This window comes from Mesorhizobium sp. B2-8-3, from assembly GCF_006440815.1.
In the GTDB taxonomy this organism is placed as follows: domain Bacteria; phylum Pseudomonadota; class Alphaproteobacteria; order Rhizobiales; family Rhizobiaceae; genus Mesorhizobium.
Genome location: NZ_VFTW01000008.1, coordinates 113,077 through 169,879 on the forward strand (window position 1 = coordinate 113,077; position 56,803 = coordinate 169,879).

At 64.0% G+C, this 56,803-nt stretch carries 53 protein-coding genes, 1 tRNA gene and 1 pseudogene (2 of these 55 running past the window's edge); 26 read left to right on the top strand and 29 right to left on the bottom strand.

Annotated elements, in window-relative coordinates:
• Positions 1-435: the end of a lactonase family protein gene (locus FJ418_RS14955; protein ID WP_140866711.1), read on the top strand. It extends 672 nt beyond the left edge of the window; the window shows 435 of its 1,107 coding nt (coding positions 673-1,107); its start codon lies off the left edge, out of view; the stop codon is at positions 433-435.
• A 123-nt stretch (positions 436-558) separates the two neighbouring features.
• Here FJ418_RS14955 and FJ418_RS14960 read toward each other — a convergent pair whose 3' ends face one another.
• The 3 genes from FJ418_RS14960 to FJ418_RS14970 form a co-directional block, all read right to left on the bottom strand.
• Entirely contained in the window at positions 559-915 is a 357-nt protein-coding gene (locus FJ418_RS14960) for a hypothetical protein (protein ID WP_226892034.1), read from the bottom strand.
• 135 nt (positions 916-1,050) lie between these two features.
• Positions 1,051-1,126: transfer RNA gene (locus tag FJ418_RS14965), tRNA-Ala, on the bottom strand.
• A 161-nt stretch (positions 1,127-1,287) separates the two neighbouring features.
• On the bottom strand, positions 1,288-1,683 hold the full coding sequence (locus FJ418_RS14970) for a TIGR02300 family protein (RefSeq protein WP_140644740.1): 396 nt from the start codon (positions 1,681-1,683) through the stop codon (positions 1,288-1,290).
• Between the two features lie 196 nt (positions 1,684-1,879).
• Between FJ418_RS14970 and aroA the strand changes: the two genes are divergently transcribed.
• From aroA to rpsA, 4 genes are all read left to right on the top strand, one after another.
• Positions 1,880-3,238, top strand: coding sequence for a 3-phosphoshikimate 1-carboxyvinyltransferase (gene aroA, locus FJ418_RS14975; protein WP_140866714.1), 1,359 nt, complete (start codon positions 1,880-1,882; stop codon positions 3,236-3,238).
• 88 nt (positions 3,239-3,326) lie between these two features.
• The gene (locus tag FJ418_RS14980) at positions 3,327-3,923 is read left to right on the top strand and encodes a hypothetical protein (protein WP_140866717.1); all 597 of its coding nucleotides are present in this window, start codon (positions 3,327-3,329) and stop codon (positions 3,921-3,923) included.
• A 58-nt stretch (positions 3,924-3,981) separates the two neighbouring features.
• Positions 3,982-4,647 (top strand): (d)CMP kinase, encoded by a 666-nt coding sequence (gene cmk, locus FJ418_RS14985; RefSeq protein WP_140866720.1) that lies wholly within the window; start codon positions 3,982-3,984, stop codon positions 4,645-4,647.
• 194 nt (positions 4,648-4,841) lie between these two features.
• Positions 4,842-6,539 (top strand): 30S ribosomal protein S1, encoded by a 1,698-nt coding sequence (gene rpsA, locus FJ418_RS14990; RefSeq protein WP_140782442.1) that lies wholly within the window; start codon positions 4,842-4,844, stop codon positions 6,537-6,539.
• Between the two features lie 78 nt (positions 6,540-6,617).
• Here rpsA and FJ418_RS14995 read toward each other — a convergent pair whose 3' ends face one another.
• The 4 genes from FJ418_RS14995 to FJ418_RS15010 form a co-directional block, all read right to left on the bottom strand.
• A complete protein-coding gene (locus FJ418_RS14995; RefSeq protein ID WP_140782441.1) occupies positions 6,618-7,325 on the bottom strand; it encodes an SDR family NAD(P)-dependent oxidoreductase in 708 nt (235 codons plus the stop codon).
• 195 nt (positions 7,326-7,520) lie between these two features.
• A complete protein-coding gene (locus FJ418_RS15000) occupies positions 7,521-9,101 on the bottom strand; it encodes a 5-guanidino-2-oxopentanoate decarboxylase (RefSeq protein WP_140866723.1) in 1,581 nt (526 codons plus the stop codon).
• A gap of 75 nt (positions 9,102-9,176) precedes the next feature.
• Complete coding sequence (locus FJ418_RS15005; protein WP_140866726.1) at positions 9,177-9,848, bottom strand: TetR family transcriptional regulator C-terminal domain-containing protein; 672 nt, start codon at positions 9,846-9,848, stop codon at positions 9,177-9,179.
• Positions 9,818-10,690, bottom strand: a complete 873-nt coding sequence (locus FJ418_RS15010; protein ID WP_140866729.1) for a dimethylarginine dimethylaminohydrolase family protein — start codon at positions 10,688-10,690, stop codon at positions 9,818-9,820. The genes FJ418_RS15005 and FJ418_RS15010 overlap by 31 nt, the downstream gene beginning before the upstream one ends.
• Before the next feature lie 210 nt (positions 10,691-10,900).
• Between FJ418_RS15010 and FJ418_RS15015 the strand changes: the two genes are divergently transcribed.
• From FJ418_RS15015 to FJ418_RS15040, 6 genes are all read left to right on the top strand, one after another.
• Entirely contained in the window at positions 10,901-11,716 is an 816-nt protein-coding gene (locus FJ418_RS15015; RefSeq protein WP_140644733.1) for an ABC transporter ATP-binding protein, read from the top strand.
• Between the two features lie 57 nt (positions 11,717-11,773).
• Positions 11,774-12,571: a transporter substrate-binding domain-containing protein gene (locus tag FJ418_RS15020; protein ID WP_140866732.1), complete on the top strand. Its 798-nt coding sequence runs from the start codon at positions 11,774-11,776 to the stop codon at positions 12,569-12,571.
• A gap of 148 nt (positions 12,572-12,719) precedes the next feature.
• Entirely contained in the window at positions 12,720-13,430 is a 711-nt protein-coding gene (locus tag FJ418_RS15025) for an ABC transporter permease subunit (protein ID WP_181166952.1), read from the top strand.
• Positions 13,430-14,239: an ABC transporter permease gene (locus FJ418_RS15030; RefSeq protein WP_140644730.1), complete on the top strand. Its 810-nt coding sequence runs from the start codon at positions 13,430-13,432 to the stop codon at positions 14,237-14,239. Before FJ418_RS15025 ends, FJ418_RS15030 begins: the two co-directional genes overlap by 1 nt.
• Positions 14,240-14,335: 96 nt before the next feature.
• The gene (locus FJ418_RS15035; RefSeq protein ID WP_181166944.1) at positions 14,336-15,337 is read left to right on the top strand and encodes an Ldh family oxidoreductase; all 1,002 of its coding nucleotides are present in this window, start codon (positions 14,336-14,338) and stop codon (positions 15,335-15,337) included.
• Between the two features lie 378 nt (positions 15,338-15,715).
• A complete protein-coding gene (locus tag FJ418_RS15040) occupies positions 15,716-16,699 on the top strand; it encodes a complex I NDUFA9 subunit family protein (protein ID WP_140866738.1) in 984 nt (327 codons plus the stop codon).
• 7 nt (positions 16,700-16,706) lie between these two features.
• Here the strand turns inward: FJ418_RS15040 and FJ418_RS15045 are convergent, their stop codons facing one another.
• Positions 16,707-18,077, bottom strand: a complete 1,371-nt coding sequence (locus FJ418_RS15045) for a cytochrome P450 (protein WP_140866741.1) — start codon at positions 18,075-18,077, stop codon at positions 16,707-16,709.
• 171 nt (positions 18,078-18,248) lie between these two features.
• On the opposite strand from FJ418_RS15045, the gene FJ418_RS15050 reads away from it, so the two are divergent.
• Both FJ418_RS15050 and gyrB read left to right on the top strand, forming a co-directional pair.
• Complete coding sequence (locus tag FJ418_RS15050; RefSeq protein ID WP_140866744.1) at positions 18,249-18,821, top strand: NADPH-dependent FMN reductase; 573 nt, start codon at positions 18,249-18,251, stop codon at positions 18,819-18,821.
• Between the two features lie 240 nt (positions 18,822-19,061).
• Positions 19,062-21,533, top strand: a complete 2,472-nt coding sequence (gene gyrB, locus FJ418_RS15055) for a DNA topoisomerase (ATP-hydrolyzing) subunit B (RefSeq protein WP_140644726.1) — start codon at positions 19,062-19,064, stop codon at positions 21,531-21,533.
• 203 nt (positions 21,534-21,736) lie between these two features.
• On the opposite strand, the gene FJ418_RS15060 is transcribed toward gyrB, so the two are convergent.
• On the bottom strand, positions 21,737-23,284 hold the full coding sequence (locus FJ418_RS15060) for a winged helix-turn-helix domain-containing tetratricopeptide repeat protein (protein ID WP_140866747.1): 1,548 nt from the start codon (positions 23,282-23,284) through the stop codon (positions 21,737-21,739).
• A gap of 230 nt (positions 23,285-23,514) precedes the next feature.
• Between FJ418_RS15060 and FJ418_RS15065 the strand changes: the two genes are divergently transcribed.
• Complete coding sequence (locus FJ418_RS15065) at positions 23,515-23,805, top strand: hypothetical protein (RefSeq protein ID WP_140866750.1); 291 nt, start codon at positions 23,515-23,517, stop codon at positions 23,803-23,805.
• A gap of 172 nt (positions 23,806-23,977) precedes the next feature.
• Here FJ418_RS15065 and FJ418_RS15070 read toward each other — a convergent pair whose 3' ends face one another.
• The 10 genes and pseudogenes from FJ418_RS15070 to FJ418_RS15120 all read right to left on the bottom strand — a co-directional run bounded on the left by FJ418_RS15070 (position 23,978) and on the right by FJ418_RS15120 (position 36,280).
• Entirely contained in the window at positions 23,978-25,384 is a 1,407-nt protein-coding gene (locus FJ418_RS15070) for an NAD(P)(+) transhydrogenase (Re/Si-specific) subunit beta (protein ID WP_140866752.1), read from the bottom strand.
• Between the two features lies 1 nt (position 25,385).
• The gene (locus FJ418_RS15075; protein WP_140644722.1) at positions 25,386-25,805 is read right to left on the bottom strand and encodes an NAD(P) transhydrogenase subunit alpha; all 420 of its coding nucleotides are present in this window, start codon (positions 25,803-25,805) and stop codon (positions 25,386-25,388) included.
• Positions 25,805-27,049, bottom strand: a complete 1,245-nt coding sequence (locus FJ418_RS15080) for a Re/Si-specific NAD(P)(+) transhydrogenase subunit alpha (RefSeq protein WP_140866754.1) — start codon at positions 27,047-27,049, stop codon at positions 25,805-25,807. The genes FJ418_RS15075 and FJ418_RS15080 overlap by 1 nt, the downstream gene beginning before the upstream one ends.
• 85 nt (positions 27,050-27,134) lie before the next feature.
• Positions 27,135-27,359 (bottom strand): aa3-type cytochrome c oxidase subunit IV, encoded by a 225-nt coding sequence (locus tag FJ418_RS15085; RefSeq protein ID WP_140650631.1) that lies wholly within the window; start codon positions 27,357-27,359, stop codon positions 27,135-27,137.
• A gap of 150 nt (positions 27,360-27,509) precedes the next feature.
• On the bottom strand, positions 27,510-27,659 hold the full coding sequence (locus FJ418_RS15090) for a DUF3096 domain-containing protein (RefSeq protein ID WP_127866594.1): 150 nt from the start codon (positions 27,657-27,659) through the stop codon (positions 27,510-27,512).
• A 94-nt stretch (positions 27,660-27,753) separates the two neighbouring features.
• Complete coding sequence (locus FJ418_RS15095; RefSeq protein ID WP_140644719.1) at positions 27,754-28,515, bottom strand: hypothetical protein; 762 nt, start codon at positions 28,513-28,515, stop codon at positions 27,754-27,756.
• A gap of 486 nt (positions 28,516-29,001) precedes the next feature.
• Entirely contained in the window at positions 29,002-31,317 is a 2,316-nt protein-coding gene (locus FJ418_RS15105; RefSeq protein WP_140866759.1) for an EAL domain-containing protein, read from the bottom strand.
• A gap of 149 nt (positions 31,318-31,466) precedes the next feature.
• A pseudogene (locus tag FJ418_RS15110) lies at positions 31,467-34,952 on the bottom strand (indolepyruvate ferredoxin oxidoreductase family protein); the annotation flags it as partial.
• A 196-nt stretch (positions 34,953-35,148) separates the two neighbouring features.
• Positions 35,149-35,679 (bottom strand): hypothetical protein, encoded by a 531-nt coding sequence (locus FJ418_RS15115; RefSeq protein ID WP_140786060.1) that lies wholly within the window; start codon positions 35,677-35,679, stop codon positions 35,149-35,151.
• Positions 35,672-36,280, bottom strand: coding sequence for a CGNR zinc finger domain-containing protein (locus tag FJ418_RS15120; RefSeq protein WP_140866764.1), 609 nt, complete (start codon positions 36,278-36,280; stop codon positions 35,672-35,674). Before FJ418_RS15120 ends, FJ418_RS15115 begins: the two co-directional genes overlap by 8 nt.
• 95 nt (positions 36,281-36,375) lie before the next feature.
• On the opposite strand from FJ418_RS15120, the gene FJ418_RS15125 reads away from it, so the two are divergent.
• The 4 genes from FJ418_RS15125 to FJ418_RS15140 all read left to right on the top strand — a co-directional run bounded on the left by FJ418_RS15125 (position 36,376) and on the right by FJ418_RS15140 (position 40,890).
• Entirely contained in the window at positions 36,376-37,281 is a 906-nt protein-coding gene (locus tag FJ418_RS15125; RefSeq protein ID WP_140866767.1) for a branched-chain amino acid ABC transporter permease, read from the top strand.
• Positions 37,282-37,455: 174 nt separating this feature from the next.
• The gene (locus FJ418_RS15130) at positions 37,456-38,061 is read left to right on the top strand and encodes a TRAP transporter small permease subunit (protein ID WP_140866770.1); all 606 of its coding nucleotides are present in this window, start codon (positions 37,456-37,458) and stop codon (positions 38,059-38,061) included.
• On the top strand, positions 38,058-39,851 hold the full coding sequence (locus FJ418_RS15135; RefSeq protein ID WP_181166945.1) for a TRAP transporter large permease subunit: 1,794 nt from the start codon (positions 38,058-38,060) through the stop codon (positions 39,849-39,851). The genes FJ418_RS15130 and FJ418_RS15135 overlap by 4 nt, the downstream gene beginning before the upstream one ends.
• Before the next feature lie 10 nt (positions 39,852-39,861).
• Positions 39,862-40,890, top strand: coding sequence for a zinc-dependent alcohol dehydrogenase family protein (locus FJ418_RS15140; protein ID WP_140866773.1), 1,029 nt, complete (start codon positions 39,862-39,864; stop codon positions 40,888-40,890).
• A gap of 129 nt (positions 40,891-41,019) precedes the next feature.
• Here FJ418_RS15140 and FJ418_RS15145 read toward each other — a convergent pair whose 3' ends face one another.
• A complete protein-coding gene (locus FJ418_RS15145) occupies positions 41,020-42,129 on the bottom strand; it encodes a TRAP transporter substrate-binding protein (RefSeq protein ID WP_140866776.1) in 1,110 nt (369 codons plus the stop codon).
• A 265-nt stretch (positions 42,130-42,394) separates the two neighbouring features.
• Between FJ418_RS15145 and FJ418_RS15150 the strand changes: the two genes are divergently transcribed.
• A complete protein-coding gene (locus FJ418_RS15150; protein ID WP_140866778.1) occupies positions 42,395-43,168 on the top strand; it encodes a gamma-glutamyl-gamma-aminobutyrate hydrolase family protein in 774 nt (257 codons plus the stop codon).
• Between the two features lie 18 nt (positions 43,169-43,186).
• Here the strand turns inward: FJ418_RS15150 and FJ418_RS15155 are convergent, their stop codons facing one another.
• The 5 genes from FJ418_RS15155 to FJ418_RS15175 form a co-directional block, all read right to left on the bottom strand.
• On the bottom strand, positions 43,187-43,573 hold the full coding sequence (locus tag FJ418_RS15155; protein WP_140866781.1) for a hypothetical protein: 387 nt from the start codon (positions 43,571-43,573) through the stop codon (positions 43,187-43,189).
• Positions 43,574-43,746: 173 nt separating this feature from the next.
• Positions 43,747-44,730 carry a 2-hydroxyacid dehydrogenase gene (locus FJ418_RS15160; protein WP_140866806.1) on the bottom strand — a complete coding sequence of 328 codons (984 nt, stop codon included), beginning with the start codon at positions 44,728-44,730 and terminating at the stop codon, positions 43,747-43,749.
• Positions 44,727-45,749 carry a LacI family DNA-binding transcriptional regulator gene (locus FJ418_RS15165; protein ID WP_140644706.1) on the bottom strand — a complete coding sequence of 341 codons (1,023 nt, stop codon included), beginning with the start codon at positions 45,747-45,749 and terminating at the stop codon, positions 44,727-44,729. The genes FJ418_RS15160 and FJ418_RS15165 overlap by 4 nt, the downstream gene beginning before the upstream one ends.
• Before the next feature lie 81 nt (positions 45,750-45,830).
• Positions 45,831-46,715, bottom strand: a complete 885-nt coding sequence (locus FJ418_RS15170) for a DMT family transporter (RefSeq protein ID WP_140866979.1) — start codon at positions 46,713-46,715, stop codon at positions 45,831-45,833.
• 177 nt (positions 46,716-46,892) lie between these two features.
• On the bottom strand, positions 46,893-47,300 hold the full coding sequence (locus tag FJ418_RS15175; protein WP_140866809.1) for a DUF2000 family protein: 408 nt from the start codon (positions 47,298-47,300) through the stop codon (positions 46,893-46,895).
• 43 nt (positions 47,301-47,343) lie between these two features.
• Between FJ418_RS15175 and FJ418_RS15180 the strand changes: the two genes are divergently transcribed.
• Positions 47,344-48,201 carry an AraC family transcriptional regulator gene (locus tag FJ418_RS15180; protein WP_140866812.1) on the top strand — a complete coding sequence of 286 codons (858 nt, stop codon included), beginning with the start codon at positions 47,344-47,346 and terminating at the stop codon, positions 48,199-48,201.
• A 217-nt stretch (positions 48,202-48,418) separates the two neighbouring features.
• Here the strand turns inward: FJ418_RS15180 and FJ418_RS15185 are convergent, their stop codons facing one another.
• The gene (locus FJ418_RS15185; RefSeq protein WP_040988911.1) at positions 48,419-48,892 is read right to left on the bottom strand and encodes a MarR family transcriptional regulator; all 474 of its coding nucleotides are present in this window, start codon (positions 48,890-48,892) and stop codon (positions 48,419-48,421) included.
• A 386-nt stretch (positions 48,893-49,278) separates the two neighbouring features.
• Between FJ418_RS15185 and FJ418_RS15190 the strand changes: the two genes are divergently transcribed.
• Positions 49,279-50,337, top strand: coding sequence for a GTP-binding protein (locus FJ418_RS15190; RefSeq protein WP_140866815.1), 1,059 nt, complete (start codon positions 49,279-49,281; stop codon positions 50,335-50,337).
• A 228-nt stretch (positions 50,338-50,565) separates the two neighbouring features.
• Positions 50,566-51,540: a WD40 repeat domain-containing protein gene (locus FJ418_RS15195; protein WP_140866818.1), complete on the top strand. Its 975-nt coding sequence runs from the start codon at positions 50,566-50,568 to the stop codon at positions 51,538-51,540.
• A 200-nt stretch (positions 51,541-51,740) separates the two neighbouring features.
• Here the strand turns inward: FJ418_RS15195 and FJ418_RS15200 are convergent, their stop codons facing one another.
• A complete protein-coding gene (locus tag FJ418_RS15200; protein WP_181166946.1) occupies positions 51,741-52,643 on the bottom strand; it encodes a hypothetical protein in 903 nt (300 codons plus the stop codon).
• Positions 52,601-52,840: a DUF6471 domain-containing protein gene (locus FJ418_RS15205; RefSeq protein WP_140866824.1), complete on the bottom strand. Its 240-nt coding sequence runs from the start codon at positions 52,838-52,840 to the stop codon at positions 52,601-52,603. Before FJ418_RS15205 ends, FJ418_RS15200 begins: the two co-directional genes overlap by 43 nt.
• 109 nt (positions 52,841-52,949) lie before the next feature.
• Between FJ418_RS15205 and FJ418_RS15210 the strand changes: the two genes are divergently transcribed.
• Both FJ418_RS15210 and FJ418_RS15215 read left to right on the top strand, forming a co-directional pair.
• Complete coding sequence (locus tag FJ418_RS15210; protein ID WP_140866827.1) at positions 52,950-53,912, top strand: IS1595 family transposase; 963 nt, start codon at positions 52,950-52,952, stop codon at positions 53,910-53,912.
• A gap of 227 nt (positions 53,913-54,139) precedes the next feature.
• Positions 54,140-54,865: a hypothetical protein gene (locus tag FJ418_RS15215; RefSeq protein WP_140866830.1), complete on the top strand. Its 726-nt coding sequence runs from the start codon at positions 54,140-54,142 to the stop codon at positions 54,863-54,865.
• Here the strand turns inward: FJ418_RS15215 and FJ418_RS15220 are convergent.
• The gene (locus FJ418_RS15220; protein ID WP_140866833.1) at positions 54,862-55,233 is read right to left on the bottom strand and encodes a hypothetical protein; all 372 of its coding nucleotides are present in this window, start codon (positions 55,231-55,233) and stop codon (positions 54,862-54,864) included. The genes FJ418_RS15215 and FJ418_RS15220 overlap by 4 nt on opposite strands.
• A gap of 126 nt (positions 55,234-55,359) precedes the next feature.
• Here FJ418_RS15220 and FJ418_RS15225 point away from each other — a divergent pair, with 126 nt between their 5' ends.
• Together FJ418_RS15225 and FJ418_RS15230 are read left to right on the top strand one after the other, a co-directional pair.
• Positions 55,360-56,736: an aspartate aminotransferase family protein gene (locus FJ418_RS15225; protein ID WP_140866836.1), complete on the top strand. Its 1,377-nt coding sequence runs from the start codon at positions 55,360-55,362 to the stop codon at positions 56,734-56,736.
• An 11-nt stretch (positions 56,737-56,747) separates the two neighbouring features.
• Positions 56,748-56,803: the 5' end (the start) of a glutamine synthetase family protein gene (locus tag FJ418_RS15230; RefSeq protein ID WP_140866838.1), read on the top strand. Its footprint extends 1,351 nt past the window's final position; the window shows 56 of its 1,407 coding nt (coding positions 1-56); it begins with the start codon at positions 56,748-56,750; the stop codon falls past the right edge of the window.

Below are 56,803 nucleotides of genomic sequence, written 5' to 3' on the forward strand. Positions count from 1 at the left end.
TTCGTCATGAACGAGCTTGACTCGACGGTCGTCTCCTTGGCGCCCGACCAATCGTCAGGTCGGCTCGAGCCGATCGACACCAAGCCGGCGGTTCCAGAGCAGGCTCGCGCGCATAATCACTGCGCCGACATCCAGATCTCGCCCGACGGTCGCTTTCTCTACGGCTCCAACAGAGGCCATGACAGCGTCGCCATCTTCGCCGTCGACCAGCTGTCTGGGAAATTGGAGCTGGTCGACTTCGCGCCTTGCGGCGGCGCGACACCGCGCAACCTCGCGCTGACGCCATCGGGCAGGCATCTGTTTTCGGCCAACCAGAACGCCGACCGCATCTCGATCTTCGCTCGCGACGAGACGAGCGGCCGGCTGACCGACACCGCCCACGCCATCGAAATCGGAACGCCGATGTGCGTGCGGATCACGCGGGACCCGCTTTGATCCTAATGCATGTCGCCCAGAAGTGCGCAGCGGTTCTGGGACAACGACATGCATCAAAACAAAGACCTAAAGCGCGTCGTCTAAATCCGTTTCAGCGCGACGCGCTTTAGTGACTGACTTTGCTCACTGGCCGACCCGGGCGAACGAGCCGGTATAGGTCTGGCCGGCAAGCGCGTAGGTAACGTTGAGTGTTCCTGGCGACGGCATCGTGGCCGTGATGTCGGCGCCGTTCGGCAGCCGTCCGAGCTTCAACGTGTTGCCGGAAATCCTGCCGGAGCCGTCGGCGACGCCCGGCTTGTTGTCGGCCAGGTCGCCCCATGCGTAGCTGGCCGTCACCTGCCCGCCCGAGGACACGGTCAGCACCGCCAGCTTGCCGTCATACATGCCGTTGAGCTGCCCGGCCCATATGCCGGAGAATGCGGCGTATCTGGCCGGAACGCCCTTACCAGGCGGAACGACCGCGACTGTCTGATCCAGCACGGCCGAATTCAGCGAGGCCGGAGCGGGAACAGCGGCCGGAGCGGGTTGCGGGTCGGCAACAGGCTGTGTGTCTGGAGTCGATTGGCAAGCAGCAAGCGCGAATAGCGCGACGCCAAGCGTGAGCAACAGACTGTTTGGTGGAGCCAATCGGAATCGAACCGACGACCTCTTGAATGCCATTCAAGCGCTCTCCCAACTGAGCTATGGCCCCACTCCCGGCAGTCAGCCGGCGCCGTTTCCGGCGAAGAGATCCGGCGCGGTCGGGAACCGCGCCGTCGTTTAGTGCTGGCGGCTTCTAGCGCCGCCTTCGGTCAAGATCAAGCCTTGAAAAGCCGCTTTTTCGTCACAGGCCAAAATGGCCGGCAAACGAAATCAGACTTCGTCATCGTCGTCGCCGACGCCGATCATATCGGCGACGTCATCGTCCTCTTCCTCTTCGTCGGCAAGGAAGGTGTCGTCCTCATCGTCGCCGAGATCGACATCTTCTTCATCATCGCCAAGATCGGGAAGGTCGTCTGCGCCGCCCTTGGCCTCGTCATCGGCCTCCTCGAGCGAGACGACTTCGGCGCCTTCCTCTTCGTCGGCGTCCACTTCCTTCTCGGCGACTTCCTCATCTTCCTCGACGGCGGAAATCTTGCCCTCGTCGAAATAGGAGCGTGGATAGCTCTTGCCGGTATAAGGCGAGACGATCGGGTCCTTGTTGAGATCGTAGAATTTCCGACCCGTTTCGGGGTCGACACGCTTGGTGCCAAGTTCAGCTTTTGCCACAGTAGGCCTCGTCAATAAAAGAGTGGTCCCCATAACCGCAGTTTTGAGCGCTGTCAAAGCCAAAAGCCGGCATTGTAAAATGCTCGTATTCGAAGGCCTCGCACAAGGGGATGACCATTGCAACGCACCGTGATACGAGACCGCCGCACCATGACGAACCGAGCCGGCCAGCCGGCATTTCATTTGGAAGACAAGGATGTCTCACTCCGCCGCCGCTAAGCCAGCCACGGCCCGCAAATCCCCTGCCCTTGCCGGCACCGCGCGCGTGCCGGGCGACAAATCGATCTCGCACCGCTCCTTCATGTTCGGCGGCCTCGCCTCCGGCGAGACCCGCATCACCGGCCTGCTCGAAGGCGAGGACGTGATGCGCACGGGCGCTGCCATGAAGGCGATGGGCGCGCATGTCGAAAAGAACGGCGCCGAATGGGTGATCCGCGGCACCGGCAACGGCGCGCTGCTGCAGCCGGAAGGCCCGCTCGATTTCGGCAATGCCGGCACCGGCTCGCGCCTCACCATGGGGCTGGTCGGCACCTATGACATGGAGAGCACCTTCATCGGCGACGCCTCGCTTTCCGGCCGGCCGATGGGCCGCGTGCTCGACCCGCTGCGCCAGATGGGCGTGCAGGTGCTGAAGGCAGCGCCCGGCGACCGCATGCCGATCACGCTGCGCGGCCCGAAACACGCCGCGCCCATCACCTATCGCGTGCCGATGGCGTCCGCGCAGGTGAAGTCGGCGGTGCTGCTTGCCGGCTTGAACACGCCCGGCATCACCACGGTGATCGAGCCGGTGATGACGCGCGACCATACCGAAAAGATGCTGAAGGGCTTCGGCGCCAATTTGACCGTCGAGACCGACGAGCGCGGCGTGCGCCACATCTTCATCGAGGGCCAGGGCAAGCTCACGGGGCAGACGATCGCTGTGCCGGGCGACCCGTCCTCGGCCGGCTTCCCGCTGGTCGCGGCGCTCATCGTGCCGGGCTCCGACATCACGATCGAGAACGTGCTGATGAACCCGACCCGCACCGGTCTGCTTCTGACCCTGCAGGAGATGGGCGGCAAGATCGACATCCTCAACCCGCGCAATGCCGGCGGCGAGGACGTGGCGGACCTGCGCGTGCGCTCCTCGGAGCTGAAAGGCGTGGTGGTGCCGCCCGAGCGCGCGCCGTCGATGATCGACGAATATCCGGTGCTGGCCGTGGCCGCGAGCTTCGCCGAGGGCGAGACGCTGATGCAGGGGTTGGAGGAATTGCGCGTCAAGGAATCCGACCGGCTGTCGGCGGTGGCCAATGGGCTGAAGCTCAACGGCGTCGACTGCACGGAAGGAGAGGCTTCGCTCGCCGTGCGCGGCAAGCCGGGCGGCAAGGCGCTCGGCGCGCATCCGAACGGCCAGGATACGGCGGTGAAGACCTATCTCGACCACCGCATCGCCATGAGCTTTCTTGTGATGGGACTGGCGACCGAGAAGCCGGTGACGATCGACGACGCGAACATGATCGCGACCAGCTTTCCGGAGTTCATGGGATTGATGAAGGGGCTGGGCGCGGAGATCGAGTGACGCGACCTAGCAAGGCTCGCTGTAAAGGAAGTATTGATTTGCGGCCGGCATTATTCCCACTGGTAGGGTATGCACTGGGTATCGCGAATTGTTTTTGGCAGATGGAAAACTCACCGCCGTCAAAGAATTGACCGACGGTCGATTTGCATGTTCACGCGGGCCGAAAAGGCCCGCTGCGATTTTGACCAAAGAGCAACTCAATGAAATCCAACGCCTTAATGCTGTACGCGTGGCGCTTCCGTTCAGTTTTTTGGCTGTCGGAGCAGCTGTCATTTTTATCCTCACTAATGATGATCTGCCACTGCTCTCGTCCGTGGCAGTCAGCGTCATTGCAGTTGCCCTTAGCGTCTATGTCATCGTCGCGATGACAAAACGAATTGGGGAAATATTGAATACAGCTCCAGTCGAGGCCGCATTACCCGCCCGCATACCTCCTTCGGCGTTCTTTGTTGGCCTGCTACACTCCACGAGTGACCTGAATCTGCTGGCGGGCAAATGGTTCTGGGCCTGCATGTGCATCGCCGCCATCGTGGTGCCCCCGGCAAAGTATCTAAGGTCCGAAAACATAAGTTGGGCTGAGGCGCTCGGCATGTTCCCCTTCGCAATCTTTTCCTATGTGGTGTTCAGAGCGTTCTCCGCGGAGCGTCGGCGCAGAAGAACCGTCGCAGGTGCCGACAAAACCTGATCGAACGCGGCCAACTTCATCCTTGATTTAACGGCTCGCCTCGGCTTCAAGCACTGGCATGACAATCACTGACGCAGAAGCTGGCCTCACCATCGCCATCGACGGCCCTGCGGGCGCCGGCAAGGGCACGCTCGCCCGCCGCCTCGCCGACCACTACCGGCTGAACCTCCTCGACACCGGCCTCACCTACCGCGCGGTGGCCCACAAGCTGCTGGAACTCGGCCTGCCGCTCGACAATGTCTCGGCGGCCGAAACCGCAGCCCGGCAGGTCAACCTGTCGAACCTCGACCGCACCGTGCTGTCCGCGCATGCGGTGGGCGAAGCCGCCTCCAAGGTCGCTGTCATTCCCACAGTGCGGCGCATCCTGGTCGAGAAGCAGCGGGCCTTCGCCAAGGCGCCGCCGGGCGCGGTACTCGACGGCCGCGACATCGGCACCGTCGTGTGCCCCGACGCCGATATCAAGCTCTATGTCACGGCGAGCGCCGAGGTGCGGGCGAAGCGCCGGCTGGCCGAGATCGAAAGCATGGGCGGCAGCGCCGATTTCGCCACCATCCTTGCCGATATCGAGCGCCGCGACGAACGCGACATGGGCCGCGCCGACTCGCCGCTGAAGCCGGCGCGAGACGCGCACTTGCTTGATACCAGCGAAATGGCTATAGAAGCCGCGTTTCTGGCGGCGATGGCGATCGTTGACGACGTCCTTGCCAAGAGAAACAAGGCCTGATCAGGTTTTTCGATTGCCGTTGGCGGCGAAAATACCCATATCGGGCACGAACCAGCCTGCCAGCATTCTTCATGCGCCGGACTTGCCGCCTGAACAGCGGCCAAGGGCTCTTCAGCCCGGAACGCCGGCAGGCTCATGCAACGCTAGCCCACGGCGCCCGTTCCGCCAGCGCGCGGAGCATTCCAGGAGAAACAATGTCAGCTGCTAATCCGTCTCGCGACGATTTCGCGAGCATGCTCGAAGAATCATTCACCGCCGGCCATTCCGGCGAGGGCCAGGTTGTCCGGGGCACGATCACCGCGATCGAAAAGGACATGGCCATCATCGATGTCGGCCTCAAGGTCGAAGGCCGCGTGCCGCTGAAGGAATTCGGCGCCAAGGGCAAGGAGTCCTCCCTCAAGGTCGGCGACACCGTCGAAGTCTATGTCGAGCGCATCGAAAACGCGCTTGGCGAGGCCATGCTGTCGCGCGAGAAGGCTCGCCGCGAGGAGAGCTGGGTGCGTCTCGAAGAGAAGTTCACCAAGGGTGAGCGCGTCGAAGGCGTCATCTTCAACCAGGTCAAGGGCGGCTTCACCGTCGACCTCGACGGCGCCGTGGCGTTCCTGCCGCGCAGCCAGGTCGATATCCGCCCGATCCGCGACGTCACTCCGCTGATGCACAACCCGCAGCCCTTCGAGATCCTCAAGATGGATCGCCGCCGCGGCAACATCGTGGTGTCGCGCCGCACCGTGCTCGAGGAGAGCCGCGCCGAACAGCGTTCGGAAATCGTGCAGAACCTCGAGGAAGGCCAGGTGGTCGAAGGCGTGGTCAAGAACATCACCGACTACGGTGCGTTCGTCGACCTCGGCGGCATCGACGGCCTGCTGCATGTCACCGACATGGCATGGCGCCGCGTCAACCATCCGACCGAGATCCTCAACATCGGCCAGACGGTCAAGGTGCAGATCATCCGCATCAACCAGGAAACCCACCGCATCTCGCTCGGCATGAAGCAGCTCGAGTCGGATCCGTGGTCGGACATCGGCACCAAGTTCCCGATCGGCAAGAAGATCAAGGGCACCGTCACCAACATCACCGACTACGGCGCGTTCGTCGAGCTGGAGCCGGGCATCGAGGGCCTCATCCACGTTTCGGAAATGTCGTGGACGAAAAAGAACGTGCACCCCGGCAAGATCCTGTCGACGACGCAGGAAGTCGACGTGGTGGTGCTCGAGGTCGATCCGGCCAAGCGCCGCATCTCGCTCGGCCTCAAGCAGACGCTGGAAAACCCGTGGCAGGCTTTCGCCTCGAGCCATCCGGTCGGCAGCCAGGTCGAGGGCGAGGTCAAGAACAAGACCGAGTTCGGCCTGTTCATCGGCCTGGAAGGCGACGTGGACGGCATGGTGCACCTTTCCGACCTCGACTGGACCCGTCCGGGCGAGCAGGTCATCGAAGAGTACAATCGCGGCGACATGGTCAAGGCGCAGGTGCTCGACGTCGACATCGAGAAGGAGCGCATCTCGCTCGGCATCAAGCAGCTGGCCCGTGACACTGTCGGCGAAGCGGCCAACAGCGGCGAGCTGCGCAAGAACGCCGTCGTCACCTGCGAGGTCATCGGCGTGAAGGATGGCGGTCTGGATGTGCGGCTGGTCGACAGCGGCATCGAGACCTTCATCAAGCGTTCGGACCTTTCGCGCGACCGCGACGAGCAGCGCCCCGAGCGCTTCACCGTCGGCCAGAAGGTCGACGCCCGCGTCATCGCCTTCGACAAGAAGACCCGCAAGCTGCAGGTCTCGATCAAGGCGCTGGAAATCGCCGAGGAAAAGGAAGCGGTCGCCCAATACGGCTCGACCGACTCCGGCGCCTCGCTGGGCGATATCCTGGGCGCGGCGCTGAAGAAGCAGGGCAACTAAGCCAGGCCTCTTCAACTGACGAACAGCAAAACCCGCCGGAGCGATCCGGCGGGTTTTTCTTTTGTCGGGATATCGAGTTCAGGCGCGGCCGTACAACGGAACCAGCGTGCCGCTCATGGCCTGGTTGGCGGGCGAGGCGAGATAGGCGATCGCTTCCGCCGCGGCTTCGAGACTGACCCATTTGGCGAAATCGGCATCGGGCATGTCGGCGCGATTGGCGGGCGTGTCGAGCGTCGAGGGCGCCACGGCGTTGACCAGGATGCTCTTGTGCTTCAGCTCTTCGGCCATGGCCACCGTCATCGCCGCGACCGCCGCCTTGCTCGCGGCATAGGCGACCATGCCGGAGCCGCGCCTCGGGTCGAGACCGGCGCGCGCGGTGACATTGACGATGCGGCCGGCCGTATTGGACTCCAGCATCGAGCGCACCGCGGCGCGGCTGCACAGGAAGGCCGTGCGGGCGTTGGTCTCCATCATCTCGGCAAAGGAGGCCGACTCGATCTTTTCCACCGGCGCCATGGTGAAGCCGCCGGCAAGGTGGATCGAGGCCCAGAGCGCGGGCACCTGATGGTAGAAAGCCTCGACCTTGGCCGAATCCGACAGGTCGACATTATGCGCCAGATGCACGCTGGCATGGGCTGCGTAAGGAAAATGCGGCGGGGCTGCCGCGTGGGCATTGGGCACGTGGCAGATCGCGCCTTGCTCCAGCAATCTGCCGACAACCGCGCCGCCGAGCGCCCCAGTACCGCCCGTCACCACGACATGCCTGCCATTAAGCGTTTCCGTCATCCTTCGACCGCTCCTGTCATTTTTTTGATTATATCTTGGGTTATGCCGCCCCAGGCTCGAACGTCGCGCCTTTCGCGTCGTCACTCAATTGAAATATCGACATGGCAGGCGCAGCGTCTTTGCATGCGTCGAACCGTGGCACGCGGCATCGATTTGCCGGCGCCGGAATGGGCCTACTGGCAGACGCGCGAGTCTTCAGTCGACGGTGATTTCGATGACGCGCGGCTCGCCTGCCGCCCGGGCGCGCCTCAGCGCCTCGGCAAGACCACCGGTCCCGGCCAGCCGCTCGGCCTCGATGCCGTAGGCCTCGGCGAGCTTGCAGAAATCCGGCGGAGCCGGTGAGACGCCGACCGGCTCGACGCCGACATCGAGCATCGAGGTCTCGATCTCGCGATAGCCGCGGTTGTTCCATACGACGAAGATCACGGGCGCTTCGGCGTCGAGCGCGGCGCCGATCTCCGGTAAGGTGAACTGGAAGCCGCCGTCGCCGGTGAGGCACACCACCGGCGCCTCGGGCACCGCAAGTGCCGCGCCGATCGCCGCCGGCGGACCGTAGCCCAGCGCGCCGAAGCCCGTCGCTGCGTTGAACCAGCCGCCCGGACGATCGTGGTCGTAATAGAGGTTTGCGGCATAGATCGGCTGGGTCGAGTCGCCGACGATGATGGCGCCCGGCAGCGCGTCGCGGATCGTTTCCACGGCGTGAACCTGCGCCAGATACTCGGGCTTCAGTTCGGCTAACGCTGCCTTCCGCGCGGCGGCCGCGCGAGCTTCGCCATCCTTCGCCTGAGGATGACCCGGCCCGATCGCCGCAAGCAGAGCCTCGATCCCTTCGGCGCAATCCGCCTGGATGCCGACCGTCACCGGCCGGCGCGCGATCTGGTCGGCGCCGATATCGATACGGATCAGGTTCTTCGGCAGCACGAAGCCGCCGTCGCCATAGCCGTCATAGTCGGTCGGTCCGAACTCGGTGCCGGCGGCAATCACCAGATCGGCGTCCGCCATCAACGCGCGCACTGCCTTCAGACTTGGGCTGGCCGGCACGCAGAGCGGATGGCCATGCAGCAGGCCGCGCGCATTGGCGGTCTCGACGACCGGCGCGCCAAGCGTCTCGGCCAGGCGCCGCAGCCCAGCGTCGGCCTTCCTTGCCCCGCCACCGGCGAGGATCAGCGGCCGGCGCGCCGCCTTGATGAGCTTTGCCGCTTCGGCAGTGGCCGCAGAGGCCGGGGCGGGCGGCGCGGCGTTGCTCAGCGCCGCCGCTATGCCGTCGGCGGGCTTGACCATCACATCGGTGGGAATCTCGATATGAACCGGCCCCGGCCGCGCCGACGAAAATAGCGCGAAGGCGCGGGCGAGAGCGCCCGGCAGCTGCCCGGCCTCGGTGACACGCTCGGAAAACAGCGCGACCTTTTCCATCATGCCGCGCTGATCCGGCAGCTCATGCAGGAAGCCCAACCCCTTGCCCAGCGTATCGGTTGCGTTGACGCCGGAGATCACCAGCATCGGCACCGAATCGGCGCGCGCCTGGCCCATGGCGGTGATGGTGTTGGTCAGCCCTGGTCCGGTGATGACGAAGGCGACGCCCGGCCGGCCGCCGGCGCGCGCATAACCATCGGCCATGAAGCCAGCCCCCTGCTCGTGGCGCGGCGTGACGTGGCGGATCCTCGAGCGCGCCAGGCCGCGATAGAGCTCGACCGTATGCACGCCTGGAATGCCGAAGACGGTGTCGACGCCATGCGCTTCGAGCAGGGTGATGAGCGCTTCGCCGATGGTAGTCATCGCATTTCCTTCCTTTTGTTTCTTACGCAATTACGGACGGAAAGTTACGGCGAAGTGGCCGAACCCAACCGCTTCTCATTTTTCCTGGAATTGCTCCAGCGCCGCGAGGCCGAGTTCGGCCTCGACGGCCTTGATGCCGATCGCCGCCAACTCACCGGGCGAGAACATCTCGCCGGCCAGGCAGCCTTCGATCCAGAGCCCGTCGATGATCGCGTTGATCGCGATGGCATGGTGGCGCAGTTCGCTTGCGTCCGGCTTGCGCCGTTCGGCGGCGAGCACTTCGGCCACGACCGCTTCCACCTCGTTGCGAAAGCCGAGATAGCCTTCGCGATGGGCGCGGGCGAGCGACGGATCCGCGCCGGCGCGGCCGATGAAGGTTGCCCAAAGCGAGAAAACCCGCTGGTCGATGATCGGCGCATTGAGGTTGGCGGTGACGAAAGCCGCAAGGCGTTGGCGCGGCGAGGCATCATCCATGACCAATGCCGCTTTCGCCTGCTCCGTCATGCGGCCCATCAATGCTGCATAGGACTCCTGCAGCAAATCTTCCTTGCCGGGGAAATAGTGCCGGATCAGTCCGGCGGTGACGCCGGCGCGTAAGGCGATGGTACGCAAGGTGGCGCCCTGAAGGCCATATTCCGCCACGCTGTCGAGCGTCGCATCGATCAGATCCTGCCGCCGCCGCTCCTCGCCCTCGCGGCGGAACTTGCGGCGCGCATTCATTGGCGCAGGATCGGCCGCGTCAAGCATGTAGGCCCGCCTTCGCAGGCGATGCAGAGCGCGTCCGCCTCGAATATCTCAACCGTGCAGCCGGCGGCTTCCATCGCGGCCTTGGTCTTGGGAAAACCTGCAACGGCGATGACCTTGTGCGGGCTGGTCGGCAGCACGTTCAGGCTGAGGCCGTTGGAAGCGGCGAACTCTTCGGCGTCGCCTTCGACCAGCCGGATGCCGCGCGCCTTCAGCATCTGATAGAACGGGGCCGGCAGAAGCGGTGAATAGACCAGGGCAAGGTCGTCGGCCAGCGGGCTGATCACCGACATCAGATGCAGGCACGCCTCTTCGCCCTGCCACAGCGGCAGATCGAAGCCGTAGACGGAAACGCCCAGCGGCGTCAGCATGTTGGAAACCTGCTGGATGCCTTCCTGGTTGGAGCGCACACCGCGCCCGATCGCCAGCGTGCGGGCATCCACCCATACGCAGTCACCGCCTTCGACCTGACCAGGCGCCTCGACCCGGCCGAGGACCGGAATGCCCAGTCGCTTGTAGGTTTCCTCATGCAGCGAGGGCTCCCGGGCGCGCAAGGGCTTGCCCATGGACAGGATCAGCGCGCCGCGGTCGGTCATCAGCGACGGGTCATGCGTGAACACCGAATCCGAAAGGCCGTCGGCCGTGTCCTCGATCCATTCGATTTCGGCGCCGGAAGCCGCCACCAGTTCGGCAAGGAGCGCATGCTGCGAAGCGGCCTTCGCCGGGTTGAATCCCGGGCCATAGTGCCAGGCAGCCCTGTCGGCGTCGCGCATGGCGTTGGCCGCCGACCGCATCAGCACGCGCCGCAGCGGCGCTGCCATGGACTGTGATCCGAAAGCGCTCATCGATGTCCTTTTAAGATGAAAAAAATCGTGAAAATTTCATGAAAGGCTATTTATACACTTGCGCAACAAGGCCGCAAGTGCCGTAATGAGCGGGATTGACGGGCTCGCGCTGTCGGGTCCATGCTGAAGTCTGGAGCGGGCAATACAGCGTATGTTGATTAGCCGGATGGACGTTCGACGACCTGCCTTCGACCATAGAAAGGTCGCCCGGTGAGCGTGGCGGACGCTGCCGCAGTCCAGTCAGGCAAGGCGCAGAATGGCGCCGCCGAAGCCATCCATGTCGAAAACCTGCATAAGAAATTCGGCCAGCTGCACGTGCTGAAGGGCGTTTCGCTGTCGGCGCGCGACGGTGAAGTGGTTGCCATCATCGGCGGCTCCGGCTCCGGCAAGTCGACCCTGCTGCGCTGCATCAACTGCCTGGAGAACCCGACCAGCGGCATCATCCGGGTCAATGGCGAGGAGATCAGGCTCAAGGCCGACAGTCACGGCCATACCGTTCCGGCCGACCGCAGGCAGATCGAGCGTATCCGCTCGAGGCTCGGCATGGTCTTCCAGAATTTCAACCTGTGGAGCCATATGACGCTGATCGAGAACGTCATCGAGGTTCCGGTGCATGTGCTGGGCGTCAAGCGCGACGAAGCGATCGCCCAGGCCGAGAAGCTGCTTGCCCGAGTCGGGCTGGCGGAAAAGCGCGACGTCTATCCGGCCTTCCTGTCCGGCGGCCAGCAGCAGCGGGCCGCGATCGCCCGCGCGCTGGCGATCAATCCGCGCGTCATGCTGTTCGACGAACCGACGTCCGCGCTCGATCCCGAGCTGGTCGGGGAGGTGCTGAAAGTCATCGGCGACCTGGCGCGCGAGGGGCGCACCATGGTGCTGGTGACACATGAAATGAAATTCGCCCGCGAGGTCGCGACGCATGTCGTCTATCTCTACAACGGGCTGGTCGAGGAAGAGGGTCCGCCGGAACAATTGTTCGGCGCGCCAAAATCCGAAAGGCTCAAGCAATTCCTCCGCAATGTCGGCTAGGTGCCGGCATCAAGCGGAGCGAAAAACCGGGAACAACAACAAACTGGGAGTCCTGAAATGAAGACTGTTGTCAAGACATTCGCCGCCGCGCTGCTTCTCGGCGTCGCGGCGATGGGTGGCGCGGCCAAGGCCGAGCAGGTCAAGATCGGCGTCGCCGCCGAACCCTATCCGCCCTTCACCTCGCCCGACGCCTCGGGCAAATGGGTGGGCTGGGAGATCGACTTCGTCGACGCCGTCTGCGCCGAAGAGAAACTCGACTGCGTCATCACGCCGGTTGCCTGGGATGGCATCATCCCGGCGCTGACCACCAAGAAGATCGACGCCATCGTCTCTTCCATGTCGATCACCGACGAGCGCAAGAAGACGATCGACTTCTCGGACAAGTACTACAACACCCCGACCGCGATCATCGGACCGAAGGACCAGAAGTTCGGCTCCACGCCGGACGATCTCAAGGGCAAGGTGATCGGCGTCCAGGTCTCGACCGTGCATGCCGTGTACGCCAAGAAGCATTTCACCGGCGCACAGGAGATCAAGGAATACCAGACCCAGGACGAAGCCAACCAGGATCTGGCCGCCGGCCGTATCGACGCAGTGCAGGCCGACTCGATCGCGCTCGGCGAGTTCCTGAAGTCGGACCAGGGCAAGGCCTGCTGCGACCTGAAGGGCATGGTGGCCCCGGACGATGAGGTGCTTGGACCGGGCGTCGGTGCCGGTATCCGCAAGGAAGACACCGCACTCAAGGAAAAATTCAACGCCGGCATCAAGGCGATCCGCGCCAACGGCAAATATGACGAGATCTCGAAGAAGTATTTCGACTTCGACATCTATGGCGGCGCCACGCAGTCGAACTGAGTCCTCTTGCAATGAGTGAGGGCATGGCGTCCGCGCCATGCCCGACCTTGCCACGCATGCGCGCCGCCGACCTTGCCCTCGGTGGCTTGCCAGCAATCCGGGGGCGAAGCTGATCGACGTCTTTCTTCCGGTCTCCGCGACCGGCTTCATGGAACTCCTGTCGCCCGTGGCGCCCGGCTGGGGCGGCACGCTGCTGGTCGGCCTGCTGCATTCGGTCGAGATCGCCATCGGCGCCACCTGCCTCGGCCTCATGATCGGCACCGCCGGCGCCTTCGGCAAGCTCTATGGCGGCGCGGTGACGCGCGATCTGCTCGCGGTCTACACGACCGTCGTGCGCGCCGTGCCGGAACTGGTGCTGATCCTGCTGCTCTATTACGCCGGCACCGACCTCATCAACCAGGTGCTGACGGCGATGGGCTACAGCCGTGTCGACATCAGCGGGCTCGCGGCCGGCATTTTCGTGCTGGGTTTCGTCCAGGGCGCCTATTCGACCGAAGTCATCCGCGGCGCCATCCTCGCCATTCCGCAAGGCCAGATCGAGGCCGCCCGCGCCTACGGCATGTCGCCAGGCCTGATGCTGCGACGCATCACGCTGCCGGCGATGCTGCCCTTCGCCATCCCCGGCCTGGCGAATCTGTGGCTCATCGCCACCAAGGACACCGCGCTGCTTGCCGTCGTCGGTTTCTTCGAACTCACCCTTGCAACGCGCCAGGCGGCCGGCGTGACCAAGGCCTACCTTCTTTTCTACCTTGCGGCCGGCGCGCTCTATCTCGCGCTCTCGCTGTTCTCCAACCTGATCATCGGCCGCGTCGAGGCCTGGTCGCGGCGCGGCATGCCCTCGGTCAGGGAGGCACGCTGATGTCTGCCGAAGCCTCCGCGATCAACATGGCGGCGCGCGCCTCGATCTGGCTCAAACCGCACCGCATCGTGCTGATCCTGATCGCGCTGGCGCTGGTGCTCTGCGCCGCCTTCTTCATGCGCTGGGACTGGCTGCCGCAATATTGGGAAATGGGCCTGATGGGCATATGGCGGGCGCTTTGGATCCTCGCCGTCACCTGCGCGCTGGGCTTTGCGCTGGCCGTGCCGCTCGGGCTCGCCCAGGCAGGCGGACCGATCTGGTTCTCGGCACCGGCGAAGGTCTTCTGCACCATCATCCGGGGAACGCCGCTGCTCCTGCAGCTCTGGCTGCTCTATTACGGCCTCGGCTCGATCTTTCCGCAATATCCGTGGATCCGTGAATCCTGGCTTTGGCCGTATCTCAGGCAGGCTTGGCCGTATGGCGTGGTGGCGCTGACCTTGTCTTTCGCCGGCTATGAGGGCGAAGTGATGCGCGGCGCCTTCGCCGGCGTGCCGCGCGGACAGTTGGAGGCCGCCCGCGCGTTCGGCATGAGCCGTTGGAAAATCTTCCGGCGCATCTGGTTGCCGCAGGCCTTCTACCGGGCGCTGCCGACGCTGACCGGCGAGACCGTGCTGCAGCTGAAGTCGACTCCGCTGGTGGCGACGATCAGCGTCATCGATATCTTCGCCGTCTCCTCCAAGGTGCGCCAGGACACCTACCTGACCTATGAGCCTTTGCTGCTCTTGGCGCTGATCTATATGACGATCACCGGCATCCTGGTCTTCGTCTTCAGTCGGATCGAGGCTCGGATTCCGGTCAAGATCGGGTAAGTGAGTCGTGAATAGTGAGTGGTGAGCAGTGGGCTGCTTGCTGGTTTTCCCCTACTGACTACTCCCTACTTTCCTACTCACTCAGGAGCAGCCCTGATGCAACTCACTCTCGACCAGGCAACAGGCCTATGCCGGATGGCGGCGCTCGGCGCTGGCGCCAACGAAGAAGCGGCGCAGTCGCTCACCGCCTCGATCATCGCCGCGGAGGCCGAAGGCCTGTCGACGGTGGGGCTATCGCATTTCATCGATTATCTGGAAGCGCTCGAAGCCGGCCGCATCGACGGCAACGCCGATCCGGCGATCACCCGACCGGCGCTCGCCGTCTATCTTTCGGATGCGCGCGGCGGACTTGCCCATACCGGCTTCGACCGCACGATCGACGATCTGGTCAAGGCAGCAAAACTGTTCGGCGTCTCGATCTTCTCGCAAAAGAATGCCTATACATGCGGCGCGCTCGGCTATTTCACTGGGCGGCTCGCCGAGCAGGGGCTGGTTTCCTTCGCCGCCACCAACGGGCCGGCGGTGCTTGCCGGTTCAGGTTCGGTCAAGCCGGTCTATTGCACCAATCCGATGTCCTTTGCATCGCCCGCTGCCGACGGGCCGCCGCTGGTGATCGACCAGTCGTCGAGCGCGACCGCCTTCGTCAACATCCGCAAGGCGGCCGAGGACGGCAAGAACATCCCCGAAGGCTGGGCGCTGGATGCCAGCGGCAACCCGACCACCGATCCGGCGGCGGCGATGAAGGGCGCCATGCTTGCCTTTGGCGGCCAGCGCGGCGCCAACATCGCTTTGATGGTCGAGGTGCTCGCCGCCGGCATTTCCGGCGCCAACTGGTCGCTCGACGCGCCCTGGTTCACCGGCGGGCCGGACAGCCCCGGCACCGGCCTGTTCGTTCTCGCCATCGAACCCAAGCTGCTCGACCCGGAATTCGAGCAGCGCATGAAGGACCAGCTCGACCGGCTGCGGCGGCGCTATGGTGTGCATATCCCCGGCCGCTCCCGCGCCGAAGCTACGGAGAAGGCAAAGGCGCGCGGCATCACCACGTCCAGGGCGGTCGTGCAGCGCATTTCGGAATTCGCCGAGCGTTACTCGGCCTGATTTTCCTCTCCGCGAGTGAACCTTTTCTCGCCCTGCAACGACCAATCTCCGGCACCCCACGCCGCGAGCCGTCCGGTTGGCTTCGTCTGGCTCGCGGTTGGCGGCGCCGCGCCGGGCGTTCAGGGCGGGGCGGGCGTGCTTGCTTCACGCCACCTTGATACCGTCTCAGGTCAGGCCGCCTCGGTGGGCCCTGTTTCGGCGTGGACACTGCCCGGAAAACCCCGCCTCGGCGGGGTTTTCCGTTTTCTTCGAACGCAGCAGGAGGGGCATTCTGGGCAAGTCCGAAAACAACGCAATGGCGACCTCCGGTCGCTCTTTGCCTTTGGCGAGAAACGGATTAAGAAACGGCTTCAGCCAAGCACTCGCGCGGAGCCAGTCATGACCGAAATCCTGCAGACCCCCAAGCTCGTCGTCGTCTTCGGCGGCTCGGGCTTCGTCGGTCGCCATGTCGTGCGGGCGCTGGCCAAGCGCGGCTACCGCATCCGGGTCGCCTGCCGGCGGCCCGACCTTGCCGGCCATGTGCAGCCGCTCGGCAATGTCGGCCAGATCCAGCCGGTGCAGGCCAATGTGCGCGTGCGCTGGTCGGTAGACCGCGCCGTGCAGGGCGCCGACCATGTCGTCAACCTCGTCGCCATCCTGCATGAGACCGGCCGCCAGAAATTCGGCGCCGTGCACGATTTCGGGGCGCGCGCCGTCGCCGAGGCCGCGCGCTCGGTCGGCGCCGGCCTCACTCACATCTCGGCACTCGGCGCCGATCTCAAGTCGCCGTCCGACTATGCCCGCACCAAGGCGCTCGGCGAGAAAGCCGTGTTCGACACGATCGGCGATGCCGTCATCTTGCGGCCGTCGATCAATTTCGGGCCGGAGGACGGTTTCTTCAACCGCTTCGCCAACATGGCGCGTTATTCGCCCGTGCTGCCGCTGATCGGCGGCGGGCAAACCAAGTTCCAGCCGGTCTATGTCGGCGACGTCGCCGAAGCGGTGGCGCGTTCGGTCGACGGCAAGATCGAGGGCGGCCAGATCTACGAGCTCGGCGGGCCGCAGGTGCTGACCTTCAAGCAATGCATGGAAGAGCTGCTGATGGTCGTCGAACGCCGCCGCCTCCTGGTGCCGGTGCCGTTCTGGGTGGCGAACATCCAGGCCTCGATCCTGCAGCTGCTGCCCAATCCGCTCTTGACCAAGGACCAGGTCATGCAGTTGCGCGAGCACAACGTCGTTTCAGACGAAGCCGCCAAGGCCGGCAGGACGCTGACCGGCCTCGGCATCCAGCCGCAGGCGATCGCCACCATCCTGCCCAGCTATCTCTGGCGCTTTCGTGCCGCCGGCCAGTTCCAGCAGCGCCGGCCTATCGCCGACCGCTGACAAAAGCTCAGGCGCGGCGGGAGACCTGCATCGGCAGGCCGCCCTGCGGCTGCGTGGTGAGCTTCTGCACCGGCCATGGCCGGGTCTCAGGAGTCACATCGAACCGGAAGCGCGACAGCAGGATCGCCAGCGCGATGATCGCCTCCTGCACGGCGAAGCTGGCGCCGATGCAGACGCGCGGCCCGGCGCCGAACGGCAGGTACTGGAACCGGTCGATCCGGTCGCGGTTTTCCGGATGGAAGCGCTCCGGCAGGAAGGCGTTCGGCCTGTCCCAGAGCTTGCGGTGGCGATGCACGACCCACGGCATCACCAGCACGGCGGCGTATTTCGGAATGTACAACCCGTTCCAGGTCTCCGGCTCGATCGGCTCGCGGTTGATCGAGGGTGCCGGCGGGTAGAGCCGCAGCGCCTCCTCGAAAACGGCGCGGGTGAGCGGCATGGCATCCAGCCATTTGGTCGGATCGGGCTCGCGCGCCAGCACGGCGTCGATCTCCCGCTCGACCTTGTCGCGTTCCCAGGGCGCCCCGGCGAGGCAATAGATCGTCCAGCCCAGCGCCCGCGCGGTCGTCTCGTGGCCGGCGCCGATGAAGGTGATGATGTTGTCCTCGACTTCGGCGCGCGTCAGTCCGTCCGGCCCCTCGGCGCGCAGCAGAAGCGTGAGGAAATCCTGCGGCACGCCGTCGGGATCGCGCTTCATCCGCTCTTCGCGCATCCTCACCGTGCCGGCGACGATGTTGCGGAAATAGGCCATGGTCTTGCGGCCGCGGATGCGGGTGAGACGCGGCAGCCATTCCGGCGCGCGCAACAGGTCGAGCGGATCGACGCGGCCCATCGTCTCGAACAGGCGATCGATCTCCTTGGCGAAGCTGCCGGGCTCGCCGGCGATCTCGCCGGAGAACAGCGTCTCGGCCAGAATGTCATAGGTGAGCAGCGTCATGTCGTGGGCGACATCGGTCGTGCCGCCGGCCTCGTAGCGGGTGGCGAACTCCAGCGTGCGTCTCAGCATCGGCTCGGCGAAGCCGAAGATGTGGCGCGGCGTGAACACCGGCGCCATCGCCTTGCGCGAGCGCTTCCAGACCTCGCCCTCGGCGGTCAGCAGTCCGTCGCGCAAGATCGGCCGCAGCACCAGCTGGCGCACGGTCGCCATCTTGTAGTTCCTGGCGTTGTCGACCAGCACGTGGCGGATGAGGCCCGGATCGTTGGCGACCACCAGCGGCCCGCCGACGCCGGTGACCGAAATCCAGGGCTCGTTGTAGGTGTGCTCGCCCCATAATTCGAGCGGATTGCGGTAGATGATGCGCATCATCTCCAGCGTCGAAGGCGGCTTTGTGCGCGGCGTCGGCGCCGGCGGCACGAAGGGGGCGGGCTTGGTGTCCATGAAGCGTGCTCCGCTGACAGCGCCGAATGTAGTGTCCGACGAAGCGGACGTCCATGTGACCGAGCGGCCCGGCGCCTCGCCGGAATGTGAACGACGTCCGCCGATGCCTGCTTGTTGTGGATGGAGGCTTGCTTTAGTCACCAATGGATACCGTCAAGCAAGGAGCCCCAAGTGAAGCAGCGCCTGGACATCATCATCGGCAGCACGCGGCCGGGACGCGCCGGCCCGATCTTCGGCGAATGGTTGGAGGGCTTCGCCCGCGAGCACGGCAAGTTCGAGCCGGTGCTGACCGACATCGCGGCGTTCAACCTGCCGATGCTCGACGAGCCGCACCATCCGCGCCTGCGCAAATACGAGAACGACCACACCAAGGCTTGGTCGAAGGCGATCGATGCCGCCGATGCCTTCGTGTTCGTCGCGCCGGAGTATAACTACTTCGTGGCGCCCGCGATCGTGAACGCCATCGACTACCTGGTCCATGAATGGCGCTACAAGCCGGCGGCGATCTTCAGCTATGGCGGCGTGTCCGGCGGCCTGCGCGCGGCGCAGGCCTTGAAGCCATTGCTCACCTCCGTCGGCGTCATGCCGATCCCGGAGGGCGTGGCGCTGCCCGCTTATGCGACGCTGCTCGACCAGAACCGTGCATTTCAACCGAGCGAACAGGTGCAGGGAGGCGCCAGGACGATGCTGGACGAACTGTCCCGATGGAGCGAGGCGCTGAAGACGTTGCGTGCCGCCGGATAGGTGCGAGGCTCCCCGCGAAGACACTTGCGAGGCCGCGCTTCGGCACGGCTTTCACTGTCGGACGCCCCAATGCGCTCGCCAGCATCTCGCGCGGACGTGACGGGGTCGCTCCCCAAGCCGGCAAAATGGCCGCAAACCTTGGAAAAGCAACCGTTTGCGCCTATATCTAGGACATCAAAACGGCGCGATTCGGGGCCATTTTTCCGCGCTGTACCAGCGGCATCAATCAGACAGGTTTTCATGAGCGACCAGATCGAAAGCGCCAATGGCGCGGAAGCCGAGTACGGCGCCGATTCCATCAAGGTTTTGAAGGGGTTGGATGCCGTGCGCAAGCGGCCGGGCATGTATATCGGCGACACCGATGACGGCTCGGGGCTGCATCACATGGTCTATGAGGTGGTGGACAACGCCATCGACGAGGCGCTGGCCGGCCACGCCGACCTCGTCTCCGTGACGCTCAACCCCGACGGTTCCGTCACCGTGATCGACAATGGCCGCGGCATTCCGACCGATATCCACCCCTCAGAGGGCGTTTCGGCGGCCGAAGTGATCATGACGCAGCTGCATGCCGGCGGCAAATTCGACCAGAACTCCTACAAGGTCTCGGGCGGCCTGCACGGCGTCGGCGTCTCGGTGGTCAATGCGCTTTCGGCATGGCTGAAGATCAAGGTCCGCCGCAACGGCGAGATCTTCGAGATGAGCTTCACGCACGGCAATGCCGACGCGCCGCTGAAGGTGACCGGAAGCTACGAGCAGGACAAGCGCCCGGGCACCTATGAGGGCCGCAGCGGCAGTGAAATCACGTTCTTCCCGTCGGCCGAGACCTTCACCATGGTCGAGTTCGACTACAGCACGCTGGAGCATCGACTGCGCGAGCTTGCCTTCCTCAATTCCGGCGTGCGCATCGTGCTGACCGACGCCCGCCATGCCGACATCGTGCGCCATGAGCTGCATTACGACGGCGGCCTGGAGGAGTTCGTCAAATATCTCGACCGGGTGAAGAAGCCGCTGATCGAGACGCCGATCGCCATCCGCGCCGAGCGCGACGGCATCACCGTCGAAGTCGCGATGTGGTGGAACGACAGCTACCACGAGAATGTGCTGGCCTTCACCAACAACATCCCGCAGCGAGACGGCGGCACGCATCTGGCGGGCTTTCGCGCGGCGCTGACCAGACAGGTCACCGGCTACGGCGAATCGTCCGGCCAGACCAAGAAGGAAAAGGTATCGCTGACCGGCGACGATTGCCGCGAAGGCCTGACCGCGGTCCTCTCGGTCAAGGTGCCGGATCCGAAATTCTCCTCGCAGACCAAGGACAAGCTGGTCTCGTCCGAGGTGCGCCCGGTGGTGGAAAGCCTGGTCAACGAGGCGCTCGGCACCTGGCTGGAAGAACATCCCGCCGAAGGCAAGGTCGTGGTCGAGAAAGTGATCCAGGCGGCTGCGGCGCGCGAGGCCGCACGCAAGGCGCGCGACATCACGCGCAAGAGCTCGCTCGGCGTCACCTCGCTGCCTGGCAAGCTCGCCGACTGCCAGGAGCGCGACCCGGCCAAGTCCGAAATCTTCATCGTCGAGGGTGACTCGGCCGGCGGCTCGGCCAAGGGCGGGCGCTCGCGCCAGAACCAGGCGATCCTGCCGCTGCGCGGCAAGATCCTGAATGTCGAGCGCGCGCGCTTCGACCGCATGCTCTCCTCTGACATGATCGGCACGCTGATCACCGCGCTCGGCACCTCGATCGGCAAGGACGAGTTCAACGCCGACAAGCTGCGCTACCACAAGATCATCCTGATGACCGACGCCGACGTCGACGGCGCCCACATCCGCACGCTGCTGCTCACCTTCTTCTTCCGGCAGATGCCGGAGCTGATCGAGCGCGGCCATCTCTACATCGCCCAGCCGCCGCTCTACAAAGTGACCCGGGGCAAGAGCTCGCAATACCTCAAGGACGAAAACGCCTATGAGGAATACCTGATCGAGTCCGGGCTGGACGAGGCTTCGCTGACGCTCGCCTCCGGCGAGGTGCGGACAGGCCAGGATCTGCGCAGCGCCATCGACGACGCAATTGCCGTGCGCCAGCTGATCAACGGGCTGCACACGCGCTACAACCGCAGCGTCGTCGAGCAGGCGGCGATCGCCGGCGCGCTCAACGCCGACGTGCTTGCCGATCTCGGCCGCGCCAATGCGATGGCCGAGCGCGTCGCCGGGCGGCTCGATATGATCGCCGAAGAGACCGAGCGCGGCTGGACCGGGCGCCTGTCGGCCTCCAATGACGGCTCCGGCGGCTATGTGTTCGAGCGCACCGTGCGCGGCGTGAAGGACGTGGCGCAGCTCGATGCCGGGCTGATCGCCTCGGCCGATGCGCGCCAGCTCGACCGCTATGCCTCGCGCCTGGCGGAAGTCTATGGCGAGCAGCCGACCTTGCGCCGCAAGGAAAGCTCCGAGCTGCTTTCGGGACCGCTGGCGCTGCTCAACGCAGTGTTCGCCACCGGCCGCAAGGGGCTGACCATGCAGCGCTACAAGGGCCTTGGCGAGATGAATGCCGAGCAGCTCTGGGAAACGACGCTCGATCCGAATGTGCGTTCGCTGCTGCAGGTCAAGGTCAATGACGCGACCGACGCCGACTCGCTGTTCTCGCGGCTGATGGGCGACGAGGTGGAGCCTCGCCGCGAGTTCATCCAGGACAATGCGCTGTCGGTCGCCAATCTGGATATTTGAGACCGTAGCGATGCTCTAAAGAAGCTTGCCAAAGCGGCGTTCAGCAGCGCCGCCTGACCACGATCCACTCCGACGATATAGCTCGTGAAATTGGTCGCACCGTTGCCGATGCGGCGATTCTAGCCAGTGGCTCCAGGCGATGAAATAGCCTCATGGCCTCCTTCCGGCTGTCTGTTCCGGCCACCGATCCGGCAAGTGGTCCTCTATTCCGGCATTCCAAGGCTTCTCAGCGCGTTTTCGTGTCGGTCGAGAATTTCAGCTCTAAAGGGCATCGAGTCGCGAACCGTCCGCAAGGTGAGCTCCGGATATTCGCGCTGACAACGCACCATTTGCTGCCGGGCTTCGTCGAGGCGTCCCGCTTCGACAAGGGCCGGCATCAGCGTACGCAGTATCCACAAGGCATTCGGATGCTCCGCCAGGATACGCAGATACAGGTCCGCCGCCTGACCGGGCCGCCTGGCGCTGAAATGCACGACAGCCAGGCCCAAGTGACAGGTATAAACCATGGGATCGAACGGCCCCAGTCGCAGCGACCGCTCGAAGCATTCCGCCGCCCGCTCGACCTCGTCTCTGTAGGCTGCAACCCACCCGCTCCTGTTCCAGGCGAAGGCCGAATTGGGATCGATCGAACACGCCTTTTCAAGCAGCGCGCCTGCGGTGACGAAATTGCCCGACACGGTGTGGGCAGCGCCGAGCACGGCCAGGGAAAATGGATCGTCACCGTTGAGTTCGGCAGATCGCTCCGCCAGCCCCAGCGCACGGCGCCGGTCGGCCTCTGGCGAGGTCGACCAACTGTAGATCTTGCGCTGCGCATGACACCAGGACAGCAGGGACAGAGCCAGCGGATAATCGGGATCGCCCAGCAAAGCCTTCTCAAGCGTCTCGATGGCGATCGCATTGTCCTGGCGACCGAGCGCCCAGACATGCGGCAGACTGCGCATCACCAGATCGTAGGTTTGCAGGTCGCCCGGCCGCTTGCGGCGCGCACGCTCGATTTCCGCCATCTGGATTGACGGCAGAATCGCGCCTGCGACACCCGCCGTCACATTGTCCTGCAGCGCGAACGCATCCGCGATGTCACCTTTGAAACCTTCCGCCCAGATTAGACTGCCGGTCTCTGCCTCGACCAGCCGCGCCGAGATGCGGATCTGGTCGAGATGCCGGCGCACGCTTCCTTCCAGCACGTAGCGGACGCCGAGCTCGCGGCCGATGCGCGGCAGATCAAGCGCCTGGCCTCGGTAAGCAAAGGCCGAGTTGCGCGAGATGACGAACAGGCCGCGAATGCGCGCTAGCGCCGCCGTGATCTCCTCTACCGTGCCGTCGGCGAGGTAGGATTGCTCGGGGTCCGATGACAGGTTCTCGAATGGAAGCACGACGAGCGACGGCTTGTCGGGGAGCTGAGGCGACGGACGTGCATCGACGGCTGGCGGTCCCTCCAGCACTTCGCCGGGGAACATGTAGCCGCGGCGCGGCATGGTGCGGATCAGCGTCTGCGCTTTGTCGCCTAGCGCGCGGCGGATGTCGCTGATGCATTGGGTGAGCGAATCTTCGGTGACGATCACGTCGCTCCACACCGCATGCAGAAGCTCGTCCTTCGGCACCAGCCGGCCGGCGTTGCGGATAAGAAAAATCAGCAGATCGAGCGATTTCGGTCGCAGCGCGATCTCGCCCGAACCGTCGCGCAACACTCCGGCGCGCGTGTCGAGGCTGAAGCCGGCGAAGCTGTAGATCGACTGTGGCTCGACGTTCATCGCGACTGTCTGATCCTCAGAATTTTCAGAGCTTCGTCAGTACTCTTTCAGGCCGCTTTCCGGACAAGCATCTCGAAACGGCGCAATCTCGCACTCAACGATGAAGGTGGCAAGAAACCCAAGCCGCAACGCGTGGGCAAGATCGCTGCAACCGGTGCGCAGGCCAAGGCCGCGCCGAATGCCGGCGATCGCAACAGGAGGCAACCATGTCGAGCACGGAGACAAACGCCATGACAACGAACGATCATTCGATTGGTGCCGAAACCGGCTACCGGCGGCACGCTCTCGTCTCGCTTTTCCGGATGTACGAGGCGGTGAAATGGACGCTGTTGTGGCTGCCACGGTTTTGGAAGGCGCGCAGCCAGCTCGCATGTCTGGCCGCCATGAGCGAATGCGAGCGTCGCGATATCGGCCTTACCAGCTGCGATCTCGAGAACGCCTTTGCCTTGCCGATCGACCGCGACCCGACAGAAATGCTGGCGCAGGTGGTGACAGACCGCCGCCTTCGCCGCGAACACTGATTGGAGAGCGGCCAGGTTTCGGCTGCGCCTTGAGCATTCGCCACGGAGTAGACCTGAGTGTCTGCGCCGTGGGCTGCTCGTGACGCATCGGCACCGAGGCCATCCGATCAACGAAAAACCACCGCCTGTCGCTGCCGGGCTTTTCTGTTTCGGTCAGTCGGCCACAGTCGCCTCAGTGATCAAACGCTTTGACGATTTCCTCGGTCATCTTCTTGGCGTCGCCCAATAGCATCATGGTGCCGTCCTTGTAGAACAGCGTGTTGTCGATGCCGGCATAGCCGGAGCCGAGCGAGCGCTTGACGAACAGGCAGGTGCGGGCCTTGTCGACGTCGAGGATCGGCATGCCGTAGATCGGCGAGGACTTGTCGTCGCGCGCGGACGGGTTGGTGACGTCGTTGGCGCCGATGACATAGGCGACGTCGGCCTGCGCGAACTCGGAGTTGATGTCCTCCAGCTCGAACACCTCGTCGTAAGGCACGTTGGCCTCGGCCAAGAGCACGTTCATGTGGCCGGGCATGCGGCCGGCCACTGGATGGATGGCGTATTTCACCTCGACGCCGGCGGCCTTGAGCTTGTCGGCCATCTCGCGCAGCGCGTGCTGCGCCTGGGCGACCGCCATGCCGTAGCCTGGCACGATGATGACCTTCTGCGCGTTCATCATCAGATAGGCGGCGTCATCGGCCGAGCCCTGCTTGACGGTGCGCTCGATGCCGTCGTCGGCAACCGCGGCCGTCTCGCCGCCGAAGCCGCCGAGGATGACCGAGATGAAGGAGCGGTTCATGCCCTTGCACATGATGTAGGACAGGATCGCGCCGGACGAGCCGACCAGCGCGCCGGTGATGATCAGCGCCAGATTGCCGAGGGTGAAACCAAGCGCGGCAGCCGCCCATCCCGAGTAGGAATTCAGCATCGACACCACGACCGGCATGTCGGCGCCGCCGATCGGGATGATCAAGAGCACGCCGAGCACCAGCGAGGCGGCGACGATCAGCCAGAAGACGAGCTTCGATTCCATGGTGACCAACAGCACGATCAGCACCACCAACGCGATGCCGAGCGCGATGTTGATGAGATGTCGGCCGCCGATCATGATCGGCTTGCCGGACATGCGGCCGTCGAGCTTGAGGAAGGCGATGACCGAGCCGGTGAAGGTGATGGCGCCGATGGCTACGCCCAGGCTCATTTCGACCAGCGCCTGCGCATGGATGTCGCCCGCCGTGCCGATGCCGAAGCTCTCCGGCGCGTACATGGCGGCAGCCGCCACCATCACGGCGGCGAAGCCGACGAGCGAGTGGAAGGCGGCGACCAGCTGCGGCATCGAGGTCATGGCGATGCGGCGCGCGGTGACCGCGCCGATGCCACCGCCGATGGCCAGCCCGAGCACGATCCAGCCGAAACGGTCGACCGAGGGAGCCAAAGGCAAAGCCAATGCCAGCGTGGTGGCGATAGCGATCGCCATACCGATCATGCCGAAGAGATTGCCTCGCCGGCTGGTGGTGGGATGCGACAGCCCGCGCAGCGCCAGGATGAACAGGATGCCGGAGACGAGATAGAGGAAGGAAGCCAGATTGACGGTCACGTCACTTTTCCTTCTTCTTGTACATGGCGAGCATGCGCTGGGTGACCAGGAAGCCGCCGAAGATGTTGACCGAGACCAGCACCAGGGCGACGAAACCGAAGCCGGCGGCGAGCCCGGAGGCCGAGATGCCGACGGCGAGCAGCGCGCCGACGACAATGACCGATGAAATGGCGTTGGTGACGGCCATCAGCGGTGTGTGCAGCGCCGGCGTCACCGACCAGACGACATAATAGCCGACGAAGATCGCCAGCACGAAGATGGCGAGTTGGAAGACGAAGGGATCGACGGCGCCACCGGACAGCGCGTGCGCCGCGTTACCGGCAGCCTCGCCTGCGGGCGCGTTGGCAAGATCCTGCACCGCAAGGCGAACGGCGGCAGTCGCCTGATCGAGTTGGTCGAGGGCTTTCTGCAAGGCGTCCATCACGCGATCCCCTTAGGCTTGGCTGCGGACTTCTTCTTCGGCGCCGGTCTGGCGTCGGCGACCATGCTCGTCGCCGGAATGGCCGCCGGCTCGGTGCGCGGCTGCTCGACCGCCTTGGCGAAGTTCGGATGCACCACCTTGCCGCCGTCGGTCAGCATGGTCGCCTTGACCAGCTCATCGTCGCGCTTGATGGCAAGCTGCTTGGTCGTCTTGTCGACCATCGTCTCGAGGAAGGCGTAGAGGTTCTTGGCGTAGAGCAGCGAGGCGGATGCGGCGACACGGCCCGGCACGTTGAGGTGGCCGACGATCTTGACGCCATTCTCGGTCATCACGACCTTGCCCGGCACCGCGCCCTCGACATTGCCGCCGCGCTCTACCGCTAGATCGACGATCACCGAGCCCGGCTTCATCGAGGCAACCATGGCGGCCGAGACCAGCTTCGGCGCCGGACGGCCCGGTATCAGCGCGGTGGTGATCACGATGTCCTGCTTGGCGATGTGCTCGGCGGTGAGCGCCGCCTGCTTGGCCTGGTATTCCTTCGACATTTCCTTGGCGTAGCCGCCGGCCGTCTCGGCCGCCTTGAACTCCTCGTCCTCGACCGCCAGAAATTTTGCGCCGAGCGACTGCACCTGCTCCTTCACCGCCGGGCGCACGTCGGTGGCGGTGACGACAGAGCCGAGGCGGCGCGCGGTGGCGATGGCCTGCAGGCCGGCGACGCCGACCCCCATGATGAAGGTCTTGGCCGCCGGCACGGTGCCGGCCGCCGTCATCATCATCGGCAGCGCGCGGTCATATTCGGCGGCGGCATCGATCACCGCCTGGTAGCCGGCGAGGTTGGCCTGCGAGGACAGCACGTCCATCGATTGCGCACGGGTGATGCGCGGCATGAACTCCATGGAAAAGGCGGTGATGCCGGCCTTGGCCATCGCGGCCACCGCGGCATCGTTGCCGTAGGGATCCATGATGGCGATCACGGCGGCGCCCGACTTGTAGCCCTTGAGCTCCGGATCCGTCGGCCGGCGCACTTTCAGCACGACATCGGCCCTTTTGGCGTCGGCCGCCGTTCCGATCGCACCGCCGGCAGCAGTGAAGTCCTGGTCGGGGATGCGGGAGCCGAGGCCGGCGCCCTTCTCGACGATCACGTCGAAGCCGAGACCCGTCAGGCGCTTGACCGTCTCCGGCGAGGCCGCGACGCGCGGCTCGTTCGGGTCAACCTCACGAGGGATGAATACTATTTGTCCCACCGGATGATCCTTTCGGCTGGAACCTTGATTGCGCAAGGCGTCGGCCGGACGTCCGGCGACGTCGAGGGCAATGGGCTTGGGAAGTCTACCGCAGAATGAGAGTGCCGACGGCCATGATCAGGATGAACAGGACGGTCGCCGAGAAGAAGCCGCCGACGAAGAAGCCGAAGGCCATTGCGATAAGGATGGCGGCACAGAACAGCGAGCCGTATTTGGCAAGACCGAGGAAGCCCTTGTAGGTACGGTCGTGCTCGGCATAGTCCATTTGCGCGCCCAGCTCGACAGGACCGGTCGGCGTGTGATCAGCCATGGAAGTACCCCTTCGAAAATGCCTTTGAGGCACATAGCGAAAAGCCGAACCAAGAGCAATGGCGCTATTGCCGCACAGCCGGCGACAACAGCCTCAAACGAAAGTTGAAATTGAATGCCGCGGCTGTGTCCACGCGGCCGGCGCGGGATTTCAGCTGGCGAGGTGGGGAAAAAGGCCGAGCAGACCGACAACGATCAGGTAAAGCGCGACGATGTAGTTGAGGAGCCGAGGCATCACCAGGATCAGTACGCCGGCGATCAGCGAGATCAGCGGCGTCAGCGCGAGCGAGTGGATGGTCATGCGGGGATCCTTTCCTGTGACAGGCGCGATCGCCTGGCAGACCGTGGTGCGACCTTGATAACGGCGCAGCCGGCGAAAGGTTCATGGCCTGCGTTCAGGCAGCGGCGCGATAGTATTTCGCCGTCGGCAGAATGGAGAGGGGCGTCAGCCGGTTGATGGCCGGATTGCCGAACATCAGCCGCTGCTCCATCGGCGTCGAATTGTAGAACGGGAACCGCTCGAGCGTGCGGCGCATATTCTCGCCGGCAGGGATCTCGAACAGCGCGATCGGAGCAAGAACGCCCGGGAACTGCTTGGCTTCGCTCTTCTGCACGGCATTGAAGAACCGGGCATAGAAATGAGAATGCTCGACCTTGACCGGAGTCAGCACCGAGTCCTGGCCAAAATAATTGGAGGCCACCATGGCGATCCTGAGCGTCAGGAAAGGCAGAACGCCGGGCGCCGGCGCGGCATCGGGATCGGTTGCGAAGCGGGTGCCGTCGATGAAGGTTTCCCCCCGGGCGAGCCGCGGGAGCAACACTTCCGGATAGGCGTCCACCGAAGGTGAGTATGGCTGTTCACTGGAAATATAGTGAAAGCGCAATGTGCTGACCAATTCGCCGTAACAATAGACGCCGAAGCGGTAGGAGTTGGGAAGATTATCCCAGCGATCCTCGAACATCCCGCTGGCGATCGGACCGCACATGCCTGATTTGAGGTAGGACTGATATCGAAGCCGGTAGATCGCTTCCAGATCCTCGCCCCCGGTGATGAGGCGATATTCGACATGCTCCAGGAGCTGCATCATCGTTCGGTTGAGCAGGGAATCAGCCTTTGAGCTGGCGCCAGCCGACGCACCCTTAGCCGCAGCTTCCATTATTGTCCGTCCTCGAATTCCGCCTGCGAACAAGCTATTCGAGTTGAAATGAGACACAAGCTGAAAATTCGAGATTGCTGATTTACCGTCTGTTAACCTTAATAGCTGCGATCGTTTTCATCGATCTTACACGCGAAAAAACAAATACCCCAGCCAGCGATTGTCTGATCCGGCCTGACGGCGGGTCATCAAGATCAATCCGTATCCAGAGCTTGAAAGCGTCAGTGCATCACAGAATTATACTACGCCGGAACGGCTATCGTTTCACGAAACGCATATCCGCTCCAGACGGAAACCCGGGTTCCATTTTTTCTGCGATTGCTCTCTATTTCAGCGCAGTTCCGGACGGGAAACCACTTCGCACTTTTCCTGGATTTTCTCTTGTTTGACGCAATTGCGGACGGAAAACCGCTTCGCACTTTTCCTGGATTTGCTCTTGTTTGACGCAATTCCGGACGAGAAACCGCTTCGCACTGGATTTGCTTCTTAGCTGGCTGTTCTTTTGCCGGCGATGTGAAGGTCCGCGGCAAACGGCCATGTGACGCTCGACATCGTCTCGATGCCGGACGCGCTGAGCGCGGCGCCGAAGAGAAAGCCCTGCACGAAGTCCGGCTTGACCAAATGAACCAGCGTCTTCAGTTGCTCGAAGGTCTCAACCCCTTCGATGGTGACCGAAAGACCCAACGTCCGGGACAGGCTGACGATGCCCTTCAGCAGATCGAGCGACTGCCGGTTCTGGTTCACATCGACCAGGAACGAGCGGTCGATCTTGATCTTGTCGAGCGGGAGCTTGTGGAGATAGCTCAGGCTGGAGTAGCCGGTGCCGAAGTCGTCAAGCGCGATGCGCACGCCGAGCGCCTTCAGTTCCTCGATCGACTCGCGCGTCAGCGATTTGTCGTCGAGCAGCGCGGTCTCCGTGACCTCGATTTCGAGCCGGTGCGCCGCCAGTCCCGACTTGGCCAATGCGTCCCTGACCTTCTGGACGATGTCGCGACTGCGGAAATCCTTGGCCGACAGGTTGACCGACACGCTGGTCTGGGCCGGCCATTTGGCGCATTCGGCGCACGCGGCCTCCAGCACGAAAGTGCTGATGTCGGAAACGATGCCCATCTCCTCGGCGAGCGGGATGAAGACGCTGGGCGAGATCGGGCCGAGGTCGGGATGGTCCCAGCGGCAGAGCGCCTCGCAACTGGCGATGCGCATGGTGCTGACAGCCACGATCGGCTGGTAGACGACGCGCAATTCCCTGGCCTGCACGGCATTGCGCAGGTCGGCCTTCATCAACTGGCGATTGCGGAAGGCGGCATCCATGGCCGCCTCGAACAGCCGCCAGCTGTTCTTGCCGAGTTCCTTGGCCTTGTAGAGGGCAAGGTCCGCCTTGACGATCATGGCGTCCGCGTCGGTGTCCTTGACCCTGGAAAGCACCGCGCCGCCGCTGGTCTGGATGCGCAAGCCGTGGCCGGCAACGTCCACCTCGCCCTGCAGGTCCGCGAAAATCTGGTCAAGCAGGGTGCTGAGATGGCTCTCGTCCTCGACACGGTCGAAGAAGATCATGAACTCGTCGCCGCCGAAGCGGCTGACGGTGATGCCCGGTCCGGCAATCGCCGCGAGGCGCTCGGCCACGGCATAGATCAGCCCGTCGCCGACCGGATGGCCGAGCGTGTCGTTGACGCTCTTGAAGTCGTCGAGATCGAGCACCGCGAGGCCGCACAGCCGGTCCTGGTCGCCAGAGGCCATCGCCTCGCCGACCAGTTCGTGGAAATAGGCGCGGTTCGGCAGCCCGGTCAAATTGTCGTAGCGCGCCATGAAGCGGATCTTTTCCTCCGCCTCGACGCGGGCCGTCACATCCTCGAAGGTGATGACGCCCAGTTCCTGGCTGCCTTCGCGGGCGGAGAATTCGTAGTGCTGGCCGTTGGCCAGCGAAACGAGCACCTTGCGGTCGCGGCCTTCGCGCAAGGCGCGCGTCAGCTGCGCCTCGATGTAGCGGCAGTCTTTCGGAGCCAGCATGCCACCGGCGACGCCGCGCATCAAAAGACCGTGGATCGAGCGTCCGAGCAAGGCATCGCCCGATTTCAGCGACATCAGGCGGGCGGCTTCGGCATTGGCCACCGCGACGCGCCCGTCCGGCCCCAGCATGACCAGGCCGTGCGACATGGTGTTGAGCGCGCGATCGAACCGGCGCGTCAGGTTCCTGGCCTGCTTGTGGCCGATGACGGCGGAGAAGAGCACGTCGCGGACATGGTCGGCGCTGTTGATGGTTATGAAAGTCAGCGGGATGATCATCAGGCCGAGCAGGACCGACGGGAAATCCATGCGCAGCAGAAGTCCGAGCGCGGCCGGACCGATGAAGGTCACGGAGAAAATCCGTACCATCTGCGGAGAGCCGTAGTTGCGGCCGACAACCGTGACCAGGGTCGCGATCGTCAGCGACGTCGCGGCCAGCTCGGCGAAGGGATCGGGGTAAACGTAGATCGATATGAAGCACAGCGAACCCAGGCCCAGGCCCTGCAGGCTGCCCTTGAGGATATAGATGCGCTCCCACCGCCTGGCCTCTTCGACATTGGCTATGGTGCCGCCTGCCTTCAGGAAGGTGCGAATGCCGAAGTAACGGAAAAGGCTGATGGAGAGCAGGCCGAAAGAAAAGGCCAGAAACAGCGGATTGTGCGTCCGCCAATAGATCATGAATCCGAGGATCCAGTAGCAAACGCCACCGATCACCAGCATGTGCGCGTTGTCGAACAACGACCGCACAAACTGGATATAAACATCCGCCGGGATGTTCTCGGTCTTTGTTCTACCCATGCCGTTGGCCCAACACTACGCCTTGTCATGCCACACCTGCCTTAAGAAAGGCTTAGAACGGCGCTCGGCTACGGTTGCAGAGGATTGCGGCAGACGGGACAGATCGGAAAATTCAGGGGGTTTGGCGCGGCGTCAACGCGCCGGCGCGATCATTCCGCTGCCCGAAGCGCCGGCTCCGCCGGAGCCTGAGCCAGACGCTCGATCAGTCGCGAGCGCTCGCCCGCCGCCTTCTCGGCGCTGGCCTGCCGGACGTGGCCGTAGCCGCGGATGAGCGCCGGCACGGAGGCCAGAGCGGTCGCGGCTTCCATCCTGCCCGGCGCCAGCGCGCCGGCGATCAGGTCAAGATCGGCCTCGTACTGCCTCAGCGACTGCCGCTCGATGCGCCGCTCGGCCGTGTAGCCGAAAAGGTCGAAGGCGGTGCCGCGCAGGCCCTTCATCGCCGCCAGCAGCCGGAAACCCTTCATCATCCATGGGCCGAAGCTCGATTTCCGGGGCTTGCCGTCATTGCCGCGCCGCCCGAGGATCGGCGGCGCGAGATGGAACTCGAGCTTGTCGTAGCCCTGGAACTGCTTGGCGAGGTCGGCGGCGAAAGTGCCGTCGGTGTAGAGTCGCGCCACCTCATACTCGTCCTTGATCGCCATCAGCTTGAAGAGGTTCCTGGCGACGGCCTCGGTCACCACGGACGAGCCGGGCACGGCCTTGGCTTCGGCGGCGCGCAACGTCGCCACGCGGTCGGCGTAGCGCCTGGCATAGGCGGCGTTCTGATAGGCGGTAAGGAAGGCGACGCGGCGGGCGATCACATCGTCCAGCGTCTCGGCCGGTCGGGACGCCGGCTTGCCCGTCTGGCTGACCAGGCCACGCACGAAATCGGGCTGGTGCGCGGCGCGGCGGCCCCAGCGGAAGGCGGCGATGTTCATCGCCACCGCTTCGCCGTTCAATTCTATCGCCTTTTCAACCGCTTCCGCCGAAAGCGGCAGGCCGCCATGCTGGAAGGCGAAGCCGAGCATGAACATGTTGGCGCCGAGCGAATTGCCGAACAAGGCCGTCGCCGTGCGGGTTGCGTCGAAGAAATGCGCCTTGTCGTCGCCCGCAGCCGCCCGGATCGCCTTCTTCAGCCGCTCGACCGGCAGCGAGAAGTCGGCGGAACGGGTGAATTCGCCAGGCATGATCTCGGCAGTATTGGCGAGGAAGATGGTGTGGCCCTCGCGCACCGCGCCCAGCACCTTCTTGGCGCCGGAGACGACGAGGTCGCAGCCGAGCACGAGGTCGGCCTTGCCGGCTGAAACGCGAATGGCGTGGATGTCCTCGGGCGTCAGGGCGATGCGGACATGGGTGAAGACCGAGCCGCCCTTCTGGGCGAGGCCCGCCATGTCGATCATGCCGCAGCCCTTGCCTTCCAGATGCGCGGCCATGCCAAGCACCGCGCCGACGGTGACGACGCCGGTGCCGCCCACCCCGTCGATGATCGCCGCCCAGCCCTGGTTGGCCATGCGGAACTCGGCCGGCGCCGGCACGCCGTCGAGAGGATCGGCCCTGCCGGCGATGCCTTCGGCCTTCCTGATCTTGCCGCCATGCACGGTGACGAAGGACGGGCAGAAACCGTTGAGGCAGGAAAAATCCTTGTTGCAGCTCGACTGGTCGATCCGGCGCTTGCGGCCGAATTCCGTCTCGACCGGCTGGATGGAGACGCAATTCGACTGCACGCCGCAGTCGCCGCAGCCTTCGCAGACCAGTTCGTTGATGAAGACGCGCTTGTCGGGATCGGGAAAGGTGCCGCGCTTGCGGCGCCGGCGCTTTTCGGCGGCACAGGTCTGGTCGTAGATGAGCACCGAAACACCCTGCACGTCGCGCAATTCGCGCTGGACGAGATCGAGGTCGTCACGATGATGGATGCTGATGCCGGCCGGGAAATCGGCCTTGCCGGCATATTTGTCCGGCTCGTCGGTGACGACGGCGATGCGGTCGACGCCCTCGGCTCGCACTTGTCTCGCGATCATGTCGACGGTCAGGCCACCCTCATGCGGCTGGCCGCCGGTCATCGCCACCGCATCGTTGTAGAGGATCTTGTAGGTGATGTTGGCGCCGGAGGACAGCGCGAAGCGGATCGCCAGCACGCCGGAATGGTTGTAGGTGCCGTCGCCGAGGTTCTGGAAGATGTGGCCGCGCTTCGAGAACGGCGCCTGGCCGACCCATTGCGCGCCCTCGCCGCCCATGGCGGTGAAGCCGACGGTGTTCCTGTCCATCCACAGCGCCATGAAATGGCAGCCGATGCCGGCGGCGGCCAATGAGCCGTCCGGCACCTTGGTCGAGGAATTGTGCGGGCAGCCCGAGCAGAAGAAGGGCGTGCGCGAACCGATATCGACGGTGTCGGCGAGCATCGCCTGGAACTGGCGCAGCTTCGCCACCCGCGCGGCGATCTCCTCCGACGGGCCGATGGTGCGCAGGATCCGCTCGCCGAGCGCGATGGCGATCTCGTTGGGGTCGAGCGCGCCCTTGGCCGGAAACAGCCAGTCGCCGCGCTCGTCCTTCTTGCCGACGATCACCGGCTGCGTGGCGGTGCCGTAGAGGTTCTCGCGCAGCTGCACCTCGATCAGCGAGCGCTTTTCCTCGACGACGACGATGGTGTCGAGGCCGCGGGCGAACTCGGCGATATGCTGGAAATCGAGCGGCCACGGGCAGCCGACCTTGAACAGGCGGATGCCGATGCGGTTGGCGGCCTGTTCGTCGATGCCGATATCCTCCAGCGCCTGGCGGACATCGAGATAGCTCTTGCCGATGGTGATGACGCCGAGCTTGGGATTGCGGCCGCCGGAATAGACTACACGGTTGAGACCATTGGCCTGGATGAAGGCGGAAGCGGCGGCGCGCTTGTACTCATGCAGCCGCTCTTCCTGGCCGAGCATGTCGATCTCGTGGCGGATGTTCAGCCCGCCCGGCGGCATGTCGAATTCGGGAATGACGATGCCCAGACGCTCGATCGAGGCGTCGACCGAGGCCGTCGATTCGATGTTGTCCTTGACGCATTTGATCGCCGCCCAGGTGCCTGCAAAGCGCGACATGGCAAAGCCGTAGAGGCCGTAGTCGATGATCTCCTGGACGCCGGCCGGATTGAGGATCGGCACCATGGTGTCGACGAACAGGAATTCGGTGGCGTGCGCGTTGGTCGAGGATTCGGCCATATGGTCGTCGCCCATCAGGGCGAGCACGCCGCCATGCTTCGACGAGCCGGCTAGATTGGCGTGGCGGAAGACGTCGCCGGAACGGTCGACGCCCGGCCCCTTGCCGTACCAGACCGAAAAGACGCCGTCATGCGTGCCCTCGCCCAGCAATTCGGTCTGCTGAGAGCCCCAGCAGGCGGTGGCGGCGAGCTCCTCGTTAAGGCCGGGCTGGAAGACGATGTCGGCTTGCGCGAGCTGCTTCTTGGCCCGCCACAGCTGCATGTCGAGGCCGCCAAGCGGCGAGCCGCGGTAGCCGGAGACGAAGCCTGCCGTGTTGAGGCCGGCGCGGCGATCACGCTCGCGCTGCATCAGAAGCATGCGCACGACCGCCTGCGCGCCGGACAGGAAGACGCTCTCCTTGCCAAGGTCGAACTTGTCGTCGAGCGCGACGTCGTGCAGCGTCATCAGGTATTTCCTCTGCGGAGGCGCCTCAAATCAGGCAGCCAACGTCGGAGTGGGACGCCGCAGTCTTTCTTCCCTTGCGGGAGAGGTCAAACAAAATCGCAGGAGCCAGATAACACGCAACAAACGGTCTGGCGAGTGGCCGGCGGCGCATACAAGATCATGCTAACCGCTTCCTGAGGAATAAAAATTTCGCGCGAGCGCCGGCGTTTCAGGTCGCTTTCGAGCAATCCGGCTTCGGTTCGCCCGGCAGCCTGCCGTCGGGATGGCCGGCCAGATCGGAATTCAGCTCGTAGTTCGGCCCGATCACCAGCGGCCGATCCGGCAGCATGGTCTGGTCCTCCGACGAGGTCATGGTGGTGTCGATGCTCTGCAGCAACGTGCCGCTCGCATCCTCGATGCGGATCGAGACGCTGTAGGGCTTGTCCTTGACCACGCAGGAGAGCGGTGGACTGGTGAGCGTGATGTGGGGCAGCTTCGGCCAGATCTTCTGGTTGACGATGAGCGGGTCGCCGCCGGCCGGGTTCTGGAAGCTCACCACCGCGACCTGGCCGTCGACCATCGGGCGCAGCGGCTTCAGCGTGATGACATAGGTGGCAATGGCCAGCCGGTAATTGAACTCGAACAGCTTGCCGGAGATGGCAAAGAGCTGGTCGTTGCCGGTGTCGCGGCAGGCGCCGAGCGCGATTGCAGCGATCAGGGCGGCGCCGACCAGAGCCGAACGCGACAGTTTGCTAAGCATTGGGAACCTCCCTCGCCGCTGTACGGCGGCGGTAATAGCGGTTTGCCTTCTGACGGTTGCCGCAAACGGCCATGTCGCACCAGAGACGGCTGGCGTTGCGGCTGCGGTCGACGAACAGCCAGCTGCAATTGGGACAGATCCTCAGCCTCGCCACCGTTTCGTCGCGCAGCAGCGACAGGGCCGAAACGGCCAAAGCCGCCTCGAAGGCGATCGGCGTTTGCGGATCGCCGAAAGGCTGGCCAGGCGTTCCGATCTCGGTCTCGCTGCCGGACAGGCCTCCGGCGCAGGCCGTGAGGAAATCAGGTAGGTGGCTGGTCGCGAGCGCGCCGTTCGACACGGCGTGGCGAAACAGGCGATCGGTCGTTTCGCGAATCGAGATGACGGCTTGCTTTATCTCGCCCGGCTCCGGCGCCCGCAGCCGCCTGCCGCCGAGTTCGGCGGCGCGAAAGCCGCTCGCCGCCTCGGCGAAACGGGCGATCTCGGCCGGGTCGTCGAAACGGTCGAAGGTTTTTTCCGGATCGTTGCGCAATACGACGGTGTTCGCCGTATCGAGCGCAAGGATGCCACCGGTGAAACGGTGCGGGGTCCAGGAGACTGTCATGCGCGGGAATCTAACCGATAAAACGCATTTGACAAGTTAGATTCCGAATGCAACGGTCCATGCAGGGTCGCGTCATGCGACCCGTGGGATGCCGCATGCTCTATTTCTTCCAGCAGGTGCTGAACGGGCTGCATTCGGGCGCGCTCTATGCGCTGCTCGCCTTCGGCTATGTGCTGACCAACGGCATCCTGCATCGGACCAACCTCGCCTATGGCGCGTTGTTCGCCTTCTGCGGCCAGACGATGATCCTGACCGCCGCTTTCGGCTACCAGGCGCTGTGGCTGACGCTGGCCGCCGCGGTGGCGCTCGGCGTGGTTGCGGCTGTTCTCTATGCGGCGCTGATCAGCCACGTGTTGTCGCGCAGCGTTTTCGAGAGGCTCGCCGACCGCTCGCCCAACGCCATCGTGGTGACGACGCTCGGCATCCTCCTATTCCTGTCGGAGGCGAGCCGCATCGCCGCCGACACGCACGATCTCTGGCTGCCGCCGATGCTCGCCAACCCCGTGATCTTCGCTGAGGGCGACGGCTTCAAGGTCACGCTCACCGTCATCCAGCTGCTCGATTGCGCGGGCGTGATCGCGGTGGTGGCGCTGGCGGCTTGGCTGTTTTGGCATTCGCGCTTCGGCCGCGCCTGGCGCGCCGTCTCCGACGATCCGAAAGCGGCGGCGATGTGCGGTGTCGATGTGCGCGCTGTGTTCCGCCTTGCCGTGCTGTTCGGCGGCTTATGCGCCGCCCTGGCCGGCGTGCTTGCCGGCCTCTATTACGGCAATGTCTCCTTCGGCACCGGGCTGATCTACGGCCTCAAAATCCTGTTCGTGACGGCGGTCGGAGGCTATCTGTCGCCGCTCAAGGCGGCGCTTGGCGCCGCGGCTTTCGGCATGGCGGAATCGCTTTGGGCCGGCTATTTCCCGCTCGAATGGCGCGACGCCTGGATCTATCTCTTCCTCGTCGCCATGCTGGTGCTGATCGGCGCCGGTCGCGACCAGGCCAAGATCGCCTGAACCATCAGACTTTGGTTGCATGACGTTCGGTGAGCCAGCGGGGTTTCCGCCGCCGTGCCCGTTTCGTCCTGCCTGTCATGTTGACCTGCCGGACCACGCACTGCATACCGTTGGGCCAAGCGATGCGACACCGGAGGGGGAATCGGGCGCGCCGCATGGCCAGGGAGGATATGCATGGCAGGGCTGCTCGCTCTATCCAGGACGGTCGACCGCATCAACGAGTTCATCGGCCGCTGGGTTTCCTGGCTGATCCTGCTCGCGATCCTGGTGAGCGCCGGCAATGCCGTCATCCGCAAGATGTTCGACACGTCCTCCAACGCGTGGCTGGAGTTGCAGTGGTACCTGTTCGGCGGCGCCTTCATGCTGGCCGCCGCCTACACGCTGAAGCAGAACGACCATATCCGCATCGACATTGTCTACGGCATGCTCTCGCGGCGGGTGCAGCACTGGATCGACCTCCTCGGCCACCTGTTCTTCCTGATGCCCTTCGTGGTGCTGATGGTGATCTATTTCGTGCCCTATGTGTCGCTGTCCTTCCGCAGCGGCGAGATGTCGACCAATGCCGGCGGGCTGATCGTGTGGCCGGCCAAGGCCATCCTTCTGGTCGGTTTCTTCCTGCTCGCGCTGCAAGGCGTTTCCGAGATCATCAAGAAGATCGCCATCATGCGCGGCGACATGGACGATCCCAATCCCTTCGTGTCGGCGCATGACCAGGCCAAGCTCGAGGCGGAGGCGCTGGCCGAAGAGGCCAAGGCGATCGCGGGCGAGGTCCGTCCGTGATCGAATTCATCGCGCAGAACATGGCGCCGATCATGTTCGCCTCGCTGGTCATCTTTCTTTTGATCGGCTACCCCGTCGCCTTCTCGCTCGCCGCCAACGGCTTGCTGTTCTTCTTCATCGGCGTGCTGGTCTCGCCCTATTCAGGCGGGTCGATCAACCTTGCCTGGCCGCTGCTGCATGCGCTGCCGGACAATTTCTACGGCACCAGGGTGATGTCCAACGACACGCTGCTGGCGATACCCTTCTTCACCTTCATGGGCATCGTGCTCGAACGGTCCGGCATGGCCGAGGACCTGCTCGACACGATCGGCCAGCTGTTCGGGCCGATCCGCGGCGGGCTTGCCTATGCGGTGGTCTTTGTCGGCGCGCTGCTTGCCGCCACGACCGGCGTGGTCGCCGCTTCCGTCATCGCCATGGGACTGATCTCGCTGCCGATCATGCTGCGCTACGGCTATGACCGCCGCGTGGCTTCCGGCGTCATCGCGGCCTCCGGCACGCTCGCCCAGATCATCCCGCCGTCGCTGGTGCTGATCGTGCTCGCCGACCAGCTGGGACGCTCGGTCGGCGACATGTATGCCGGCGCGTTGATCCCCGGCCTCGTGCTGACCGGCATCTACATGCTCTACATCCTGATCATGTCGATCGTCCGGCCGAACTCGATGCCGGCGCTGCCGCTCGAAGCCCGTACCCTCGGCCACGGCGTGATATCTCTGCTGGTCGCACTTTTGGTGACGGGCGCGATTTCCTACGCGGCCTATCGCTACCTTGCGCCGAATCACGGCGACAATGCCGATATCCTCGGCTTCGCTGTCGGCGTCATCGTCATCTATGTCGTCGCCATCGCGGACCAGCGGCTGGGACTCAACCTCATGTCCAAGCTGGCGCAGCAGGTGGTGATCGTGCTGATCCCGCCGCTGGCGCTGATCTTCCTGGTGCTGGGCACGATCTTCCTCGGCATCGCCACGCCGACCGAAGGCGGCGCCATGGGCGCCGTCGGCGCGCTCATCATGGCAGCGATGAAGGGCCGCCTGACGATGGACGTCGTCAATCAGGCGCTGGCCTCGACGACCCGGCTTTCCGCCTTCGTGCTGTTCATCCTGATCGGCGCGCGCGTGTTCTCGCTCACCTTCTACGGCGTCAACGGCCATATCTGGGTCGAGCATCTGCTGACCTCGCTGCCTGGCGGCGAGACCGGCTTCCTAATCGGCGTCAACATCCTGGTCTTCGTGCTCGCCTTCTTCCTCGATTTCTTCGAGCTCGCCTTCATCATCGTCCCGCTCTTGGCGCCGGCGGCGGACAAGCTCGGCATCGACCTGATCTGGTTCGGCGTGCTGCTCGGTGTCAACATGCAGACGAGCTTCATGCATCCGCCCTTCGGCTTCGCGCTGTTCTATCTGCGCTCGGTCGCGGCCCGCGTGCCTTACCTCGACCGGATCACCGGCAAGCAGGTCGCGCCGGTTACCACCGGCCAGATCTATTGGGGCGCCGTGCCGTTCGTCCTGATCCAGGTGATCATGATCGGGCTGACCATCGCCTTCCCGCAGATGGTCATGCGCTACAAGGGCGCCGCGGCGGAGCCCAGCACCATCGACCTCAGGCTGCCCGACATGCCTTCGCTGTCGCCGCTCGGAACGCCCCCGGCGAACAATAATGGAGCGGCGCCATCCAATGGCAGCGCGCCAGCGGCACCCGGCACGCCCGACCTGTCGCAGCCGCCGAGCTTTGGCGATGCGCCGGCCAGGCCGGCGGCGCCGGCGCCCGATCTCTCGCAGCCGCCGAAGTTCAATTGAGGTTATCGCCATGAGAGCCATACGGTTGGAGGCAGTGGGCAGCATAGGGTTGCGAGAGGTCCCCAAACCCGTTCCCGGGCCGGAAGACGTTCTCGTGCGGATCGAGGCCTGCGGCGTCTGCGGCACCGACCGGCACCTTTTCCATGGCGAATTTCCCTGCACGCCGCCGGTGACGCTCGGCCATGAATTCTCCGGCATCGTCGAAGCCGTCGGCGAGGCGGTGTCAGGCATTGTCGTCGGCGACCGCGTCACCGGCGATCCCAACATCGCCTGCGGGCGCTGTGCCCACTGCCATGCCGGCCGCGTCAATCTGTGCAGCAATCTCAGGGCCATCGGCATCCACCGCGACGGCGGCTTTGCCGACTATGTGCTGATGCCGCAGAAGCAGGCCTTCCGGCTGCCGGCAAATCTCAAGCCGACGCATGGCGCCTTCTGCGAACCGCTGGCCTGCTGCCTGCACGGCATCGACCTTGCCGCGATCCGGCCGGGGGCGTCCGTCGTGGTGCTCGGCGGCGGCGTCATCGGCCTGCTCGTCGTTCAGTTGGCCAAGCTCGCGGGGGCGACGACCATCATCTTGTCGACCAGGCAGGCCTCGCGCCGCGCGCTCGCCGAGGAGCTCGGAGCGACCGCGACGGTCGATCCAAGCGCCTGTGACCCAATCGCGGCCATCGCCGGGCCGAACGGCCTGGCGCCTGGCGGCGTCGACGTGGTGCTGGAATGCGCCGGCGTGCGCGACACGGTCGAGCAGTCGCTGCGGATGGCTCGTGCCGGCGGCACGGTCGTCATCGTCGGCGTCGTGCCGCAGGGCATGAAGGTGGAGATCGAGCCGTTCGATCTGCTGTTCAGGGAATTGAAAGTGCTGGGTTCCTTCCTCAACCCGTTCACGCATGGCCGGGCGGCTCAGCTGATCGCCTCCGGCGCGATCGAAATCGACCGGCTGATCTCGAAGCAGGTCAGCCTGGAGGAAGCGCCCCAGGTCATCGCCAACCCGCCGGCGCCGGGCGAGGTCAAGGTGCTGGTGGTGCCGGGCCGGGGTTAAGATCTTCCATCGTTTGTGCCCCCAGCGCCTCTCTTCAGGGGGAATTTCTAAACTGCCGAAGCCGGCGCCGCCCCTCATCCCCCTGCCGGGACCTTCTCCCCATATAGTGACGGGGAGAAGGGACTGGGCCTACAGCTTGCCGTTGCGCTGCTGCACCATCATGAAGGTATCGTAATTGTATTCGGCGACCTGGGCCCAGAGATAGTGCTCCTTGCGGAAGGCCTTGATCGACTCCCAGATCTTCTTGAACGGCGCGTTGTTGGATTCCATCTCGGCATAGACCTCGTTGGCCTTCTCGAAGCAGGCCGCCATGATCTCCTGGCTGAATGGCCTGAGCTTGGCGCCGCCGGCCACCAGCCGCCGCACCGCCGGCGGATTCACATAGTCGTATTTCTGCAGCATATTGGCGTCCGCGGCCTGCGCCGCGGTGCGCACCAGCGATTTGTAAGTCGGCGAAAGTTCTTCGTATTTTACCTTGTTGAAGAGCAGGTGGACGGTCGGGCCGCCTTCCCACCAGCCGGGATAGTAGTAATAGGGCGCGACCTTGTAGAAGCCGAGCTTCTCGTCGTCATAGGGGCCGACCCATTCGGCTGCGTCGATGGTGCCCTTTTCCAGTGCCGGGTAGATGTCGCCGCCGGCGATCTGCTGCGGCACCACGCCGAGCTTCTCGACGACCTTGCCGGCAAAGCCGCCGATGCGCATCTTGAGGCCCGACAGATCGGCGACGCTGTTGATTTCCTTGCGGAACCAGCCGCCCATCTGGACGCCGGTGTTGCCGCCCGGCAGGCCGAACAACCCTTGCGCCCCAAGGAATTCGTTGAACAGGTCGATGCCGCCGCCATGATAGTGCCAGGCATTCATGCCGCGCGCGTTGAGCGAGAACGGCACGGCGGCGCCGAGCGCCCAGGTAGGATCCTTGCCCCAGTAATAATAGGCGACCGTATGCGCCGCTTCGACGGTGCCAGCGGCGGCGGCGTCGGCGGCCTGCAGGCCGGGCACCAGCTCGCCCGAAGCGAAGACCTGGATCTGGAAATTGCCGTCGGTCGCCTCAGACAGCATCTTGGAGAAGACTTCAGCGCCGCCATAGATCGTGTCGAGCGACTTCGGGAAGGATGACGCAAGCCGCCAGGTCACTTTCGGGTTGGACTGCGCAATGGCCGGCGTGGCAAGTGCCGCGGCCGCGGCGGCGGCGCCCACCCCGGACGCGCCGGCCTTGCGAATGAATGAACGACGATCCATTAAGTTCCTCCCTTGCGGATCAGCTGACCGATGCGAGGGCATCCTCGGTGCCCTGATCGGTTGGGGGAGAAACATACACAGGCAAGAAGTCGAGTCCAGCGCCGCGGGCCGAGGTTGCCGCCATTCCGCAACCGCCTGCAACTATAGTCTAACGTTCTCTTCGCTGGCCTATGCGAGGCGGCCAAACTTGCCATGGAAAAGCCGCGACGGATCGCTTATTTTATAGGCAGAACAATTCCTTGGCCTGATGGAAACCAAACCCAAAATGCAGCAGCCGCTCGTCGCCGTCTCGACCGACGTCCGCCAGTTCGACAATTACACCTGGCACGCAGCCCCCCAGCAATATCTGGAAGCCGCAGTCGCGGGCGCCGGCGTGTTCCCCTTGCTGGTGCCGTCCTTCGGCGATCGGCTCGACCTCGATGAATTGCTGTCGTCGGTCGACGGCGTCATGGTGACGGGCTCGAAGTCCAATGTGCATCCTTCGCTCTATGGCGGGGACCCGAGCGAGGCCAACGGTCCTTACGATCCGGCGCGCGATGCCACCACGCTGCCGCTGATCCGCAAGGCACTCGAGCGCGGCGTGCCGCTTTTAGCCATCTGCCGCGGCATCCAGGAGCTCAACGTGGCGCTCGGCGGCACGCTGGGCACCGAGATCCAGGAGCGCGAGGGCTCGCTCGACCACCGCGCGCCGGTGAGCGACAATCAGGACGAGCGCTTCGGCATCCACCAGACGATTTCGATCAAGCCCGGAAGCTGCCTTGCCGGCGTGTTCGGCGCTGGTGAAATCAAGGTGAATTCCCTGCATCGCCAAGCGATCGACCTGCTGGGCCCCAGGCTCCAGGTCGAGGCTTTGGCTAGCGACGGCACGATCGAAGCAGTCTCCGTCAGGGATGCCCGCGCCTTCGCGGTCGGCGTGCAATGGCATCCCGAATACTGGGTGAAGTCGGACAGCAATTCCGACAAGATCTTCCGCGCATTCGGCGATGCGGTACGCCTGCATGCGGCCGCGAAAACAGGTGCCCGCGCCGCGGCAGAGTAAGCTCGGACAGTTCCGCGGTTATTCGCCCGTGTTCAGCGCCAGAAGTGGCGCGGCCGGCGCGTAGGATTCATAACCGTCGCCATCGGCAACGCCGAAGGCGACGATCGGATCGACGCCGTTCTCGCTGAAGGCGACCGAGCCGTCGGTCTGTTCGCGCCAGAATTTCGCGTGCTCAATGCCAGGCATCAGCTTGCGGCAGTTCGGGGCGACGGAAAGCAACGACAGACCGTCCGAGACTTCGGCGCCGCGGTGGATGGCGCAGGCCGCCTCATCGCCATTGGCGGTCAGCCGGTAAGTGTTTGTCGGGGCGACTTCCGTGGCCACGCTTTGGCCGTTGCCGCCATGCAGGAACTGAACGCCCCCGAACAACGCGACCGACGCCGCCAAGCCAACGAACAGCTTCACCCTGTCTCTCCGCACATAACCAGATATGCAGAATCATTCCAAAGGGTTAAGTGGGCGTTAATAGATGTGGCGACGTGTGCGGATTGGAGCAATTCCAGGTCGGGTTTCCGTCCGGAATTGCACCAAAACAAAGAGATAGGCCGTTCGCCGTTTCCATGAAACGGCGAAACGCTTCAGACGCGCGCCTTGACGTTGAGCGTCTCCGGCACGGGCGTCAGCGGGCGGCGCTCGGTGAACCAGGCGACGAGATTGTCGACGCACAGATCGGCCATGGCGCGGCGGGTGTGGTCCGACGCCGAGCCGACATGCGGCAGAAGCGAGGTGTTGGGAGCGTCGAGCAGAGCCTGCGGCACGTTCGGCTCATCGGCAAAGACGTCGAGCCCGGCGGCCGCGATGGTGCCGCTATCGAGGGCGGCGGCCAGCGCCGCCTCGTCCACCGTCGAGCCGCGGCCGATGTTGACGAAAACGCCGTTCGAACCCAGCGCCGACAGGATCGCGGCATTGATCGCTTTCTCCGTGGCGGCCCCGCCCGGGGCAATGCAGATCAGCGTGTCGACGGCTTCGGCGAGGCCTTTGAGCGTGGCATGATATTCGTAAGGCAGGCCTTCGACCTTGCGGCGGTTGTGGTAAGCGATCGGCAGGCCGAAGGCTTCAAGGCGACGGGCAACGGCACGGCCGATGCGGCCCATGCCGAAAATGCCAATGCTGCGGCCGCGCAAGGTAAGCCGGCTCAGGCGATAATTGCCCTTCTCCACCCAGTCGCCATCGCGCAGCCATTTCTCCGCGGCGTAGAGCTCGCGCACGGTGTTGATCAAAAGGCCGATGGCGGTGTCGGCAACCTCCTCGGTCAAGACGTCGGGCGTGTTGGTGACCATGACGCCTCGCTTCGCCGCATGATTGGCGTCGACCGAATCATAGCCGACGCCGAAGCTGGCGATGATCTCGAGATCGGGCAGCGCGTCGATCATCGCCGCGTCGATGCCTGCATAGGAGGCGATGCCGCGCACCGTGGCGCGCATCTCGTCCGTCACCAGCCCAGCGTCGGCGCATTCGATCCGCACAAGCTTGAACGTCTCGTCGATGCGGCCAACGGCATGGTCGTTGAAATCGCCCGGCACCAGGATGGCGACCGGCAATTTTCCTTCGGCCTTGGTCATGCACGCTCCACCGGCTTGCCGGTCGACTGCCGCACGTGCAGTTCCGGCTTGATCAGCTCCTGCGAGGGCCGCACCGCCTGCCCGTTCAATTTGTCGAGCAAGGCGCTCGCGGCGCGGCGGCCGACCTCGCGCTGACCGTTCCAGACCGTGGTCAGGGCCGGCGTCGCGATCGCCGCCTCCTCGAGATCGTCATAGCCGGTCACGGAGATATCGACGCCCGGCACGAGGCCGGCGCGCGCGATGCCGTTCATCAGCCCGATCGCGACCAGATCGTTCCAGCAGCAGGCGGCGGTGGGCCTGTCCTTCAGCGCCAGAAACTGCCCCGCGGCCTCGAAACCCGCCTGCTTGGTGCGTGGCCCGGGAATGCGCCAGGACGGCTTCACCTCCAGGCCGGCCGCCTCCATCGCGTTGAGATAGCCCTGGTAGCGGTCGCGGCCGGTCGAGGTCTGGTCGGTGCCGCCGACCATGGCGATGCGCTTGTGGCCGAGTGAGATCAGATGATTGGTGGCAAGAGCGGTGCCATAGGCATCGTCGCCGCGGAACACCGGCACGTCGGCGCCGGCGACGGTGCGCGCGATCAGCACCGCCGGCAGGCCGTTTTCCTCGGCCATGATGATATCCTCGGCCGGCGTGCCGATGGCCGGCGACATGATGACGCCATCGGCGCCGAGCTGCAGCAGCGTGTCGATGAAGGTGCGCTGCTTTTCCAACTGGTCGTAGTGGTTGGACAGGATGAAGGTCTGGCGGCTGCGGTCGAGCTCGCTTTCGATCGAGCGCAGGATCTCGGCGAAGAACGGATTCATGATGTCGTGCACGACGACGCCGACGATGCCGGAGCGCGAGGTGCGCAGCGAGGCGGCGCGGCGGTTGTAGATATAGCCGATGGCGCGAGCGTGCTCCTTGATGCGCTCGCGCGTGGCGCCGGCGACCAGCGGGCTGTCGCGCAGCGCCAGCGATACCGTTGCCGTGGAGACGCCGAGCGCATCCGCGATCGTCGAAAGCTTGATCTTCTGTGCCAGTGCCCTTCGCTCCCCAGGGTCCTTGGATTCAAAATCTTTAAATTTTTTAAAACGGCCTTATGCCACCGGATTCGGCGTAAATCAAAGTTTTTTCGCCAGCGCCTCGGCTTCGGTGTCGAGCGAGGCGGAGTTGCGGACGCGAAGCCGGTGCTCGCGGTGGATGATGTAGAGGCCGCTGGCAACGATGATGGCAGCACCCAGCAACGTCCAGCGATCGGGGAACTGGTGGAAGATCAGCCAGCCGGAAATGATCATCCACACCATCTGCGAATAGGGATAGGGCGCGAGCTGCGTCGTGGTCGCCAGACGATAGGCCCGGACCAGCAAATAGTGGCCGCCCGCCCCGAAGACGCCCAGCATCAGGACGATGAGCCATTGAAATCCGCCGTGCGGCAGCGCAGGCGAGAAGGCAAGCATCGGGGCCAGCAGCACCGACGGCGCCAGCGCCGAGAACAGGATCAGGCTTTCCGACGTTTCCGTCGCCGACATGCGCCGCGTCATGATGACGTAGAAACTGTTCGACAGCATCGAGCAGAGCGCGAATAGATGGCCGATGCCGAACACGCCCACGCCGGGCCGGGTGGTGATCAGAACACCGACAAGGCCGGTGAGGATCGCCAGCCAGCGCCGCCAGCCGGCCCATTCGCCGAGCAGCGGCCCGGCAAGCGCGGTGATGACCATCGGGCCGAAGAAATAGATCGACGTGGTCTCCGCCAGCTGCAGCGTCTTGAGTGCCAGGATGTTGAACATGGTCGAGCCGAAAAGCATGCATCCGCGCAAGATATGCGCCGTCAGGTTGTTGGCGCGAAAACGTGCCGGCTCGCGCCAGCCGCGCAGGAAAAGGCCGACCAGCAGCACATGCACGGTGAAACGGGTCCAGGCGACGATCAGCGCCGAGACGCCGGCCAGCACCAGATATTTGCTGGAGGTGTCGAGAAAGGTGAAGCAGACATAGACGCAAAGCATCAGAAGCATCGCCGCGGGCGGCGTTGCGCTGTCGTCTTGGGTTCGGGAAACAGACAAATTCAGGCCGAAAGGAAAACAAAGGCGGAAGCCCACCTTTGCGGCAATCAAAGCCTGCCGGCAAGGCAATTGTCCGACGTGGCCGGACCAAAAGCGGCCACTGCAACAACGCCCCGGCGTTCAGCCATGCATGCGGGCGCCCTTGGTTATCTTGTCGACTAGCTTTTTGTCGCCGCGCAAGGCGATGCCGACGATCTTGGCATCGTCCGGCGCGAATTCGGCGAAGACGGCGCGGTTGGCGACATCATGGCCGGTCGAAAACATCTCCTCGACATAGGCGGACGTCGTCACGCCGCGCTCCAATGCCCGGCGATGGATCGTGCCCAGCGTCGCCGCATCGGCGGAGAGGACGATGACCGGCTGGATCGACATCGGGTTGTAGAGGTTGCCGGCGCGGTCACGGTAAGCCTCGCCGATGATTTCGGGGAACTGCGCGACGATGCCGCTGGTCAGGAACGCGGTGACGTTGAGCTTCTGCCACACCGGCAGGTCCTCTCTCAGGACAATTGCAATTTTCGTATCGAACACCAAGATTGAGACTCCGAGACGGCCCGTGACGGCGGGAAAGGCGATGGCGCAGGCTCTAGGCGAAGAAGCGAAAGCAGGTCTTGAACGTTCGTGCGCGGATGCGGCCAACGGCGATCGCATCGTTTCGGCGCCGGGCGGCTCGGGCCTCGAGCGCATCGAGGCGCGCTTCCACGGCAACGCCTTCGAACTGCACCGGCACGACACCTATGCCATTGGCGTGACGTTGCACGGCGTGCAGCGCTTCCACTATCGCGGCGCGCTGCGACACAGCCTGCCGGGCCAGGCAATCGTGCTGCACCCGGACGAATTGCACGATGGCGGCGCCGGAACGGAAGACGGCCTGCGCTACAGGATCCTGTATCTGGAGCCGTCCCTGCTGCTCGACTGCCTCGGCGGCGAGCCGCTGCCTTTCGTCCGTGACGCCGTGGTCGACGATCCGGCGCTGCGCGACACGCTGTTGTCGGCGCTGGCGCCGCTGGACGAAGCGCTCGGCGACCTGTTCGTGGCGGATTTCGTTGCGCAGCTGGCGCAACAGCTGAAACGCCACGCCGGACAGCCGGCAAAGTCGACGGGCAAGACCGCATTCCGCGCCGCCGCGCTTGCCCGCGACTATCTGGAGGAAAATGCCGGGCGGCCGGTGCGCTCCGATGAGCTGGAGGCCGTCACCGGCCTCGACCGTTACGCGCTGTCGCGCCATTTTCGCGCCACCTATTCGACCAGCCCGCATCGCTTCCTGCTGATGCGGAGACTGCAAAGGGCGCGACGGATGATCGCCGAAGGAGAGGCGCTGGCGGAGATCGCCGCTGCCGCCGGTTTCAGCGATCAGAGCCATTTCAACCGGCATTTCAAGAAGGCGTTTGGATTGACCCCAGGACGCTGGGCGGCGCTGGTAAGCGCGTAAGCGCGATGCGCAGCATCGTCGCTCAACGGCGAGACGTCCGGTGATGGCCCTCAGGCGCGATGCGCAGCATCGTCGCCTTTCCGCTAAGCCGCCGATGCTTGGGTGGTGCGTGGAGCGACGATGCTGCGCGTCGCGCTTAGGTCGCTCGAGACGACGCTTGCGCGTCGCTCGTTAATGGGACCGTCTCGCGGTTGAGCGACGACGCTGCGCGTCGCGCTTACGCTTCGTCCAACTCCGCGTCGTCGTCCATGAGCACCAAGTCTTCGTTCGACAGGTTCGCCTCGATACGGGCGAGCAGTTTGAACAGCGCTTTCTGGTCCTTCTTGTCGAGGCCCTTCAGCGCCTGCTTCTCGGTCTTCTTGACCGACTTCTCGATGGCGCGGATGGTTTCGCGGCCGGACTCGGTGAGGAAGATATGGGCCTGCCGGGCATCGGCGTTGGAGGCGCGCTTTTCGAGGAAACCCTGGGCCTGCAGCCGGTTGATGGTCTTGGTGATGGTCGGCGGGCGCACGCCGAGCCGGCCGGCGAGATTGCCTGGGGTCTGGCCGTCCTCGCGGTCGAGCGCCAGCATGATCTGGTCCTGGCCGGCATAGAAGCCGTGCGCCAGAAGCCGCGCGGCGAGCGCCGTGCGCGCCAGCCTTGCCGCCGAATGCAGCCGGCTCATTGTCGCTGTCTTGTCCGCCTTGGCCATGGTCGTTCCCTCTTCGGCCGAACCGGCGCGGGCAAGCATAGAGGCTGTCCGACGGCTGGCAAATGACGATCTAAAGAGTCCGGCTTGCAGAACGCTTTGCCGGCAAGCATTGCGGTGCCCGCGCAGGTGATGCCAGATGTTTATTTCAGTTAGATGACAAACGACTTTTGCGCCGGAGAGATTCACAGCGGACGCTGGTGAAGGCCATTGGGCGCCCGCGCGGCTCCTGAGTTTGGCCCGCCTCGGCCGCCGCTGATCCGCGCTTGGCGCCATCCCGCCTGGAGGCCGGCCTGGTCCATCGGTTTGGCGCGTGCAAAAGCGCGGCACCCATCCTATATGAGGCCGACAATCCAAGATTTTCGAGGCCAAGATTTTCGAGGCAAACCATGAGCGATACACAGACGCAAATCCCCGTAACCGTTCTCACCGGCTATCTCGGCGCGGGCAAGACGACGCTGCTCAACCGCATCCTGTCGGAGAATCACGGCAAGCGCTACGCCGTCATCGTCAACGAGTTCGGCGAGATCGGCATCGACAACGACCTGATCGTCGAATCCGACGAGGAAATCTACGAGATGAACAATGGCTGCGTGTGCTGTACGGTGCGCGGCGACCTGATCCGCGTCGTCGAAGGCCTGATGAAACGGCCTGGCCGCTTCGACGCCATCGTCGTCGAGACCACCGGCCTCGCCGATCCGGTGCCGGTGGCGCAAACCTTCTTCATGGACGACGACGTGCGCACCAAGACCAAGCTCGACGCGGTTGTGGCGCTGGTCGACGCCAAGCACCTGCCGCTGCGCTTGAAGGACTCCAAGGAGGCCGAGGACCAGATCGCCTTCGCCGACGTGGTGGTGCTGAACAAGACCGACCTCGTCACGCCCGAAGAGCTGGAAAAGGTCGAAGCGACGATCCGCGCCATCAACCCGGCGGCCAGGATCCATCGCACCCAGCGCTCCGGCGTGGCGCTTAGCGAAGTGCTCGACCGCGGCGCCTTCGACCTGTCGCGCGCGCTGGAGAACGATCCGCACTTCCTCGACGCGGACGACCACGATCACGACCATGAATGCAGGCCGGACTGCGACCACGACCACCATCATCATGACGGCCACGATCATCACCATCACCACCATGCCTCCGACATCCACGACGTGACGGTGAAGTCGGTGTCGCTGCGCGGCGGCGAGATGGACCCGAAGAAATTCTTCCCCTGGATCGAGAAAGTGACCCAGATGGAAGGTCCTAACATCCTGCGGCTGAAGGGCATCATCGCGCTGAAGGGCGACGAGGACCGCTACGTGCTGCAAGGCGTGCACATGATCCTCGAGGGCGATCACCAGCGCGCATGGAAGGACGGCGAGAAACACGAAAGCCGGCTGGTCTTCATCGGCCGCGATCTCGACGCCGAGCGGTTGCGCAAGAGTTTTGAAGCCTGCCAAGCGGCTTGATTTCCTGACTTTCAGGCGCTAGCGCTGCCCCTTCGTCCTTCTCTCCTTGTGGGAGAAGGTGGCCTCGCGAAGCGAGGTCGGATGAGGGTGCTCCAGCTTGGCAGCGACGGCGATCCGTCACCCACCCCTCATCCGTCTTGGCGCTACGCGCCAATCCACCTTCTCCCACAAGGGGAGAAGGTGGAGCCACACCCAGCCGCGCTGGCTAATCTCGAACGGACCGCTTGCATGCCCACAGTCGCCCCGCTTGATCTCGAAGGCCATTGCGTTGCGGCCGTGTTCCTCAACGACATGCCGCATTTCGCTTTGGCCGACGGCGCGATCCATCGGTTGGACAATGGACAAAAGACGGTGCAGGCCAATGACGGCCTGCTTGCCACCTTCCACGACGCGGCCAACGACCGGCTGATCACCGGCGGCGAGGACGGCAAGGTGTTTGCCGTGAAGGCCGGTGGCGAGGTGGACGAACTGGCCAGCGCCGGCAAAAAGTGGATCACCAGCGTCGCCTCGGGGCCGCAGGGCGCTATCGCCTATGCCTCGGGCAAGACCGCCTTCGTGCGTTTCGCCGACGGCAAGATCAAGGAATTTAACCATCCGCGCTCGGTAGAGGGGCTCGCCTTCTCGCCCAAGGGCATGCGTTTCGGCGTCGCCCGCTACAATGGCGCGACGCTGCATTTCCCGGCCGCCGAGGGCAAGCCGGTGGAGCTCGAATGGGCCGGCGCCCATACCGGCATCACCTTTTCGCCGGACGGCGCCTTCCTCGTCACCACCATGCAGGAAAACGCGCTGCATGGCTGGAAGCTTGCCGACGGCAAGCACATGCGCATGAGCGGCTATCCGGGCAAGGTGAAAAGCCTGTCCTGGAGCGTGAAGGGCAAATGGCTGGCGAGCTCGGGCGCGCCGGCGGCGATCGTCTGGCCCTTCGCCAGCAAAGACGGGCCGATGGGCAAGGCGCCGCTGGAGCTCGGCACGCGCGGCAACACCATGGTGACGTGCGTTGCCTGCCATCCGAGCCAGGATGTCGTGGCGATCGGCTACGAAGACGGCATGGTGATCGCGGCGCGCTTCGCCGACGCCAAGGAAGTGCTGCTGCGCCGCCCCGGAAAGGGCGCCATCACCTGCATGATGTGGGACAAGGAAGAACGCCGCGTCGTGTTCGGCAGCGCCGCCGGCGATTGCGGCGTGATCGATATCACGGCTTAAGGGAGTAAGGCACTAGGGCAGTAAGGAAGTAGGGAAGGACCGCGGTTGAACGCCTCCCCCTACTGCCCTACTGCCCTACTGCCCTACTGCCCTACTGCCCTACTGCCCTACTGCCCTACTGCCCTACTGCGGCCTTATGTAGCAAAAGCACCAAACTCGCTAGGTGCGCGGTGATCGCGCGGGCGTTGGCCGCAATCCTTCTAGGTGGTGGCGTTTTGTCCGCTTCGCATGATGCGCAGGCTGCGCCGATGGGCGCCGTTTTGCGAGATCACATAGTTCAGAATGAGATCGTGAAGGCGGTCGCTGACGACAAGCGAATATTGCAAGCGGCAATGCAAGTGGCAACTCAAGCCGTTTTTCATGCCGAAGCTGTCAAAATGACTAATCGGAATTTCCCGATCAATCACCACAATTTCGCCTTCGGGAGCGACATCGGCTACCCGATGAAGTTTCATGTCTACGAAGACCGGAACGCTCTTCCATTGGCTAGAGTCCTCTGGCGGGTTTCCGAGGATAGTTTCACTCAATCGGATATCATGCCCGACATTCATGGCCGGTGTTTGGCCACCATTTTGAACTGTCACTTTCAGGGCCACGCCAACAATTTCGGTGGTGGTCGGGTTGGTGATAAATTCGGCTTGAACCGTCTTCACCAAAAGGTAAGCGCGAAGCTGCGCTTCATTGGCCTCGCGAGCAATGGAATTGGATTCTCTGGAAACTTTGAGAGTCCAGATGATAGCGCCAGCACCTATGAGCCCAAGCACAATCGATACTTCGGTCAGGAACACCATGGCTTCCGTGGCGTCCGACATACTCTTTTGCGCCCGGCGGTCCTGCTCTTCGTAATATTTGGAATCGTCTGGATTTTCGCGAGCTTCAAGCTTGCCGATCTGGTCGCGAGACGTTTGCCCGAAGGGCTCGACGTAGCCGTGATCCTGATCACCCTTATTCAGCTTGCCGTCGTGCTGTTCGGTGGGGCTGTATGGGTTTTGGGCACTTAGATACCCATTCATAAAGGCCAGAGAAGTCATGAAGACGAGCGCCAGCCCAAGCCCGCCGATCAGTCCAAGTGCAAGGTAGGAGAACCAATCGCCTTTAGGCATTGTAGCAAGAACGCCGCACTGAAGCCCCCCCGGCTGATCTTGTTGTTCAAGTTACGCTCCGTTTCGTGAATGTCCATAGCCGCCAGCTTTTCGGCCAGTTGGGCATAGGTGACACCCTTCCGCTTCAATTCGGCTTTCAGGAGGTTCTTGGCTTTCGTCTCGTATTCGACCGTCTGAGGGTCGTCCTTACGTGCCATCGGTTCTTCGCCTCTAAACAAATATCATCGTATTTGATGATATAGACCCTTGCATTTGGCGATACAAGTGCGCATATACGGTTGAGGAGCATCACCGGATATGATGACAATGGCACAGCACTTCCTCCTTTCCGCCGAAAGCCGCACCCTCTCCCTCAAGGAGATTTACAAGGGTGGCGAGGAAAAGGCTTACGACACGTTCAAGCGCCTTCGCTGGGCTTCGACGCAAGGCGAGCCTGTTTGCCCGAAATGCGGGCCCCTGGATCACTACGACATTCCGACCCGTCGTAAGTTCAAGTGCGCCGCCTGCGGTGCGCAGTTCTCCGTCACGTCCGGTTCAATCTTCGCCTCGCGCAAGCTGTCGTTCACCGACTTGCTGGCGGCGATCTGCCTGTTCGTCAACGGCTCCAAGGGCATGTCGTCGGTCCAGTTCTCCCGCGATCTGGACGTCCAGTACAAAACCGCCTTCGTGCTGTCGCACAAGCTGCGCGAAGCCCTGTCGGCTGAAACCAAGAATGAAATCCTTGAAGGCGATGTCGAGATTGACGGCGCGTACTTCGGCGGCACCGTCCGCCCTGAGAACCGCGTAGAGGACCGCAAGGACCGCCGCATGAAGGAACACCAGTCAGACCGCCGCCGCGTTGTCATCGCCCTGCGCGAGCGCGCCGGCCGCACCCTGACGTTCATCCGCCATCGTGAAGCCGAAGGCGTCGAGATCGCCCGCGCCCGCATGGTTGCCAGCGCCAAGCTGTTTGCCGACGAGGCGAGCCATTGGGACGCCTTGGAAGCCGATTACGCTTCAACCCGCATCAACCACTCTGTCAGCTACAGCGACAGCCACGGCAAGCATACCAACATGGTCGAGAGCTATTTCAGCCGCCTTCGCCGCATGGTCGTCGGCCAGCACCACCACGTCTCGCACAAGTACCTCTACCAGTACGCGAACCATGCGGCTTGGCTTGAGGATCACCGTCGCCGGTCGAATGGCGGCAATGCTTTCGCCATCCTTGGCGGCGCGCTCAATCACCCGGTTAGCCGTGTTTGGGCTGGGTATTGGCAGCGTTCGGAATAATTGACCGAAAGACTTCAACCAGACGGTAGGCCGCTTCTAGTGAAGCTACCTTTGCGAGGACTGACACACCGGAAGACGGCTGTCGGCTGTCATGTTCACAAATGAAATACCCTCTATCGCTGGGGAAAAACTCAGCCCCAACTTCAAGAAAGGTCTTCTTTGAGATACAGGAGATGCACAGACTACGGTGATCATCGATCTGAGTCGAAACAAAGAAATCGTCATCCATGGCCAGTCTCTCTCATACTACACATCACGTTAAGCCCCGCATTTCAGCCAACGAATTGGCGAAATTCATGGTGAGCGGCGATACCGGGCGAATGGGAATTATCAGGCGCGCTAGAGAGAAGAAGAGCGTTGTCGCCGTCCGATATTCCGACGTGAGGACAGCGACAGCCGCTGCGATGTGCGACCCGATCAAAGGGAAACACATACTCGCCACCGCATACCAATCGTTTGAACAGAAGGCATCGGACGCGTCATTATCCCCTTGGGCGCGAGAGGACGCCGCAAAGTCTCTCGACGTGATAGAATCCTTCGGTAAAATGAAGAACCAGTTAGTTGGTTTTGACTTTGTGCAGGCTCCGCCGAAGCAATCGCCGTTGGCCCTTGGCGGCGTGGCCGTATCGGTCAATTGCGACGTTCTCATTCACCGTCCTGTAAAAGGTGTCCCATCCATTGGCGCTGCGCTTTTTCGCCTCACCAAACCAGACGAGGACGAAAGCGACAAGGCCAAGGCGAAGCGCGACCAGATGGGACGTCATGTCGCGACGCTTGTACTCATGCAAGTTGGTGCGAGCCTTGCGGGCAATCTCCAGCCCGCGTTTGAGCTATGCTGGTCGATTGATGTCCAGACCGGGGAAATCTACAAGGCGCCAAAGAACACAAAGGCGCTGGCAACAAGCATGGAAAACGCCTGTCAGTTCATTGCGGCAATGTGGGATAAGGCCTAGCCGCCTGCCTGCTGGCGCTGCCACTTCTTCGCACCCTTGACGCTATCCGTGACTTTGTCGGCAAGTTCCCGGTCGGCAACGTCCCAGCCCTTCACGGCCATGAGGCGCAGGGCGGTCTCACGGTTCGTACCTTGGCCGCCGTCTCGGCGCAGGAGCCTCGCCAACTCGTTTCGCTTGAACAGCCTGTTGGCCGCGCGTCTAGGCTTGATGTCGTGTGGCGAGCGCGCATAGCCGAAAATCGCCAGCGCTTCGTCAATGGTCTGTAGCTGCGCTTTCAGGACGGCTTTCTGCCGGTCCAAGTCAAGAACCTGGCCCGACAGTTCGGCCCGCTTGGCGACCAATGCGTGAATGACGATAGGCTCTCCCATGCCCCGGATTTTATGGGAACCCGCTCTTTAGGTCGTGCGGGAAGTTGGTGCTTTTGCTACATAAGGCCGCCCTACTGCCCTACTGCCCTACTGCCCTACTGCCCTACTGCCTACTGAGGGGGCTTCATGTATTCAATCGACCAAACTTCCATCGGCGGCATCGACGTCGCCCGCATCGCCGAATTGCGCGAGACAGAGGCGGCCGCCTTCCGTAAGGCACGGCCGAAATCCGAGGCGAAGCTGGGCAACGGCATCGCCGGATTTCTCGGCGGCGTGCCGATGCACTGGATGACCGACTGGCCGACGCCGTTCCCGATCCTGGTCGAGGGCGCGAAAGGCGCCACCATCACCGACATCGACGGCAACAAGCTCGACGATTTCTGCCTCGGCGACACCGGTTCGATGCTCGGCCATTCGCCGCCGGCGGTGGCCCGCGCCATCCGCAGGCAGTCCGGGCGCGGGCTGACCTATATGCTGCCCAGCGAGGATGCGCTGGCGATCGGAACGCTGCTGCAGCAGCGCTTCGGCCTGCCCTACTGGCAGATCGCCACCACCGCCACCGACGCCAACCGCTTCGCGCTGCGCGTCGCCCGTGCCGTGACCGGGCGCGAGAAGATCCTGGTCTTCAACGGCTGCTATCACGGCTCGGTCGACGAGACGATGGTGCGGCTGATCGACGGCAAGCCTGTGAACCGGCCGGGCCTGGCCGGCGAATTCCGCGACCTGACGCGAGCGACCAAGGTCGTCGAATTCAACGATGTTGCCGCATTGGAAGCAGCGCTGGCTGACCGCGACGTCGCCTGCGTCATCGCCGAGCCGGTGCTGACCAATTCCTGCATGGTGCTGCCGGAACCGGGCTTTCACGACGCGCTGCGACGTTTGACCCGTGATGCCGGCACGCTGCTTCTGATCGACGAGACGCACACGATTTCGACCGGCCCGGGCGGCTATACGCGCAAGCACGGGCTGGAGCCGGACCTGTTCGTGCTCGGCAAGCCGGTGGCGGGCGGCGTGCCGGCGAGCATCTGGGGCATGAGCGAGGAGGCCGCCACGCGCTACGGCGCCTACAACCGGGTGAAGGAGCCCGGCTATTCCGGCATGGGCACGACGCTGTCGGCGAACCCGCTGCAATTCGCGGCGATGCGGGCGACGCTGGAAGAGGTGATGACCGAGGAGGCTTATGCGCATATGGACCGGCTGGCGCGCCGCCTCGACGCCGGGCTGACCTCCGTTATCGCGCGCAACAAGCTGCGCTGGCATGTCGCGCGTGTCGGCGCCCGCGTCGAGTTCATCTGCGCGCCCGGGCCGCTCGGGAACGGCGGCGAGGCGGAAAAGGCGCATGCGCCTGAGTTGGAGGCCGCCATCCATGTGGCGCTGGTCAACCGCGGCGTGCTGATCGCGCCGTTCCACAACATGATGCTTATCTCGCCGGCAACGACTTCAGCGCAAGTGAGCCGGCTGATCGCCGCCTTCGCGGCGGTTGCGGCAAGGCTTACGGCGTGAGAAAAGCGGCGATGGACAATCCGAACGCCGTAACAACTTCGCCCTCCGGCTCGACGCCCGCCGAGGC

Bases quoted from the DNA above. Each gene is read 5' to 3' on its own strand.
- FJ418_RS15205 (WP_140866824.1), bottom strand. From the start codon at position 52,840: ATGGCACGTAAGGACGACCCTCAGACGGTCGAATACGAGACGAAAGCC.
- FJ418_RS15130 (WP_140866770.1), top strand. From the start codon at position 37,456: ATGGCAGGGCTGCTCGCTCTATCCAGGACGGTCGACCGCATCAACGAG.
- gyrB (WP_140644726.1), top strand. From the start codon at position 19,062: ATGAGCGACCAGATCGAAAGCGCCAATGGCGCGGAAGCCGAGTACGGC.
- FJ418_RS15045 (WP_140866741.1), bottom strand. From the start codon at position 18,077: ATGGACACCAAGCCCGCCCCCTTCGTGCCGCCGGCGCCGACGCCGCGC.
- FJ418_RS15000 (WP_140866723.1), bottom strand. From the start codon at position 9,101: ATGACTACCATCGGCGAAGCGCTCATCACCCTGCTCGAAGCGCATGGC.
- FJ418_RS15030 (WP_140644730.1), top strand. From the start codon at position 13,430: ATGTCTGCCGAAGCCTCCGCGATCAACATGGCGGCGCGCGCCTCGATC.
- FJ418_RS14995 (WP_140782441.1), bottom strand. From the start codon at position 7,325: ATGACGGAAACGCTTAATGGCAGGCATGTCGTGGTGACGGGCGGTACT.
- FJ418_RS15085 (WP_140650631.1), bottom strand. From the start codon at position 27,359: ATGGCTGATCACACGCCGACCGGTCCTGTCGAGCTGGGCGCGCAAATG.
- FJ418_RS15200 (WP_181166946.1), bottom strand. From the start codon at position 52,643: ATGCCTAAAGGCGATTGGTTCTCCTACCTTGCACTTGGACTGATCGGC.
- FJ418_RS15190 (WP_140866815.1), top strand. From the start codon at position 49,279: ATGAGCGATACACAGACGCAAATCCCCGTAACCGTTCTCACCGGCTAT.
- FJ418_RS15170 (WP_140866979.1), bottom strand. From the start codon at position 46,715: ATGCTTTGCGTCTATGTCTGCTTCACCTTTCTCGACACCTCCAGCAAA.
- FJ418_RS15180 (WP_140866812.1), top strand. From the start codon at position 47,344: ATGGCGCAGGCTCTAGGCGAAGAAGCGAAAGCAGGTCTTGAACGTTCG.
- FJ418_RS15145 (WP_140866776.1), bottom strand. From the start codon at position 42,129: ATGGATCGTCGTTCATTCATTCGCAAGGCCGGCGCGTCCGGGGTGGGC.
- rpsA (WP_140782442.1), top strand. From the start codon at position 4,842: ATGTCAGCTGCTAATCCGTCTCGCGACGATTTCGCGAGCATGCTCGAA.
- FJ418_RS15125 (WP_140866767.1), top strand. From the start codon at position 36,376: ATGCTCTATTTCTTCCAGCAGGTGCTGAACGGGCTGCATTCGGGCGCG.
- FJ418_RS15005 (WP_140866726.1), bottom strand. From the start codon at position 9,848: ATGCTTGACGCGGCCGATCCTGCGCCAATGAATGCGCGCCGCAAGTTC.
- FJ418_RS15225 (WP_140866836.1), top strand. From the start codon at position 55,360: ATGTATTCAATCGACCAAACTTCCATCGGCGGCATCGACGTCGCCCGC.
- aroA (WP_140866714.1), top strand. From the start codon at position 1,880: ATGTCTCACTCCGCCGCCGCTAAGCCAGCCACGGCCCGCAAATCCCCT.
- FJ418_RS15075 (WP_140644722.1), bottom strand. From the start codon at position 25,805: ATGGACGCCTTGCAGAAAGCCCTCGACCAACTCGATCAGGCGACTGCC.
- FJ418_RS15065 (WP_140866750.1), top strand. From the start codon at position 23,515: ATGACAACGAACGATCATTCGATTGGTGCCGAAACCGGCTACCGGCGG.
- FJ418_RS15040 (WP_140866738.1), top strand. From the start codon at position 15,716: ATGACCGAAATCCTGCAGACCCCCAAGCTCGTCGTCGTCTTCGGCGGC.
- FJ418_RS15035 (WP_181166944.1), top strand. From the start codon at position 14,336: ATGCAACTCACTCTCGACCAGGCAACAGGCCTATGCCGGATGGCGGCG.
- FJ418_RS15220 (WP_140866833.1), bottom strand. From the start codon at position 55,233: ATGGGAGAGCCTATCGTCATTCACGCATTGGTCGCCAAGCGGGCCGAA.
- FJ418_RS15215 (WP_140866830.1), top strand. From the start codon at position 54,140: ATGGCCAGTCTCTCTCATACTACACATCACGTTAAGCCCCGCATTTCA.
- FJ418_RS15150 (WP_140866778.1), top strand. From the start codon at position 42,395: ATGCAGCAGCCGCTCGTCGCCGTCTCGACCGACGTCCGCCAGTTCGAC.
- FJ418_RS15060 (WP_140866747.1), bottom strand. From the start codon at position 23,284: ATGAACGTCGAGCCACAGTCGATCTACAGCTTCGCCGGCTTCAGCCTC.
- FJ418_RS15160 (WP_140866806.1), bottom strand. From the start codon at position 44,730: ATGACCAAGGCCGAAGGAAAATTGCCGGTCGCCATCCTGGTGCCGGGC.
- FJ418_RS15090 (WP_127866594.1), bottom strand. From the start codon at position 27,659: ATGACCATCCACTCGCTCGCGCTGACGCCGCTGATCTCGCTGATCGCC.
- FJ418_RS15185 (WP_040988911.1), bottom strand. From the start codon at position 48,892: ATGGCCAAGGCGGACAAGACAGCGACAATGAGCCGGCTGCATTCGGCG.
- FJ418_RS15195 (WP_140866818.1), top strand. From the start codon at position 50,566: ATGCCCACAGTCGCCCCGCTTGATCTCGAAGGCCATTGCGTTGCGGCC.
- FJ418_RS15095 (WP_140644719.1), bottom strand. From the start codon at position 28,515: ATGGAAGCTGCGGCTAAGGGTGCGTCGGCTGGCGCCAGCTCAAAGGCT.
- FJ418_RS15120 (WP_140866764.1), bottom strand. From the start codon at position 36,280: ATGACAGTCTCCTGGACCCCGCACCGTTTCACCGGTGGCATCCTTGCG.
- FJ418_RS15140 (WP_140866773.1), top strand. From the start codon at position 39,862: ATGAGAGCCATACGGTTGGAGGCAGTGGGCAGCATAGGGTTGCGAGAG.
- cmk (WP_140866720.1), top strand. From the start codon at position 3,982: ATGACAATCACTGACGCAGAAGCTGGCCTCACCATCGCCATCGACGGC.
- FJ418_RS15010 (WP_140866729.1), bottom strand. From the start codon at position 10,690: ATGAGCGCTTTCGGATCACAGTCCATGGCAGCGCCGCTGCGGCGCGTG.
- FJ418_RS15115 (WP_140786060.1), bottom strand. From the start codon at position 35,679: ATGCTTAGCAAACTGTCGCGTTCGGCTCTGGTCGGCGCCGCCCTGATC.
- FJ418_RS15020 (WP_140866732.1), top strand. From the start codon at position 11,774: ATGAAGACTGTTGTCAAGACATTCGCCGCCGCGCTGCTTCTCGGCGTC.
- FJ418_RS15025 (WP_181166952.1), top strand. From the start codon at position 12,720: ATGGAACTCCTGTCGCCCGTGGCGCCCGGCTGGGGCGGCACGCTGCTG.
- FJ418_RS15210 (WP_140866827.1), top strand. From the start codon at position 52,950: ATGGCACAGCACTTCCTCCTTTCCGCCGAAAGCCGCACCCTCTCCCTC.
- FJ418_RS15105 (WP_140866759.1), bottom strand. From the start codon at position 31,317: ATGGGTAGAACAAAGACCGAGAACATCCCGGCGGATGTTTATATCCAG.